Raw genomic sequence first — 46,691 nt, forward strand, 5'->3', positions numbered from 1 at the left:
AAGCGCGAGGGTCTGCACACGGTTTGCGAAGAAGCTGGTTGTCCCAACATCTACGAATGCTGGGAAGACCGCGAAGCCACCTTCCTGATCGGTGGCGACCAGTGCACGCGGCGCTGCGACTTCTGCCAGATCGATACGGGGAAGCCTGCTGCGCTGGACCGTACCGAGCCGCGGAAGGTCGCGGAGTCGGTGCAGGCCATGGGTTTGCGGTATTCGACGATCACCGGTGTCGCCCGTGATGACCTGGCTGACGGCGGTGCGTGGCTGTACGCGGAGACCGTGCGTCAGATCCACGCGTTGAACCCCGGCACCGGTGTTGAGTTGTTGATCCCGGACTTCAATGCGGAGCCGGATCAGTTGGCGGAGGTGTTCGGGTCGCGGCCGGAGGTGTTGGCGCACAACGTGGAGACTGTGCCGCGGATCTTCAAGCGGATCCGTCCCGGGTTCCGGTACGCGCGGTCGCTGGATGTCATCACGCAGGCTCGTGCGGCGGGTTTGGTGACGAAGTCGAACCTGATCCTCGGCATGGGCGAAACTCCGGACGAGGTCAGCGTCGCGTTGCAGGACCTTTTCGACGCTGGGTGCGAGATCATCACGATCACCCAGTATCTGCGCCCCTCGCCCCGCCACCACCCGGTCGACCGCTGGGTCAAGCCGGAAGAGTTCGTGGAACACGCGAAAACCGCTGAGGCTATTGGGTTCCCTGGTGTGATGGCGGGGCCGCTGGTGCGGTCGTCGTATCGCGCGGGCCGGCTGTACGCGCAGACCAAGGCCCATCGGGGCGAGGAATTGCCGGAAAACCTCGCTCACCTGACCGCCGAAGGACCGGCGGCGCAAGAAGCCAGCAGCGTGCTGGCGAGGAACTAAGAGAAGGGGCGGATCAATGGCGATCAGCGTCTTCGACCTGTTTTCGATCGGCATCGGGCCGTCGAGTTCGCACACGGTCGGCCCGATGCGGGCGGCCAAGACCTTTGTGGACGGTCTGGTCGAGGACGGTGTGCTCGAGACTGTCGCGCGGGTGCAGGCCGAGTTGTTCGGCTCTCTCGGTGCGACCGGTTTCGGGCATGGCAGCGACAAAGCGGTGCTGCTCGGGCTGTCCGGGGAACTGCCGGAAGCGATCGACACCGACACGGTGCCCGCCAAGGTCGCGGCGATCCGGGAGTCCGGGCGGCTGGCTGTCGGCGGGACGCATCCGGTGGCGTTCGACGAGGACGCCGACCTGACGATGCACCGGCGGAAGTCTCTGCCCGCGCATCCGAACGGGATGGTCTTCCGGGCGTTCGCCGCGGACGGTTCTGTGTTGCGGGAACGGACGTACTACTCGGTCGGCGGCGGGTTCGTCCGGGACGAGTCGTACGAGACCGACACGGTTTTCGTCGAGGATTCCACGCCGGTGCCTTATCCGTTCCGCACTGGGGCGGACTTGCTGAAGCACTGCGCGGACACCGGGCTGCCGGTCAGCGAGATCATGCTGCAGAACGAGCTTTCCTGGCGCAGCCGCGAGGAGGTCCGGGCCGGGCTGCTGGAGATCTGGCAGGTGATGGTCGAGTGCGTGCGGAACGGGTACACGCACGAGGGCGTGCTGCCTGGCGGGTTGAAGGTGCCTCGGCGGGCGAAGTCGTTGCACGACAAGCTGCTCGCTGAAGACGGCGCGGACGATCCGTTGTACGCCATGGACTGGGTGAGTCTGTACGCGCTGGCGGTCAACGAAGAAAACGCCGCGGGCGGCCGTGTGGTCACTGCTCCCACCAACGGTGCGGCGGGGATCATTCCGGCGGTTTTGCACTACTACCAACGGTTTGTGCGCGGGTCTTCGGACGACGGCATCGTCACCTTCCTGCTCACTGCTGGGGCTATCGGGTCGATTCTCAAGCAGACCGGGTCTATCTCGGGCGCCGAGGTCGGTTGCCAGGGCGAGGTCGGGTCGGCTTCGGCGATGGCGGCCGCCGGGTTGACCGAGGTGCTGGGCGGATCGCCTGCTCAAGTCGAGAACGCGGCTGAGATCGGGGTCGAGCATCATCTCGGGCTCACGTGTGACCCGGTGGGCGGGCTGGTGCAGATTCCTTGCATCGAGCGGAATGCTGTCGGTGCGTCCAAGGCGATCCACGCCGCGCGAATGGCGATGCGCGGCGATGGCAGCCATGTGGTGACGCTGGACAAGGCGATCAAGACCATGCGCGAGACCGGCGCGGACATGTCGGTGAAGTACAAGGAGACCGCGCGCGGCGGACTCGCTGTGAACGTCATCGAGTGCTGATTTTCGTTCCGTGAAGGGCTCCTTGCGGGAATCAGATTCCTTCAAGGAGCCCTTCACGGCGTTTCGGCGTCGCCAGCCGCAGGCCCAGTTCCATCAACCACTAGCCGAGTCGTTGCCGGGCGGGTGCTCTCGGCGCGGGCGGGCAGCGGACGGCGGCGGCGCGCAATTCGCCGTGCCGGGCGGCGGCCAGTGCGGTCAGGAACGGGTCCATCAGGATTCCCCCTGGTCTTCGGTCGGGACGGTCGCGTGCGGGAACGCCGCCCACTGCGTGATCACCGTTTCGTCGCCAGGGCGGGCCGGGCGGCGGTAGCGTTCGATCACGGCTTCGATTTCTTCGATCAGCTGCTGGGATTCGTCCGGGGTGAGCGGCATCCGGGTGCTGCTCAGCGTCGAGCTGTCCCGCCATTCGTCCGCCCAGCGCGGCAGTTCCGAGACGAATCGCGCTTGTTCGCGGTAGCGGATGTCCACGTGCTGGTGCAGGAAAGCCATGAGCGGCCCGGCCATCTCCGGGTCGTCGACGAAGTCGGCCGCGCGCATCCGGGTCGAGTCCTGCGCCGCCTTCCACCAGCGTTCGCGCTTCGAGCCGCGGCTGGTGTCTTCCTCGACCAGCCCGGCGTCCGCGAGCTGGCGCAGGTGCCACGACGTGGTGCCGGAGCTTTCGCCGACGCGCTTGCCGAGCCCGGTCGCGGTGGCCGGGCCGTCGACGGTGAGCAGGTCCAGCAGCTCCATCCGCAACGGATGCGCCAGCGCACGCAGGGTGCGGGCGTCGATCTGGCGGGCGCGGCGTTCGTCGGGCATGCTCCCCACTCTAGACCGCAGAGAAACCTTTGCAAAGAGTTCTCTGCAATCGGGACAGCATAGAATCGGACAGGTGGAGTCGACCTCGGTGGTGAGCGCGAACGCGGCACTGTTCCGGCCGGTGCGGGTCGGGAATGCCTTCGAGGAGACCGTCGAGCGGCTGTTGCAGGCGATCCGGCTCGGGGTCGTCGGCGCGGGGGACCGGTTGCCCTCCGAGCGCGAGCTGGCGGAACGGCTCGGCGTGAGCCGGGTGACCTTGCGCGAGGCGATTCGCGCGCTGTCCGACGCGGGGTACGTCGAATCGCGGCGCGGGCGGTACGGCGGCACGTTCGTGAACGCGAAACTGCCGGATCCCGCTGAGCGAGCAGCCGGCGAGGTGGACGTGGCCGGGCTGGAAGACGCGCTGTGCCTGCGGCATGTGCTGGAGACCGGCGCGGCGGAGGCGGCCGCGGCGCGCACGTTGAGCCCGGCGGACCGGCAGCATCTCACCGGCACGCTCGCGGAGGCGTCGGCGGCGGATCTCGCGGATTACCGCCGCAAAGATTCGCGGCTGCATCTGGCGATCGCGGAGGTCACCGCGTCCGCGTCGCTGACCAGCACGGTCGCGGACGCGCGGACGCGGGTCAACCAGCTGCTCGACCGGATTCCGCTGCTCGAACCGAATCTGGAGCATTCGAACGCGCAGCACGAGGCGATCGTCGACGCGATCCTCGCCGGTGATCCGGTGGCCGCGCGGCAGGCGATGGCTGAGCACATCGAGGGCACCGCGTCGTTGCTGCGCGCGTTCCTCTCGTGATCAATTCACGGACCCGGCAGAACCTTGTCACTGGTTCAGTCGTCCTTCATTCGTGGAGTCAGCCCCGGAGAGTGACCAATCCGCTGGTGTCCGTCGCCAGTGGCGCCGCATCCGCAAGGGTGCCTACTACCTGACCGGCTTCGCGGTCGGCGTGCCGCTGATCGCGTTCTGGATCGCCTACCTGCTGCTGGACGTCCGCAGCCCGCAGGACGTCCTCGCCTCGCTCGGCAAAACCGTCACGCTGAAGTACTCCGACGGCAGCGAACTGCTGCGCATCGTGCCCCCGGGCGGCGACCGGCGGTTCGTGCCGTTCGACCAGATCCCGCAGAAGCTGCGCGACGCCATCGTCGCCACTGAAGATCCGACGTTCTGGGCCAACTCCGGCTTCGACCCGACCGGGATCGGCCGCGCGTTCCTGACCGGCGTCGGCGGCGGATCCGGGATCACCCAGCAGTACATCAAGAAATCGACCGGCGACGAGGATTCGACGCTGTCGCGGAAAATGCAGGAACTCGTGCTCGCCACGAAGATCACCCAGCAGCAGAGCAAGGAACAGATCTTCGAGAGCTACGCCAACATCATTTCCTTCGGCCGCGGCACTTTCGGCCCGGCGGCGGCGATGAACGCGTTCTTCGGCCGTCCGCTCGACAACAGCATCACCTGGAGCGAGGCCGCTTTCCTGGCCGGGATGATCCAGTCGCCGTCGGTGCACGATCCGGCGGTATCCGGCGATGAGCACGCGGCGAAACGCTGGCGATACGTCCGCGACAAGCTGGTCGAACGCGGTTACTTGAAGAATGCCGACGGCATGGCCTATCCGGGTGCGGAGATCAAGCCGCCCGCGGAAACGCGCGTGAGCCTGAATTACGACCAGTACCACCTCAAGCAGCGAGTGCTTGCCGAACTGGAGACGGCCGGGTTCTCGATTTCCCGGTTGCAGCAAGGAAATCTGACCGTCCAAACTACCCTCGACCCAGGGTTGCAGAACGCCGCGCACACCGCGCTGAGCGACCGGTTGAAGGGCGAACCAGCAGAGTTCCGTGGCGCGTTGGTGGCGGTTGATCCGACGAATGGCGCGGTGCGCGCGTACGACGGCGGCAACAACGGCGTCCGGGATTATGCGGCAACCGGGCATGCGCTCGGCTCCGCGTTCTACCCGTTCACCGCGGCGGCCGGGTTGAAGAACGGGATGTCGCTGGAGGAGAAAGTGGCTGCTCCCCGGGAAATCCAGTATCTCGGCGAGAAGTTCGAGTATCCGCCGAAGTGCCCACAGCCCTGCACCTTGCGCAGCGCCTTGACTTCAGGTGCGGACACGCCGTTCATCACGGTCTCCAAGAAGATCGGCGTCGACGAGGTGAGTGCGGCGGCGCGTTCGGCGGGGATTCCCGACGAAGTGGACGGCACTCCGACCATGCGCGAACAGGACGGCGTCACGATCGGCTCGGGCATCGTCGTCGGCCGGTACCCGATGCGGCCGCTCGACGTGGCCGGCGCGTACGCGACCTACGCCGCCAACGGGATGCGCGCGGCGGTGCACCTCGTGGACAAGGTGCTCGACCAATCGGGGAAAGTCGTGTGGCAGCACGAAAACGAGCCGGTTTCCGCAGTCCCGGCGGAGGTGGCGCAGGACGTGACTTCAGCGTTGCGGACGACGCTGCCGGACGGTCGCGCGGCGGCCCTGCGCACTGGCGAGTTCGAGCGCGGCAATTCGCGCGACAACCAGGACGCCTGGGCGGTCGGCTACACGCCGCAGCTGGCAACAGCGGTGTGGCTCGGATCCGACGACGACCGGCGGCTGATCGACGCAGGCGGGAAGAAGGTGACCGGTTCGTCGGTCCCGGCGGATGTATGGCGGTCGTTCATGGCCCGCCGCTAGCTCACGCGGCCCGGCGGCTGACCTTCGGAATCACCATCGGGCTCCCACTCTCCGGGCACTCCATCACCCGGCACGGCAGCTCGAAGATCCGCTCGACGTTCTCCGCCGTCACGACCTCCTCCGGCGTCCCGGTCGCCAGCACCTTGCCGTCGCGCATCGCGATCAGGTGCGTCGCGTACCGGGCCGCGTGGTTGAGGTCGTGCAGCACCGCGACCAGCGTGCGGCCCTGCTCGCTGTGCAGCGTCGCGCAGAGGTCGAGGATGTCGAGCTGGTGCGCGATGTCCAGGTACGTCGTCGGCTCGTCGAGCAGCAGCAAGTCGGTCTGCTGGGCCAGCGCCATCGCCATCCAGACGCGCTGGCGCTGCCCGCCGGACAGCTCGTCGACCATCCGCTCGGCGAGGTCGTCGACGCCGGTCGCGCGCATCGAATCGGCGACCACCGTCGCGTCGTCACGGGACCATTGGCGCAGCAGTTTCTGGTGCGGGTACCGGCCGCGCGCGACGAGGTCGGCCACGGTGATCCCGTCCGGCGCGATGGAACTCTGCGGCAGCAGGCCGAGCCGGCGCGCGACCTCCTTCGCGCCGTAGCTGGTGATCACCTCGCCGTCGAGGTAGACCGAGCCCGCGCGGGGCTTGAGCATGCGGGCGAGCGCGCGCAGCAGCGTCGTCTTGCCGCAGGCGTTGGGACCGACGATGACCGTGAACGACTTGTCCGGGATGACCACGCCGAGCCGTTCGGCGACCGTGCGGCCGTCGTAGGCCAGGGTCAGGTCCTCGGCGTGCAGTCGGGTGTCTTCGCTCGTCAGTGCCACAGAGGTAAGGCTAACCTAGTGACCCCCGTTCGGGGAGTTCCGTGGGTCGCATTAGCGATGAGTGACCGGCCGGTGCCATGATGCGTCCGGGAGAATCCCGGCAGAGCGAGGGTGGGATGGACGACTACCGCGTCGTCGCGGACGAACTCGCCGCCGACATCGAAGCCGGCCGGCTGCGCCCCGGTGACCGGCTGCCGCCGCAGCGCCGGTTCGCGCGCGACCGCGGCATCGCCGGCTCCACCGCGGCCCGCGTGTACGGCGAACTCGTCCGGCGCGGCCTGGCGATCGGCGAGGTCGGCCGGGGCACTTTCGTGCGCGCCGCGAAGCCAGGACCGGAACCGGCGCTGTCCGAACCCGGCGACGCGCGCGTAGACCTCGAACTCAATTTCGCTGTGCTGCCAAGCCAATCGGCCAAGCTCGCGCAAGCACTCGAACCCGTGCTGCGCGCGGACGTCTTCACCGACGCCCTGCATCCGCTCGGCGCGGCCGGCACCAAAGCGGTCCGCGAAGCAGCCGTCACGATGCTCGCGCGCGGCACCTGGCAGCCGGATCCGGACCAGGTGCTGGTCGCGGGCAACGGACGGCAAGGCATCGCGGCCGCGCTCGCCGCGTTCGTGCCGACCGGCGAGCGGCTTGCGGTCGAATCCCTGACGTACCCGGTGGTCAAAGCCGCCGCGACCCGGCTCGGCATCGAACTGGTGCCGATCGAAACCGATGCGCACGGCCTGGTCCCGGCCGCGCTCGCGGCGAGCGCTCCGGTGCGGGCGCTGTACGTCCAGCCGACCCTGCACAACCCGCTCGGCACCACGATGCCGCCGCAGCGCCGCGCCGAACTGGCCGCGACCGTCCGCGGGCTGGATCTGCCGGTGATCGAGGACGGCATCTACACCTTCCTCCGCCCGGACACCGAACCGCTCGCCGCGCTCATGCCGGAGCGGACGGTTTTCGTCGACAGTCTGTCGAAACGCGTCGCGCCCGGCCTCACCGCCGGATTCCTCGTGGTCCCGCCGGCCTGGGTCACGCGACTGTCGAGCGCGATCCGCTCCGGCGGCTGGGCGGCGTCGCGTTTCTCGGTGGAAGCGGCGCGACGGTGGATCACCGGCGGCGTGCTGGCGGAGGTCGAAGCGGCGAAGCGCGCGGACGCCGGGGCACGGGCGAGGATCGTCGCCGACCGGCTCGCGGGCTTCCAGGTGTACGGCGACGCCTCGGCTTACCACCGGTGGTGGGTACTGCCGGACCAGTGGCGAGCCGAGACTTTCGTGGCGGCTGCGGCTCGCCGGGGGATCGCGTTGTCCCCGGCGGCGGCGTTTTCGGTGGTGCCGGGACACGCCCCGAACGCGGTGCGGATCGCCGTGTCCGCGCCTGCGGAGGAGACGTTGGGGAGTGCGTTGGAGGTGTTGGCCGGGTTGGCTAGAGGCGTGCCGGAGGACGCGTTGGTGGAGTAGGGAGTCGTGAGTGTTTATCCCGGTTCTAACCGCGATAGACACTCACGACGCCGCTAAGCCTTCCGTCGCCAGAGCAGCCGCGTGAGCGTCCCCGCCACCGCTGCCGGAGCAGGCTGTCGTGGCCGTTTCTTGGCCTCTGGCGCGGATTCCGGCATCACCCGGTACACGAGATGCGCCGCGAACCGCGCGAGGTCCGGCGTTGCCAGGGAGGCCAGTTCCGCGGCCCGGCCCTCGGGCAGGCTCAGGATCTGCGGCCGCCGCTCGATCGCCTTCACCACCAGTGCCGCCGCGCGTTCCGGGGAGCTCGCGGGCAGCCCGCGGTACGACCCGGTCGGCGCGATCATGTCCGTGCGCACCAACGGCATCCGGACCGAGGAGAACGTGACGCCGTCGGACAGCGTCTCGCGACCGGCGGTCAGGCTGAACTCCTCGAGCGCCGCTTTTGAGGCCAGGTAAGCGGAAAACCGCGGCGTGTCGGTCTGCAGACCCTGCGTCGTGACGTTCACGACGTGGCCGAACCGGCGTACGGTCATCGACGGCAGCAGTCCGAGGATCAGCCGCACCGGGCCGAAGTAGTTGATGGCCATGGTGCGTTCGTAGTCGTGGAACCGTTCCGTCGACAGCTGCACTGAGCGTCGGATGGACCGTCCGGCGTTGTTCACCAGGACGTCGACCGCACCGTGATCGGCGAGGACGGCCTTCACGAGACCGTCGACCGCGTCGCCGTCCGTGAGGTCGCACGGGTACGTCGCTGCTTCGCCGCCAGCCGCCGTGATCTCGCTACGCACGTCTTCAAGTTCTTCAACGCGCCGCGCGACGAGAAGCACCTTCGCGCCGCGACGCGCGACAGCGAGCGCTGAAGCACGGCCGATGCCGGACGAAGCACCGGTAATGAGAACAACGCGTCCTTCGAGCCCCGGACGGCGAGCGTGGTCCGGGTCGAGATGCGCGCGCCAGTAGCGGTACAGCGGTTCCGCGTAGTCGCGAAGCTCGGCAAGGTGGACGCCGCTGCCGTACAGCTCCGAAGTGGTGCGCGCGGTGTCGAACTCCACCTCCATGTTCAGGTGGGGGAGTACTTCGAGCGGAATTCCGAGCTCGGTCAGCACTGCTGCGCGCGTCGCACGTCCAGTCGGCAGGCGATCCACAGCGGTCGCGAGGCGGGACGCTGTGCTGCGAAGCAGACCAGACGGCACTGTCGTGCGTACGCGCGGCGCTCCGGCGACGCGGGCGAAGGCGTTGTAGACCTCGTGCAGCTTCTGGGGGCGCGGCGAAGCGAGGTGATACGTACTGCCTGAAGGCGCTTCGCGGTGCATGAGGTTTTCCATCGCGGCGACGACGTAGTCGACCGGGACGAGGTTGGTAGCCCCGAAGTCGGGCGCGACGAGCGGCAGTTGCTTCGGCAGCGCAGCGAGCCGAGAGATGGCGGGCAGGAAGTAGTACGGACCGTCGATCTTGTCCATCTCGCCGGTGCGCGAGTCGCCGACGACCGCCGAGGGCCGGTAGACGCGGAACGGCACGTCGGACTGTTCGCGGACCAGCTTCTCGGCCTCGAACTTCGTTGCGTGGTACGGAGAACTGAAGGACTGCCCGAGGTCGAAGTCGCTTTCGGTGAACCGGCCGGAGTGATCGCCAGCGACCGCGATGGACGAAACGTGGTGCAGCAGTCCTGCTCCGGCGGCCGCGGCGAAGGCGAGCAGGTTGCGGGTGCCTTCGACGTTCGCGGCCCGGTTCGCCGCGTCGTCGGCGGTGAAGTCGTAGATCGCGCCGAGGTGGACGACGTGGTCGACCCCGTCGTAGCCGGCCGGGTCGAGGCCGAGCAGCGGTTCGGTGAGATCGCCGACGGCGGGGACCAGTCGGTCGGCGTTCGGCCAGTCCCGCGCGATCCCGGCGAGGCGGTCGCGCGAGGTGTTGCGGACGAGCACGTGGACGGCGGTCGTGTCCCGCCGCGCGAGCAACCGGGCGACCAGGCGCTTCCCGAGGAAGCCCGTCGCGCCCGTGACGAAGTAGGTGGTCATGGCCGGCACCTTTCGGGGTCTGCGGGTGCCGACTCTACCTACTCATGAGTAGGAACGGTAGTTGTCAGTCGGTTCCGGTGCGTCGCGCCGACGTCGCGGTGGCCACCACGGCGTCGCGAAGGGCCGCGCGCAGCCGTCCGACCTCCAGCGGCCCCAGCACCGCCGCTTCTCCCGGCGGCGCGACCAGGACGACTTTGTCGTCACTGCTCACGAACACCGTCACGTCCCGGCGCCTGCCCGCCAGGTCCCGGCAGCCGACCGTCCACTCGTTCCGTACCGCACTGTCGTCCCGCGCTGTCACGACCCTCGCCCTCCGATCACGTAGCACCCGTGTCCTTCGTGCGGGGGTGTGACCGGGCGCTCCGGGGCGTCTTACGCCGGTTCACCCGAATTGCCTACTGGCCGGTTTTCCACGGGGTGTGACCGGCCGGATACCGGAGTAGCGTCGGCCACCGCACGCCGCGGGCACGCCTCAGGAGGACGGATGTCGGAACCTCGGAAGATCGTCGTCGTCGGATCCGGACTGGCCGGCGCCACTGCGGCCGCGACAGTCCGAGAACGCGGTTTCGACGGCGACGTCCTGCTGATCGGAGCCGACACGCACCGGCCGTACGAGCTGCCGCCGTTGTCGAAGGCCGTGCTGCTCGGCAACGCCGAGGAACCGGACTGGGTGCGCGACGAGGGCTATTGGGACGAGCACGACATCCGGCTGCTCTCTGGCACTACAGCGACCCGAGTCGAACTGGGTGCACGCCTGGTCCTTGATGACGCCGGTGACGAACACCGCTACGACCGCCTTGTCTTAGCGACCGGCTCGCGCCCGCGGACGCTGAAGGTGCCCGGCGGCGACCTGCCCGGCCTCTACACGCTTCGCACTCTCGACGACGCACTGCGGCTGCGCGAGGCCTTCGAAGCGGCGAAGCGAGTACTGATCGTCGGCGCGGGCTGGATCGGCACTGAAGCAGCCGCTGCCGCGCGTACGCACGGCGCCGAGGTGACTGTGGTCGCTCCGGAGAAGCTGCCGCTCGCCAACGTCCTCGGCGACGAGGTGGCCGGAGCGTTCTATCGCCTGCACGAAGAACACGGTGTGCAGTGGCGTCTCGGTGAAGGCGTCGCAGCGATCACTGGCGACACAGCAGCGACCGGCGTCCGACTGTCGAGCGGCGAAGAGCTGTACGCCGACGTTGTCCTTATCGCGGTCGGCGCGGCCCCTCGCGTCGAGTTGGCACATGCCGCCGGTCTGGAGCTGGCGGACGACGGCGGCGTCGACGTCGATGCCGGTCTGCGTACAGCGGCACCTGACGTCTACGCGATCGGCGACATCGCTTCGGAGTTCCATCCGCGCTACGGCCGCCGCGTACGCGTCGAGCACTGGGCGACAGCGCGTACGCAGGGCGAGCACGTCGCGGCCAACCTCTTTGGTGCGAACGAGCCGTACTTGAACAGCCCGTACTTCTTCTCCGACCAATACGACCCGGACCGCGGCGGCCCGGCGATTGGCTGCGAGTACCGCGGCCTGCCCGTCTTGGATCGGGACCGCGTTGTGGTGCGCGGCGACCTCGCGGCTTACGACTTCACGGCGTTCTGGGTGACGCCGGACAACGAGGTCTCGGCCGCGATGAACGTCAACCAGTGGGACGACGGGGACGCGCTGCAGAAGCTGGTCGACGAACGCATCGCGGTCACCGACGACCAGCTCCGGAGCGGGAACCTCGCCGATTTGGGCTGACCGTCAGCGTCGCGAACGACAGCAAGGCGAGCACCCCGAACCCGGCCATCGTGGCGGTCATCGGAACCGCCGTGCCCGATCCGCCGAGCCCGACCAGCGGCGTCGCGATCCCGCCGACCGCGAACTGCAGCACGCCCAGCAGCGCGGACGCCGATCCCGCCGTGCGCGCGTGCCCGGCGAGGGCGAGCGAACTGGCGTTCGGGCTGATGATTCCGATGCAGGAAACCATGAGCAGCAACGGAATCAGCAACGCTGGCAACGGGAGTCTCATTGTTGCCGCGGTTAGCGTTGCGAGGCCGGAAATCGTCGACACAGTCAGCCCCGCGCGCAGCAGCGTCCGCTCGGGAAACCGCCCGACGAGCCACCCATTGAGCTGCCCGGCGAGCACGATGCCGACCCCGTTGAGCCCGAACACGACGCTGTATTCCTGCGGACTCAGGCGGTAAACGTCCTGCAGCGCGAACGACGAACCCGAGATGTACGCGAACAATGCGGCGAAGTTCAGCCCCGCGGTGAGCGCGTAGCCGAGAAACGTGCGATCCGTGAGCAGCCGCCCGTACGTGCGAAGCACCCCGCCCAGCCGCGCCGGATGCCGACGCTCGACCGGCAGCGGCTCCGGCAACGCGAACGCGACCGCGGCGAGCAGCAGCGCGCCGAACCCGGTGAGGACGACGAACACGCCGCGCCAGGACGTGAACGTGAGCAACTGCCCGCCGAGCACCGGAGCCAGGATCGGCGCGAGACCGTTGACGAGCAGGAGCAGCGAGAAGAACTTCGTCATCGCCGTGCCGGTGTAGAGATCGCGAACGGCCGCGCGGGCGATCACGATTCCCGCTGCCGCGCCGAGCGCCTGAACACTCCGTGCCGCGATCAGCAATTCCACGCCCGGACTAGCCGCAGCCGCGACCGACCCGGCGATGTACAGCCCGAGCCCGACCAGCAACGGCCGCCGCCGCCCGAAGGAATCCGACAACGGCCCGGCGATGATCTGCCCGACCGCCAGCCCGACGACGAACGCGGTGAGCGTCAGCTGGACGGTGGTGTCGGAGGCCTGGAAGTCGCCCGCCATCCGGGGGAGGGCGGGGAGGTACATGTCGATGGAGAGGGGCCCGAAGGCGGAAAGGCCGCCGAGGATGAGGAGACGTCGGATCTTGCCTTGACCGGAGTGCTCGGGGAGGGTGGCGGTGTGTTCGACGTGCTCCGTCCTGGACCGGACCGCGGTGGAGTGATCGACCGCAGAGTCATCCGGTGTGGTGCGGTGTGCGGCGGAGTGATTCGCTGCGGAGTGTTCGGGCGTCGAATAGTTCGCGGTGGGGTGGTCTGTCGGGGAGTGGTCCGTGTCGGAACAGGCTGCGGCGGAGTATTCGGCTGTGGAGTGATCCGCTGCGGAGTGTTCGGGCGTCGAATAGTTCGCGGTGGGGTGGTCTGTCGCGGAGTGGTCCGTGCTGGACCGGGCCGCGGTGGAGTGATTGGCCGCAGAGTCATCCGGCGTGGTGCGGTTTACGGCGGAGTGATCCGCCGCGGAGTAACCGGGCGTCGAATGATCCGCGGTGGAGCGATCAGCCGTGGAAGGCTCCGCGCCCACAGGCCCTGCAGTGGAGTATTCAGCCGCGGAATGATCCGGAGCGTCGCGGTCCGTCGTGGAGTGCTCCGCCGAGGAATGATCAAGCGCTGCATGATCGCTCGCCGAATGATCCGCCGCGGAACCCTTCGTCGCGAGCAGCCACGCACCGTCCGGCAATGGCACTGCCCGCTCAGCGGCACACCACTCGTCGTCTGCGCTGATCTCCGAGGCGCCAACCGCGCCGGGACCGCCCCGGGAACCTTGCCCCTCCGCCTCCCCCGATCCGCCGCTGCCCGCCCTCAACTCGCCGCCTTCCTCTTCGCCGCGCGAAGCCGAACCCCCAGCCGTCCGCCGCCCCAGCCCAGCCGCGTCTTCCGGTCCCATCCGCGCCGCACCGTCTCCCTCTTCGTGGCGGGACCTCCCCGCCAGGACGAGTGTCCGTTATCCGCCCGGCAGCCCGGTGATCGGATCAATTTCCGCACCAAATCCCGCTTCCCTCTAGATCTGTCGCCCACCCATGCGCTATACATCGGATGTATCGCGAAGCGGGTGTCGAGAGAGGGGATCGTCCGTGCGGTTTGTGCGTCTCGGGGCAGCGGGGGCTGAGCGTCCGTTCGTCCGTGCCGGTGACGGCACCCTCCACGACCTCTCCGGGGTCACGCCGGACATCGACGGCGCGTTCCTCGCCGGCGACGGGCCGGCGAAAGCCGCGCAGGCTCTCGGGGCCGGGGAACTGCCGGTCGTCGACGGGGCCGGGCTGCGGGTCGGCGCGCCGATCGCCGCGCCGGGCAAGATCGTCTGCATCGGCATGAATTACCGCCGCCACGCCGAGGAAACCGGCGCGGCCGTGCCGACCGAGCCGGTGCTGTTCATGAAGGCTCCCGACGTGATGGTCGGACCGTTCGACGAGGTGCTCGTCCCGCGCGGCTCCACGGCCACCGACTGGGAGGTCGAACTCGGCGTCGTCATCGGGAAAACCGCGCGGTATCTGGAAAGCGCGGACGAGGCGCTGGCGCACGTCGCCGGGTATGTCGTGTCCAACGACGTCTCCGAGCGCGATTTCCAACTGAACCGCGGCGGCCAGTGGGACAAGGGCAAGAACTGCGAGACCTTCAACCCGCTCGGCCCGGAATTGGTGACCGCCGACGAGATCCCCGACCCGCAGGCGCTCGGCCTGCGCACCTGGGTCAACGGCGAGAAGGTACAGGATTCGTCCACAAAGGACATGGTGTTCGGCGTCGCCGAGATCATCCATTACCTGAGCCAGTTCATGGTGCTTCGCCCCGGCGACCTGATCAACACCGGCACCCCGGAGGGCGTCGCGCTCGGGCAGCCCGAGCCGAAGCCGTACCTGCGCGCGGGCGACGTCGTCGAGCTGGAAATCGACGGCCTCGGCAAGCAGCGCCAGACCTTCGGGCAGGCCTGACATGGCGAAAATCGTGGCCATGGAGGTCCGGGACGTCCGCTTCCCGACGTCGCGCGACCTCGACGGTTCGGACGCGATGAACCCGGATCCGGACTATTCGGCGGCCTACGTCGAATTGCACACCGACGCCGGACCGGATGGTTACGGCCTCGCGTTCACCATCGGCCGCGGCAACGACGTGCAGGCCGCCGCGATCCGCGCGCTGGCACCGCATGTGGTCGGCCGCGATGTGCCGGAGGACGCGGAAGCACTCGGCGCGCTGTCGCGGGCCTTGGTCGGCGACTCGCAATTTCGTTGGCTGGGACCGGAAAAAGGGGTCGCGCACATGGCGATCGGCGCGATCGTCAACGCCGCGTGGGACCTCGCCGCCCGCCGTGCCGGGCTGCCGCTGTGGAAGTTCGCCTCGCGGATGACGCCGGAGGAGCTGGTGTCCCTTGTGGACTTCCGCTACCTCTCGGACGCGCTCACCGAACAGGAAGCGCTCGACATTTTGCGCGCTGCCGAATCCGGGAAAGCCGAACGAATCGCGAAACTTGAGGCCGACGGTTACCGCGCGTACAGCACGTCGGCGGGCTGGCTCGGATACTCCGACGCGAAACTGGTGCGGCTGGCCGAACAAGCCGTCGCCGACGGTTTCGAGATGATCAAACTGAAGGTCGGCGGGAATCTCGAGGACGATGTCCGGCGGATGAAGCTGGCGCGCGAGACTGTCGGCGCGGACATCCGGATTGCCGTCGATGCCAACCAGCGCTGGGATGTAGCGACGGCAGTGTCGTGGATGACCGCGCTGGCGCCGTTCGATCCATATTGGATTGAAGAACCGACCTCGCCGGACGACGTCCTCGGCCACGCGGCCATCGCGAAGGCGCTCGCGCCCATCAAGGTCGCCACCGGCGAGCATGTCCAAAACCGCGTGGTGTTCAAGCAATTGCTGCAGGCTGGTGCGATCGACGTGCTCCAGCTGGACGCCGCGCGCGTCGGCGGCGTGAACGAGAATCTCGCGATCCTGTTGCTGGCAGCGAAATTCGGTGTTCCGGTGTGCCCGCACGCCGGTGGTGTCGGGCTGTGCGAACTGGTGCGGCATCTGTCCATGTTCGACTTCGTGGCGGTGTCCGGTTCGGACGAAGACCGCAGCATCGAATGGGTCGACCACCTGCACGACCACTTCACCGACCCGGCCGTCGTGCGCGACGGCCGCTACCTCGCTCCGACCGCACCGGGCTTTTCCGCGCGCATGCACGACGCTACGCTGCGCCGGTTCAGCTTCCCGGACGGTCCTGAATGGACGGAGAACGCGCAGTGAGCGAATTCGACGGCCTGGTCGCCGCGGTCACCGGCGGTGCCTCGGGCATCGGCCTGGCGACCGCGAACCTGCTGGCCCAGCGCGGCGCGCAGGTGGCGGTGCTCGACCTCAAAACCGACGAGGTTCCCGAGCCGCTGACCGGATTCCGCTGCGACGTGACGTCCGACGCCGAGGTCCGCGCCGCCGTCGATGCGGTGGCCGAACGCTTCGGTCGGCTCGACATCCTGGTCAACAACGCGGGAATCGGCGCGCAGGGCGACGTCACCGCGAACGACGACGACGAGTGGCACCGCGCGTACGACGTGAACGTCGTCGGCATGGTGCGCACGGCCCGGGCTGCCTTGCCGCACTTGAAGAATTCGCCCGCGGCGGCGGTCGTGAACACCTGCTCGATCGCCGCGTGGGCCGGATTGCCCGCGCGGGCACTGTACTCGGCCACGAAGGGCGCGGTGCTGTCGCTGACCCTCGCGATGGCCACCGACCACCTGCCGGACCGGATCCGCGTCAACTGCGTGTGCCCCGGCACCGCGGACACCCCGTGGGTCGGCAGGCTGCTCGACACCGCCGCGGACCCGTCGGCCGAACGGGAGGCGCTCGCCGCCCGCCAGCCGATGGGGCGGCTGGTGACCGCGGACGAGGTCGCGAACGCGATCGCGTACCTGGCCAGCCCGCTTTCGGCATCGACTACCGGCACCGCGCTCGCGGTGGACGGCGGCATGTACGGCCTGCGCCCGCGCGGACCCGTGCAGAACTGATCTGCTCAGCCAACAAGGCCTGTCATCAAGGAGGATGCGGTGCGTACGAAGGTGATCCGGCTGGCCGCCGCGGTGGCCGCCTGCGGTTTGGTGCTCGGTGCGTGCGGGTCCACTAAGGACAAACCGGCGGCCGCGGCTGGCGGCGGCGGCACCGGCAAGGTCGGGGCGACGCTGCCCCTGCTGACTTCGCCGTTCTGGCAGGCCTACAACAAATACGTGCCGCAGATGGCGAAAGAGCAGGGGCTCGACGCGCTGCCGACGGTGAACGCCGACAGCGACCCGGCGAAGCTCATCACGGACATCGGCACGCTGCTCAACCAGGGCGTGAAGGGGCTCGTCGTCACGCCGCTCGACTCGGCCGCGGTCGTCGCCGGGCTGAAGCAGGCGGAAAACAAGGGCGTCCCGGTGGTCGCGGTGGACGTCGCGCCGGAAAGCGGCAAGGTCGCGATGGTTGTCCGCGCGGACAACAAGGCGTACGGAACCAAGGCGTGCGAAGAAATCGGCAAGCGCGTGAAGAGCGGCAAGGTCGTGCAGGTGATGGGCGACCTCGCGTCGGTCAACGGCCGTGACCGGTCGGCGGCGTTCCGCGAGTGCATGAAGCAGAAGTACCCGGACGTCAAGGTGCTCGAAGTCGCCGCGGAGTGGAAAGCGGACAAGGCGTCGTCCGGTTTGGACAGTCTGCTGACTGCGAACCCGGACATCAAGGGCGTGTACATGCAGGCGGGCGGCGTTTACCTCGCGCCGACCGAGCAGGCGCTCAAGCGCAAGAACCTGTTCTTCCCGGTCGGCGACCCGAAGCACGTGGTGCTGGTGAGCAACGACGGCATCCCGCAGGAGCTCACCGCGATCCGCAACGGCGAACTCGACGCGACCGTTTCGCAGCCCGCCGACGCCTACGCCAAGTACGGCATGTACTGGCTCAAGAAGGCCATGGCGGGCGAGACGTTCAAGCCGGGCCCGACCGACCACGACTCCACGATCGTCGAAATCAGCCCCGGCATCCTGGAAGACCAGTTGCCCGCGCCGGTCGTGACCAAGGACAACGTGGACGACAAAGCGTTGTGGGGTAACAACCTGTGAGCGCGCCGGTAGTGCAGGCGGACGGCGTCGGGAAGCGGTACGGGCCGACCGTGGCGCTGCACGACGTCAGCCTCACCGTGCGGCCCGGCGAGTCGCACGCACTCGTCGGCCGCAACGGGGCGGGCAAGTCCACGCTGGTGTCCATCCTCACTGGATTGTCCGAAACGGACACCGGCAGCGTTTCCTTCGGCGGCGTCCGAGCTCCTTCGCTGTCCAAACAGGACGACTGGAAGGCGCACGTGGCGTGCGTGTACCAGCACGCGATGGTGGTGCCGCAGCTGACGGTCGCGGAGAACCTGTTCCTGAACCGGCAGGCTCAGGGCGGGTTCTCCATCGGCTGGAAGAAGCTGCGCCGTCAGGCACGGGAACTGCTGGACTCGTGGGACGTCCGGGTCGATGTGGACACTCCTGCGGGCGATCTGTCCGTTGAGGACCGTCAGTTCGTCGAAATCGCTCGTGCGTTGAGTTACGGGGCCCGGTTCATCGTGCTGGACGAGCCGACCGCGCAGCTAGACAGCCAGGCCATCGAGCGGCTTTTCGATCGCATGCGGCAGATGCAGGAGAACGGTGTCACGTTCCTCTTCATCTCGCACCATCTGCACGAGGTTTACGAGGTGTGCCAAGCGGTTACCGTCCTGCGCGACGCCCGGCACGTGCTCACCGCACCCGTCTCCGAGGTCAGCCGGGCGGCGCTGGTCGACGCGATGACGGGGGAGCAGGGCGGCCTCGCCGTGCGCGACGCCGCGACCCGTGACCCGCTAGCGGTGGACGCCGAAGAGGTGCTCACCGTCGATGACCTGTCTGGCGACGGTTTCCACGACGTCTCGCTCAAGGTTCACCGCGGCGAGGTCGTCGGCCTCGCTGGCAGCAACGCGAGCGGCAAACACCAGGTAGCCGAAACGGTTTACGGCCTGCGTGCGCCCACTTCAGGCACCATTGCGGTAGACGGAAAGCGCCTGCCCGCCGGTGATATCCCCGCCGCCCTTCGTGCGGGGATCGGCTGCGTCCCAAGGGATCGACACCACGAAGGCCTCGTCCTGGAGCACTCCATTATGGACAATGCGACGTTGTCCGTGCTCGACCGGATGGGCCGCGGCGGCCTGGCGTCCCCGAAAATCCGCCGGGAACGCGGAACGCGCGCCCTGACCGCGTACGACATCGTGGCCGCCGGCCCGGACCAGCCCGTTTCCGACCTGTCCGGCGGAAATCAGCAAAAAGTAGTGCTCGCCAGGGCTTTGGAGAGCGACCCGCGCGTGGTGGTGCTGATCAATCCCACCGCGGGTGTGGATGTGAAGTCGAAGGAGGCCTTGCTCGCGGTCGTGGACCGGGTGCGGGCCGAGGGGAAGGCGGTGCTGCTCGTGAGCGACGAGCTGGACGATCTGCGCCTGGCCGACCGGGTGCTGGTGCTGCGCGCGGGCGCGGTGGCCGCCGTCCACCAGGCCGGCTGGTCCGACGGGGACTTGGTGGCGGATATCGAAGGAGTCGGGCTCCATGACTGACCTGATGAGCGACCCGCAGACGGCGCTGCCCGCGGTACGGGCGAAGCGCCGGAAGTCGGCGTGGCTGCGCGAGCTGGCGCTGCTGCCCGCGCTCGTGGTGGTGTTCGTGATCGGCGGGCTGATCAGCGACACGTTCTTCACCTTCGACAACATCATCAGCATCCTCTCCGCAGCGGCCGCTCTCTCGCTGGTCGTGCTCGGCGAGTCGCTGGTGCTGCTGACCGGCAAGTTCGACCTGTCGCTGGAATCCACGATGGGCATCGCTCCCGCGATCGGCGCGATGCTGGTCATCCCGGCGGCGTCGTCCGGCTTCGGCACCGAATGGCCCTCGGTGCTCGGCCTGGTGGCGATCCCCGTGGTGGGTGCGTTGATCGGTTTTGTGAACGGCTTCCTGATCGTGAAGCTGAAGCTGAACGCGTTCATCGTGACGCTGGCGATGCTGACGGTCCTTCGCGGAACCCAGATCGGCACCACGAACGGCAAGACGCTGTTCGACCAACTGGACGCTTTCACCGCGTTGGCGACGACGACGTTCGCCGGATTGCCCATGTCGGTGTGGCTCGCGGCGGTGCTGTTCGTGGTCTTCGGACTGGGCCTGCGCTACCACCGAGTCGGCCGCTCGCTGTACGCGATCGGCGGCAACCGCGAAGCCGCGCGGGCCGCGGGCATCCGGGTGGACCGAATCTCGTGGGCGGTCTTCGTGGTGGCCGGCGTGCTGGCTGCCATCGGCGGCCTCGCGTACACGGGTTATGTCGGCGCTCTGGGCGCTGACCAGGGCGATGGCCTGATCCTGCAGGTCTTCGCCGCGGCGGTGATCGGCGGTGTCTCGCTGGACGGCGGCCGAGGGACGTTGGTCGGGGCGCTGACCGGCGTGCTGTTGCTGCAGTCGGTGGACAGTCTGCTGCGCATCGCCCAGGTGCCCGCGGAATGGCTGAAGGCGATTTACGGCGGGATCATTTTGATCGCGTTGATCATCAGCCGGTATGCCGGCGGAAAGCCCCAGACCTGATCGGCGGAGGTTCGGTGATCATCCGACCTTCTCGGTGCCTTGGCCCGGCGGGCGGTCTGCTGGGCTGTGCGGTGGTTGGCCCGGCGGACGGCTTGCGGAGCACCAACCTGGCGGATGGCCCGGCAGGTGGGCTGTGGGGCGATGCGGTGGTTGGCGCGGCGGGTGACCTGGGGAGTGCCCCGGTGGGTGGCCCATCGGCTGGCACCGTGGGCACCTCGGCGGTTGGGGCGGTGGCTTGCTCAGCGAGGTCGGTGAAGGGACCCTTCACCGCACAAGAGCCGGAGTCAATACGGGGTTCTCTCGTCCCACCAGTCGGCGAACGAGTTTCCGCCGCTTCAGCCGGGTGTGCGCGAAGGGTTCCCTTCCCAGATCGGTGCCAGACGAGCACCGTCTCGCCTCAAGCCCGAAAGTCCCTCTCGCTCCGGCCAGACGTGCGTGATGGGTCCATCCGCGACGGCCGTCATGGGGTGAGGGGTCTCGTCACTCGCGCAGTGCGGCCGCGAAAGTCCCCTCCGCTCCAACCGAACGCGAATGACGGGCCCCTTCACTCCGATCGGCAAGGAATGAATGGACCCGTCACCACAACGAACCGCGCAGAGACCGCTGCCATCCCGGTTCAGTCGGGAATCGTTGCCATGGCTGTCTGGTCCGGAAGCGTTGCAGTCCCCGTCCAGTCGGGAATCGCTGCCATGGCCGTCTGGTCCGGAGCCGTTGCAGTTCCCGTCCGCTCTGGAATCGCTGCCATCGCAGTCTGGTCCGGAACCGTCGCGATCTCCATCCACTCTGGAGCCGCCGTCATTCGCGTCCGGCCAGGAACGGCCGCCCTCTCTGGCCGGTCAGGAAGCGGCGGGCTCGGCGTCATCGCCAGCCGCGGCGTCCTCGACCAGGGTGCTGCGCAGCCATTGCTCCACTCCGGCCACGTGCACCGTCGCCCACGAGCGGGCCAGTTCTGGTTCTCGGGCGGCGATGGCGTCGTAGATCGCGGCATGCTGTTCTCGGGTTCGGGCGACCGCGCCTTCCTGGGTGAGACCGCGCCAGATCCGGGCTCGCGCCGTCGGGCCGGAGAGGCTTTCGAGCAACGAGCACAGCACTGGATTGCCCGAGCCATCAGCGATTTTGCGGTGGAACTGCAAGTCGTTGGCCACCAGCGCCTCGACGGTCGGCGAGTCCTCCAATTCGCCGAGCAGCGCACCGAGCTCGGCGACGTCCTCGTCGCGCATGTGCAGCGCCGCCATCGCGGTGGCTGCGGGCTCCAGAATCCGCCGCACGGCAAGGAAATCGAGCACGGTGTCGTCGCGGTGAAAATCGACGACGAAGGTCATCGCGTCGAGCAGCAGGTTCGGCTCCAGGCTGGTGACGTACGTGCCGTCGCCCTGGCGCACGTCCAGGACCCGGATCAGGCACAGCGCCTTCACCGCTTCCCGCAGCGAACTGCGGGACAGCCCCAGCCGCTGCGCGAGCTCGGCCTCCTTGGGGAGCCGGTCGCCCGGGGCCAGCTCGCCCGAAATGATCATGTCCTTGATCTTGTCGATCGCGACATCGGTGACGGGCATCGGGACCGCCCTCCCTGCAGAGACCTCGGATGTTTACCCCCTACAGCGTGCCACGACTCCCGTCAGGAGGAACGATGACCCACGGCCCGGCGCCGCAAACGGTCGCATTGCGCACCCGGCTCAAGCCCGGAATGGAGAAAATCTACGAGGAGGTGCACGCGGTGATCCCGCAGGATCTGGACGCCGCGCTGCGCCGCGCGGGCGTGCGCTCGTGGCGGATCTGGCGTGACGGGCTCGACCTGTTCCACTTCGTCGAGGTGGACGACTTCGAGCAGATGCGCGCGAAACTCGCCGACGACCCGGCTGACATCGCGTGGCAGAAGCGGATCAACGAACTCCTCGACCTCGACCATTCCGACGTCGCCCACGGCCTCGGGCTGGTGTGGCAACTCCCGGCGGAGGCGTGACCGTGGACCTTCCCCCGCTGGGACTCGGCGGCGCGCAACTGGGCAACCTCTACCACGCGGTGCCGGACGAAATCGCTGCGGCGAGCGTACGGAGGGCGTGGGACGAGGGGATCCGCTACTTCGACACGGCGCCGCACTACGGGCTCGGACTGTCCGAGCGTCGGCTCGGGGCCGCGCTGTCGGCGTATCCGCGGGCTGAATATGTCCTGTCCACGAAAGTCGGACGGGTGCTGGAACCGCGCGCGGTGGCCCCCGGGGAACGTGACGACCAGGGGTTCGACGTCCCCGGGACTTACCGCCGCCGCTGGGATTTCAGCCGCGACGGGGTGCTGCGTTCGCTGGAGTCGAGCCTGGACCGGCTGGGTCTCGACCGCATCGATCTCGTGTACGTGCACGACCCGGACGATCATTTCGAGGAAGCGGTCGCCGGCGCGTTCCCGGCATTGCTGGAGTTGCGCGAGCAGGGTGTCGTGGGCGCGATCGGGGCCGGGATGAACCAGGCGCCGATGCTGGCGGAATTCGTGCGCCGGTTCGATCTCGACCATGTTCTGATGGCCGGTCGCTACACCTTGCTGAACCAGCCCGCATTGGACGAGTTGTTGCCGCTGTGCGTCGAACGCGGCGTCGGTGTCGTGGCTGGCGGCGTGTTCAACGGGGGAATTCTCGCTACTGAACAACCCGGCACTATTTACGATTACACGGCCGCGCCTGCGGATCTCGTGGAGAAAGCACAGAAAATAGCGGAAATCTGCGCACGGCACGGTGTTTCGCTGCCGGAAGCCGCGCTCGCGTTGCCGCGCACGCACCCCGCGGTGGTGTCGGTGGTCGTCGGCGCGCACGACGCCGACCAGGTGTCGCTGAACGTTCGCCGGGCAGCGGCGAATATCCCGGCCGTACTGTGGGACGACCTCGCCGACGCCGGCCTGCTGCGGTCGGCCGCCCGTCCCGTCGTGTCCGGAGGAACCCAGTGATCGATTCGCACCACCACCTGTGGGATCCGGCGCGCCGCGAGTACCCGTGGATGTCCGGCGACGCGCTGGCTCCGATCCGCAAGCCATACACAGTCGACGATCTGCGCACGGTGACCACCGCGGCCGGCGTCCACGCCACGGTGCTGGTGCAGACCGTTTCGGACGAGACGGAAACCGAGGCGTTCCTGGCCACTGCCGCGTCCGAGCCACTGGTGGCAGGCGTGGTCGGCTGGGTCGACCTCGCCGCCCCGGACGTGTCCGACCGGCTCGCCCGGCTGCGCGAACTCGGCCCGCTGGTCGGCATCCGGCACCAGGTCGAGGACGAACCGGACCCGGATTGGCTGCTGCGTCCGGAAATCCTGCGCGGCCTGAGCGCGGTCGGCGCCGCAGGCCTGGTCTACGACCTGCTGGTGGCACCGGCGCAGCTTGACGCCGCCCGGCGGGTCGCCGAACGCTTGCCGGAGTTGCGGCTGGTCCTCGACCACGCCGCGAAACCGGGCATCGCGGCCGGCGAATGGCAGCCGTGGGCAAACGGCGTCGCATCGCTGGCCGTGCACGAGAACGTGCACTGCAAGCTGTCCGGCTTGGTGACGGAAGCCGACTGGCGCGAATGGCAGGTTGGCCATCTGCGCCGCTACGCAGACCACGTTTTCGAGTCGTTCGGCGCGAACCGGGTCATGTTCGGCTCCGACTGGCCAGTGTGCGAACTGGCGGCAGCGTACGAGGTCGTACTGGACGCGGCGGTGTCGCTGACCGGAGTGCTGAGCGACCCGGAACGGCTGGACGTCTTCGAGCGCACGGCGGCACGCGTTTATGAATTGAGCTGAGAGATGCGGCGGGCTAAATCCAGAGTGCCGCGCGAAGCCGAGCCTGTCGACCTATTCAGCGGTCCTCGCCGGCGTTCCAGCCGTTCGAGTGACGGAACGGCTCAGAAGTCCTGGCCCTGCACCATCTCGCGGAGCTTGGACAGCGCGCGGTGCTGCGTGACGCGGACGTTCCCGGCCGAAATACCCAGCGTTTCAGCTGTCTCGTTCGCGCTGAGGCCGACGACGATGCGCAGCGCCAGGATCTCCTGCTGCAGCGGGGCGAGGCGGGTGAGCAGTTCCTGCAGACGGCTGCCGAGATCGAGGCGCAGCGCGTGCGATTCCGGCTCGTTGCCGCCGGCGAGCGGGTGTTCGGGCAGCTCGGGAACCGGCTCGGAACGGTCGCGCGCGACGGCCCGGTAGGCGTCGGCGACCTTGTTGGCCGCGATCGCGTGCACGAGGTAGAGGAACGAGCCGCCGCGGTCCTGGTAATCGGGAAGGGCCTTGAGAACGGCCATGCAGACGTCCTGCGCGACGTCGTCGGCGGCGAGATAGGAGAGGTCGCGGCCGCCCATCCGGGCCCGGCAGTAGCGGGCGACGACGGGGCGGAGCACGTGCAGCAGATCGGCGATCGCGGATTGATCGCCCTGACCCGCGGCGCGTACGAGCGGGTCGAGGTCTTCTTTGGTGAGACGTCCACCGGACCGGGGCAGCGTCGCAGGGCTCACGTAGCCCGCGACGTCGGACACCGCAGTACGGGACGTCTTCGACGGTGCTGTCATGGTCGTCTCCCCGGCAACCCTGCGACCGTCGCTGTCTTGGGGTCAACACTCTGTGATGTTGCGGTCGCAAGTACTCCAATCGAACGGGGGGAGCACTGCGATCGTTGCGACGCTCCGTAACCTTAAGCGGCCGGAGGCCGACCGTCCACATTTCAACTACGAATACCCCGTTAGCAGCAGTGGTCTTGACACAAACGAGACCAGCCGACGCACAGTACGAATCCGGTCTCGCAGCATGTGCGGATGTCCGATTTGCTGCGTCACGAAGAGTGATAGCCGGGTAGCGCAACAGAGAGTGGTCGCACTGCGGGTAGAACGGGTTCCACTACCGTTGGTGATCTTGTGGCGCGTCCGTTCGCCGCGTCCGGGCGAAAACCCACCAGCGCAGAACGGCGAACCGCACGACCCCGCCGACGAAACTGGCCGCGAGAAGCACGGCGGTTTGCTGCCCGGCGGAGGGATGCGCGACGACGGCGTCGAGGGCCGCGAGAACGGCCGATCCGTAGCCGGCGTAGAAGGCGAACGTGACGAGATCCTGAAGGTGCCGCTTGCCCGCGTGGCTGCTCCGTTTGGCGAACGTGACGCGGCGGTGGAACTCGGTGTTGCCGATCGTCGTGATCGCGAGCGCGGCGAGATTCGCCCATTGCGCGCCGATTTCCGGGCGGAAGGCGAGGAAGAGGACGGCCTGCAGCCCGGTGGTGACGACACCGGCGGCCAGATACCAGGCCGCATGGCCCCCGATCTCGCGACGGCGGGCAGTGCGGTCGGCGGCGTGGGTTGGCCGATTATCGGCAACGGTTGCGGGTGCTGGATGCGGAGTGAGGACGGCTGGCGGATTCGGGTGAGGTCCGTCGAGGTGGGATTCGGCTACGAGATCCGTTGCCGGGCGGAGCGGACGGCTGGCTTCCGTGGCGGTGTCGTTGGCGGGCTCTGGCGGACGCAGGTCGGCGTCGCCGGTTGCCGCCTGATGGCGAGCGCCGTTCGGATTCGCCGTTGAGTGGCGACTGGCGCGCTGGGTGCTGATATCCGGGTGTGGTGGTTCGGCGTTGTCGGTTGCCGCTTCGCGGCGGGCGCTGCTGGGATTGGCCGCTGGGTGGCGACTGGTGCGTCGGATGGTGCCGGAGTGCTGAGGCTTGGCGTTGTCAGTTGCCGCCTCATCGTGGGCCCTGGCGGGGTTAGCCGGTGGGTGATGACTGGCGTGTTGGCTGCTGACGTCCGGGTGTGGTGGTTCGGCGTTGTCGGTTGCTGCTTCACCGTGAGTGCCGTTCGGATTCGCCGTTGAACGGCCACTGACGATCTCTGACCGCAGCGGTTTGGCGTCGCCCGTTGCCGGTTGGCGGCGATGGGCGTTCGCGTCGGTTACCTGGTCGTGGCTGACGAGTTCGGTCCCGGGGCTGGGCGGCAGCAAGGTCGCTGGGGTAGTCGCCATTGAGTGGCGATTCGTGCTCGCGTTTGCCGCCAGGTGGCGACGGGTGCGCTCGTCTCCGGGCTCTGGCGGGAGCGGATCAGCGTCACCATCGGTTGTCCCGTGGCGGTCGGCGCTTGGATTCGCCGTTGAGTGGCGACGGGGGTCGTCCCTGCTGCGGTCGGCGTCGGAGTCCAGCGAGTCGCGGCGATTGAGTTCGTCGGCGAGTGCGGCTGGGCGGAGCTGGTCGGCGGTCTCATCGAGGCTCGAGGACCGGCCTGAAGGCTCGTCGAGCGTGCGGTATTCCGGCATGGCGTCGATCGCGTCGTCGCCGAGCGGGGCGTTGCTGGCGGCGTCCGGGCCGGGTTTGCGCCGGGGGCGGAGTCCGATCCGGCCGCGCGGCATCCACCTTGTGGTGGTCATGGTTTCGACGCTAGCTCCGCTCAGCCCACTGACGCCCTGGCGGACCGCAGGAACCACTGTGATTCCGACGACAGCCGTTCGGCCCGTTTCACCGGAAGTCGGCTCGGGTAGCTCACCACGAACAATCCGGACTTTCGGGAGGTGCCCGTGAGCGATTCCGGTGACGACGCTCTCCGCGAGAGTCAAGCACCCGGGGCGGACAGTTCCCGTGTCGACCCGTTCCGTGCGCCCGCGCCCAGAGGTGCGGTGCGTGCTGGGGCAGGCTCCGCCGAGGTCCGGGAGAGTCAGCGTGCGGGGGAGCCGCCGGAGGTTCGGCCGCCGGTGGCCGGAGGGGGCGTCGAGGGATCGGCCGACACTGGCGAGCCGGTCAGCGTGGCCGAGGCTGGCTGGCCCGCGAATCCCAGACCGGGCGAGCGGGTCGACCACGGGGGCTGCACGGTCGCCGACGCGATCCGGTCGGCTATGGCCCGAAGAGCCTGATCTCAAACGTATTTGTGACAGGTTCCACCGTCGCGGCAACGCCTCTCGCGCTCACACTGCGCGACGGTCGTGCCGCCTTTAGCGTGAAAAACCACCCTGCAACCGACCGCGCGCATCCGACTGCGACGAAGGGAAGGCCGAAAGATGCTGACCGTTACCGAAGCCGCCGCCGAGGCGATCACCGCGTTGACCGCTGAACAAGGCACTGGCTCCGAAGAAAGCGGCCTGCGCTTCGCGCTGCAGAGCATGGAAGGCGACGGCGCCCAACTGGCGCTGTCGGTAGCCCCGGCCCCGGAAGACGGCGACCGCATCGTCGGCGCCGACGGCGGGGCGAAGGTCTTCCTTGAGCCGCAGGCAGCCGCGTTGCTGGACGACAAGGTCCTCGACGTTCAGCAGGACGACACCGGCGACGTCGCCTTCGCCGTCCTGCCCCAGCAGCAGTCCGCCTGACGGCTGCGCAAGCGCCCGGCCACGGGTTCGCGCGGCGGTGTCTGCCGGGTGATCCCGTGTGCCGTTCGCCGGAACTGCCGGATGTCGTCCGGATCCGGCGAGTTGATCCATGGCCGATCCCTGGGTGGCACCGCCGTCCTAGACATGGGTTGTCCAAGACGGCTGAGCTGAGCAGAAGCGCTCCCGCGGTTGATCGCGGGAGCGCTTTGCTACTTGGCGCGCAGCCAGTCCCGCACCAGCACCGCGGCCCGTTCGCGCAGCAGTTCCGCGGCGTGGGCGCGGGCGTAGTCCAGCGACGGCGCGTGGTCGATCAGCGCGCTGCTGCCCACTACTCCCAGGCTGGCCAGCGCGTCCGCGTCCAGCTGGATCCGTCCGGCGAGCACGAGCAGCGGGATGCCGGTCCGCCCGGCGCGAGCCGCGATGCCTGCCGGGGCCTTGCCGGACAGTGATTGTTCGTCCAGCGAACCCTCGCCGGTGATGACCAGATCCGCGCCGGTCAGTGCTTCGTCGACGCCGGTCAACGCGGCGATCAGGTCGAAGCCGGACTCGACCGTCGCGCCGAACCCGGCGATCGCGCCCGCGGCGACACCTCCGCCGGCCCCGGCTCCGGGCAGGTCGGACACGTCCGACGTGCCAGCCTGCACAAGCGCCTTGGCCCAGTGCGCCAGTGCTTCGTCGAGCGCTTGGACGTCTTCCGGGTCGGCACCCTTTTGCGGGCCGAATACGGCCGCCGCCCCGTTCGCGCCAAGCAGCGGATTCGTCACGTCTGTCGCGACCGCGACCGGCACCCCGCCCAGCCGTTCCCGCACCGGACCCAGATCGACGCGCGCGACCTGCGCCAGCGACCCGCCGCCGAGACCGACCGGCGCACCGGACGCGTTGACGACCTCGGCACCCAGGGCGGCCAGCATCCCAGCGCCGCCGTCGGTGCTCGCGGTGCCGCCGACGGTCAGCACGAGCCGCCGCGCTCCGCGGGCGAGGGCGTCGTTCAGCAACTCGCCAACGCCCCACGTGTGCGCGGCCAGCGCGACTTCCCGGCTGGGCGTCACGAACTCGATGCCGCACGCACGCGCCGATTCGACGTAGGCCGTGCCGTCGAGCAGCACATACCGCGCCTCGACCGGTTCGTCGAGCGGACCACGCACCGACAGGCGCACCATCGAGCCGCCCGCGTTCTCGAGCACCTCCAGCGTTCCTTCGCCGCCGTCGGCGACCGGGCACGCGGAGATCTCGGCGTCTGGCAACGCATCGCGCACGCCGTGCGCGATCGCTTCCGTCACCTCGACCGCGGTCAGGCTTCCTTTGAACTTGTCCGGCGCGATCACGACCCGGGTCATCGGCCCACCTCCGTCAGCGGCTCGGCGTCGGCGAGCACCGAGACGACGTTGCGTGCGGCCAGCACCGCCATTGCCGTACGCGTTTCCACCGTCGCCGATCCGAGATGTGGCGTCAGCACCACGTCGTCGCGCTCGAGCAGCCGCGGCTCGACGTCCGGCTCCTTCTCGAACACGTCCAGCGCCGCGCCCGCGATCTCGCCGGCTTCGAGCGCGTCGGCCAGCGCCGACTCGTCGACCACTGGACCGCGCGTGGTGTTCACGAGGTACGCACTCGGTTTCATGGCGCGCAACGCGTCCGCGTCGACAAGGTGCCGGGTCTCGGGAGTCAGCGGACAGTGCAGCGACACGAAGTCGGAACGCCGCAGCAGTTCGTCGAATGACACGAACTCGCCGTCGAAGTCCGGCTTCGCCGACCGTCCGGAGTAGACGACCCGCATCCCGAACGCCGCCGCCCGCTTCGCCACCGCGCGGCCGATCTGCCCGAGCCCGACGATGCCGAGCGTCTTGCCCTGCAAGCCGGACCCGAGCAGGAAGCCGAGATGGAACGACCACGGCTGCCGTGCGCGCAGCAAACGTTCGCCTTCGCCGAGCCGCCGCGAGACGGCCAGCAGCAGTCCGAACGCGAGATCCGCGGTGGCGTCGGTGAGCACGCCTGGCGTGTTGGCGACCACGACCCCGCGGTCCGCCAGTGCACTGACGTCCACGTTGTCGTAGCCCACCGCGACGTTCGCGACGACCTTCAGCTCGGGACCCGCCGCGTCCGCGACCGAGCCGTCGATCCGGTCGTGCAGCATCGACACCACCGCGGCCGCGCCGGCGACGAACTTCCGCAGTTCCTCGGGCGTGAGCGGCCGGTCCTCCGGCGAGATTTCGACTTCGCCTGCCTCGCCGAGCACCTGCACGGCCTCGTCCGGGATCCAGCGGGTGACAGCGATCTTCGGCATGCCGAGCAGCCTAATGCCGACTGTGCCGCCCGAGCGAGGTTCGCGGCGCGCTCACCGCCGGACACCCGCCTGAGCTGCGACGGAGCGTCCAACCGCGACAGAACGCCGCCGACGCGGGCAGTGCCCGAATTCCGCATTGCGGTACCACGCAACGAAATTCCGGTCTGCCGACGGCCGCGCCGCTCTGTGTCGCCGCGAAACCCGTTCGCCGACTCCCAGCGCACCGTGTTGTCTTATCGCATCACCTCATTCCTCTCGAAGCCCGCAAACCTTGCTCTGTCTTCTGTCGTCTGTCCGGACGTCCGCTTCACCCTTTGGCACTCCCGCGGGCGGCCGGACCGTGCTATGTTCATATGTAGAACTTCTGTGCGCTATGCGAACACGCTAGCACGGAACGGCGGAAGCAGGAAGATCCAGACGGAAGGGCTCGTGATGGCAAGGGTGCTGTCGCTCGGCGAGGCGATCGCCGAGCTGGTGCACGACGGAGACACCGTCGCTCTCGAGGGCTTCACGCACCTCATCCCCGTGGCGGCCGGGCACGAGATCATCCGTCAGGGCAGGCGGAACCTCACACTCGTGCGGATGACGCCGGACATCGTCTACGACCAGCTCATCGGCGCGGGCTGCGCGAGCAAGCTGATCTTCTCCTGGGGCGGCAACCCCGGAGTCGGCTCGCTGCACCGGTTCCGCGACGCGGTGCAGCACTCGTGGCCGGTGCCGCTGGAGATCGAGGAACACAGTCACGCGGGCATGGCGAACCGTTATGTCGCAGGCGCTTCCGGGCTGCCGTTCGCCGTGCTGCGCGGCTACACCGGCACCGATCTGCCCGCGCAGACGGACACGATCAAGCCGATCACCTGCCCGTTCACCGGCGAGCAGCTCACCGCGGTGCCGGCGCTGAACCCGGACGTCACGATCGTGCACGCGCAGCGCGCCGACCGGGCGGGCAACGTCCAGCTGTGGGGCATCGCGGGCGTGCAGAAGGAGGCGGTGCTGGCGGCGAAGCGGTCGCTGGTCACGGTGGAAGAGGTCGTCGACGAGCTGGAGCCCCGTCCGGGCGCGCTGGTCCTTCCGTCCTGGGCGGTCACCGCGGTGGCAGAGGTGCCGCGCGGCGCTGCGCCCTCGTACGCCGCCGGGTACTACGAGCGGGACAACGCGGCGTACCAGACGTGGGACGAGATCGGCCGGGACCGCGAGGAATTCGCCAAGTGGCTGAACGACTTGACCGGAGTGAAGGCATGAGCGAGTACACCGCTGACGAGATGATGAGCATCGCCGCGGCGCGCGCGCTCGGCGAGGGCATGTCGTGTTTCGTCGGGATCGGATTGCCGAGCACCGCGGCGAACCTGGCCCGCCGCACGCACGCCCCGAACCTCACTTTGATCTACGAATCGGGTTGTCTCGGCGCGAAACCGAGCAGGCTGCCGCTGTCGATCGGCGACGGCGAACTGGCCGACACCGCCGACGCGGTCGTCAGCGTGCCCGAGGTGTTCAACTACTGGCTGCAGCCCGGCCGGATCGACGTCGGGTTCCTCGGCGCGGCGCAGCTGGACAAGTTCGGCAACATCAACACCACGGTCATCGGTTCCGACTATCACGATCCGAAGGTGCGCCTGCCCGGCGCGGGCGGAGCGCCGGAGATCGCCGCGTCCTGCAAGGAAGTGTTCGTCGTGCTGCGGCAGAGCAAGCGCACCTTTGTGGACAAGGTCGACTTCGTGACGTCGTTCGGCCACGGCACCGGGCGCGGCGACCGCGAACGGCTCGGCCTGCGCGGAGCCGGGCCGACGCTCGTGGTCACCGACCTCGGTTTGATGCGGCCCGATCCGGACACTGCGGAGCTCACGCTCACCGAACTGCACCCCGGGATCGAGCTGGAACAGGTCGTGGAAGCGACGGGGTGGACACTGAAGGCGGCCGCGGACCTCAAGACCACCCCCGCGCCCACTGAACGCGAACTGACCCTGCTCCGTGAATTGAAGAAGGCCGGCGAATGAGCGACGCTTACGTACTCGACGCGATCCGCACTCCCTTCGGGCGCTACGGCGGCGCTCTCTCCGGAGTGCGCCCTGACGACCTGGCCGCGGGCGTCCTGCGCGCGCTGGCCGAGCGCAACGGACTCGATCCGTCCACTGTGGACGAGGTGCTGCTCGGCGACGCCAACGGCGCGGGCGAGGACAACCGGAACGTGGCGCGGATGGCCGCGCTCCTCGCGGGCTGGCCGACGTCGGTTCCCGGTGCGACGGTGAACCGGCTGTGCGGGTCCGGCGTCGAGGCGGCCATGCAGGCGAGCCGGGCGATCCAGGTCGGCGACGCCTCGCTGGTGGTCGCGGGCGGCGTCGAGTCGATGAGCCGCTCGCCGCTGGTGATGCCGAAGCCGGACAAGGCTTTTCCGGCGGGCAACCAGACGCTGTACAACACGGCGCTCGGCTGGCGGATGGTCAACCCGGCGATGCCGTCGCAGTGGACCGTTTCCCTCGGCGAGTCCACTGAACTGCTCGCCGAGCGCTACGGCATCACCCGGGACGAGCAGGACGCGTTCGCCGCGCGCAGCCACGTGAATGCCGCCCGGGCGTGGGACGAGGGCTTCTACGACGACCACGTGGTTCCGGTGGAAGGCGTCGAGCTGACCCGGGACGAGGGCATCCGGCCGGACTCCACGCCCGAGAAGCTCGCGAAGCTGAAAACGGTGTTCCGCAAGGAAAACGGCACCGTCACGGCGGGCAACGCATCGCCGCTCAACGACGGTGCGTCGGCGTTGCTGCTCGGTGACGCGGCGGCGGCCGAGCGGCTCGGCAAGACGCCGCTGGCCCGGATCGCCGGCCGCGGCGCCGCGGGAGTCGACCCGGACGTGTTCGGCATCGGTCCGGTGCGCGCGGCGGAGATCGCGCTCGAACGGGCAGGCATCGGCTGGAGCGACCTCGCCGCGGTGGAACTCAACGAGGCGTTCGCCGCACAGTCGTTGGCCTGCCTGAAAGAATGGTCGAAGCTCGACCCGGAGATCGTCAACGTCAACGGCGGGGCCATCGCGATCGGGCACCCGCTCGGCGCGTCCGGCGGCCGGATCATCGGCGCGCTGGCGCATCAGCTCCGCCGCACCGGCGGTCGCTGGGGCCTCGCGGCGATCTGCATCGGCGTCGGCCAGGGTCTCGCTGTCGTGCTCGAGAATCGCTGAGAAAGGGGAGGCATCGTGGCCACACCGACCGAACGGCGCCTGCCGCAGTACCGGCCTGATCCGGACGGCACCCATCCGCCGCTCGACTACGCGCCGTACCGTTCCACCGCGTTGCGGCATCCGAAGCAGCCGCTGGTCCTGCTGCCGCAGATGCTCACCGAGGTCACCGGTCCTCTGCTCGGCCCGGGGCGGCTCGGCGAGTTCGACAATGACCTCACCCGCCAGCACGCGGGCGAGCCGCAGGGCCAGCGGATCATCGTCACCGGAAGGCTTCTCGACGGCGACGGGCGGCCGATCCGCGATTCGCTCGTGGAGATCTGGCAGGCCAACGCGGGCGGCCGCTACCGGCACACCGGCGACCGCTGGCCGTCCCCGCTCGACCCGAACTTCGACGGGCTCGGCCGCACGCTCACCGACGGCGACGGGCGCTACGAGTTCACCACCATCAAGCCCGGCGCGTACCCGTGGAAGAACCACGACAACGCGTGGCGTCCCGCGCACATCCACTTCTCGGTGTTCGGCTCGGCGTTCACCCAGCGGCTCGTCACGCAGATGTACTTCCCGGACGATCCACTGTTCTCGCAGGACCCGATCTTCAACTCCATCCCGGACGAGAAGGCGCGGCAGCGGATGATCTCCCGGTTCGACCTCGACCGCACCGAGGAGGAATGGGCGCTGGCGTTCCAGTTCGACATCGTGGTGCGCGGACGGGAACAGTCTGTGTTCGAGGACGAGGAGGAGGACGAGTGAGGCTCGAAGGCACGCCCTCGCAGACTGTCGGGCCGTATCTGTCCATCGGGCTGCCGTGGGACGACGGGCCGTTCGTGGTCCCGGAAGGCACCGAAGGCGCGGTGTGGATCCGCGGCGGGGTGTACGACGGCGCGGGAAACCCGGTTCCCGACGCGATGATCGAGACATGGCAGGCGGACCCGAACGGCGGGTTCGACCATCCCGACGATCCGCGCGGCAAGCCCGGCGAGCCGTTCCGCGGGTTCGGCCGATGTCCCACCGATGCCGAAGGCCGGTACCGGATTCTCACGGTGCTGCCCGGAGCAGTGCCGGACGCGACCGGGGCTCCGCAGGCCCGGCACATCGACGTGTCGGTGTTCGCTCGCGGGCTGCTCAACCGGGTCGTCACGCGCATTTACTTCGAGGACCAGGACAACGCCGGCGATGTCGTGCTGGCGAGCGTTCCCGAGGAACGCCGGGACACGTTGCTGGCCAAGAAAGACGGCACCGATTACCGGTTCGACGTGCGGTTGCAAGGCGAAGGCGAGACGGTGTTCTTCGCGGTCTGACCGGCCGTGTCCATTGTGGAGGTTCAAGCGTGAGCAGTGTCCGGGTGCACCGGGTCGTCGAAGGCCCGCCGGCGGGTCCGGTGGTGGTGTTCTCCAACTCGATCGGCAGCGACCACCGGATGTGGGAGCCACAGGTCGCGCCGTTGGCCGAACGCGGATTCCGCGTGGTCCGGTACGACACGCGCGGCCACGGGTCGTCGCCGGTGCCGCCGGGGCCGTACGACCTGGCCGATTTGGGCGGCGACGTGCTGGGGCTGCTCGACGACCTCGGCGTCGAGCGCGCGCACTTCGTCGGCCTGTCGCTGGGCGGGATGACCGGGATGTGGCTCGGCGCGCACGCCGCGGAGCGGTTGGCGAGCCTCACGCTGTGCTGCACGTCAGCGCTGCTCGGACCGCCCGAGATGTGGGCCGATCGCGCGCGTCTCGTGCGGGCCGAGGGCACTGGGGCGGTCGCGGAAGCCAGCGTCGGGCGATGGGTGACACCGGGTTACGCGCAGGCGCATCCGGACCAGGTCGCGTACCTGCGTGAGATGGTCACGGCGCAGCCCGACGAGGGGTACGCGGGCTGCTGCGAGGTGATCGGGCGGATGGATCTCACCGGCGACCTGCCGAAGATCTCCGTTCCGACGCTGGTCATCGCTGGTGCCGACGACCCGTCGACGCCAGCTGAGCCGCACGGGCGGGTCATCGCGGACGGGATCCCCGGCGCCCGGCTCGAGGTTGTCGCCTCCGCGGCGCACCTGGGCAGCTACGAACAGCCGGAGGAGTTCACCCGGCTGATCCTCGAGCGGATCACGGAGGAACAGTGACCGGAGACCGCTACGAGGCGGGCATGCGGGTGCGCCGCGAGGTGCTCGGCGACGAGCATGTCGACCGGGCGGTCGCGCGGACCACCGAGTTCAGCAAGCCGTTCCAGGAGTACATCACCGAAGCGGCGTGGGGTTCGGTCTGGACGCGCGACGGTCTCGACCGGCGGACCCGCAGCTGCATCACGCTTGCCGCGCTCACCGCACTGCACTGCCACGACGAGCTAGCGATGCACGTCCGTGCGGCAGTGCGGAACGGGCTTACCGCGGACGAGATCCGCGAAGTGCTGCTGCACACCGGCGTGTACGCGGGGGTGCCGGCGGCGAACACGGCGATCGGGATCGCCCAGCGCGTCCTCGCCGAGTTGGGAGAAACCACCGCCCAGCCACCGGCCGGATAAGGTTCGCCGCATGGAATCCGACGACCAGGCGGAACGCGGCGCGCACCACGTGCAGTCGCTGGAACGCGGGCTGGCGGTGATCAAGGCGTTCAGCGCCGAGGCGCCGCACCCGACGCTCAGCGACGTCGCGCGCATCACCGGGCTGACCCGCGCGGCTGCCCGCCGGTTCCTGCTGACACTCGTGGACCTCGGCTACGTCCGCACCGACGGCAAGTACTTCTCGCTCACCGCGCGCGTGCTGGAACTCGGCTACGCCTACCTGTCCAGCCTGAGCCTGGCCGAGATCTCGCAACCGCATCTGGAGCGGCTCTCGGAGCAGGTGCACGAGTCGAGTTCCGTGTCTGTGCTGGAGATCGCCGACATCGTGTACGTCGCGCGCGTCGCGGTGTCGCGGATCATGACGGTGAGCATCAACGTCGGCACGCGGTTCCCCGCGCACGCCACGTCGATGGGACACGTGCTGCTCGCCGACATGGATCGGATGGAACTCAACGCCTACTTCATCGTCGCCGACCTCGACCGGCTGACCCCGCACACGCTCACCCACCGCACCGCGCTCGAGGCCGAGCTGGCCAAGGTCCGGGAGCAGGGCTGGGCGATGGTCGACCAGGAACTCGAAGAGGGCCTGCGCTCGGTCGCCGCGCCGATCCGCAACCGGAAGGGGCGCGCGGTCGCCGCGGTGAACATCTCGACGCACGCGAGCCGGACGCCGGTGGACGTCGTCCGGACCCAGTTCGTTCCGCCGTTGATCGAGACCGCGACGGCCATTTCGGCAGATCTCGCCGCGGTCGCGCCCGGGCGAGCGGTCCGAGGCTGAGGAGCACCGATGCCGGAACCGGTTGCCGGACTGCTGCTCGCCGCCGGGGCGGGGCGGCGATTCGGTGGGCCCAAAGCCCTGGTCGAGTACGACGGGGAGCCGCTGGTCCGGCGGGCTGTCCGGAACCTGGCCGACGCCGGGTGCGCCTCGGTGCGGGTAGTGGTCGGCGCGTCGGCTGATCAGGTCCGCGAGCTGTTGCCGCCGGACGTCACTCCGGTGCCTGCCGAGCGGTGGCAGGACGGGATGGGGGAGTCGCTGAAGGCTGGGCTCGAGTCGCTGACGGGGGAGTCGGCGGCCGCGGTGCTCGTGCACCTGGTGGATCTGCCGTGGGTGCCTGCCGCGGCGCTCGCGCGGATCGTCGGGGAGGCGTCCGAGGACGCGGTCGTTCGGGCGGCTTACCAGGGGGTTCCTGGGCATCCGGTGCTGTTCGGGCGGCGTTGGTGGGGTGAGATCGCGGATTCGGCGCAGGGTGACCACGGGGCTCGGGACTGGTTGCGCGGACGGTCTGACGTGCGGCTTGTCGAGTGCGGTGATCTCGGTAGTGGCAGTGACGTCGATCGGCCTGGGGATTTGGCTGGGCCTGGTGCGGAGCGGCGATGAACGGTGTCGTGGTGCGGGGCTGAGCCGGCGGGTCCGGTCCGGTTGGGGTTGATCTGCTGCTCTTCGGTTTGTCTCGTCGGGACGGCGGCGCTGCGGGCCGGGGCGATGACGGGCTTGCGGTTGGGCGTGCCGACGGATCTGCGCGAGTTCGCGTGAGGGTTGGAGCCCAAGTCGAACTGGCGGTGAATCGGGTCGTGCCGCGATCCATCGCGGGCCTGGCCGTGAACGACACTTGATCTGCGGCTACCCGGCTCAGCGGCGCGCGGTTGAGCATTGCTGGGCGGCGGCGAACGGCGAACCTGGCGGTCGCAGATCTACGATCGGGGATGTGACAGAGTCCCTCGCCTCGCCCGACGCGCTCGCGGCTGCCCTCGACACCACCGGTTACCTCGCCGACGAGGGGCTGGCCACCGCGGGATTCCTCGCGACGCAGATGCAGCGTCCGCTCTTCTGCGAAGGTGAGCCGGGCACCGGGAAGACGTCGCTGGCGCTCGCGTTGTCCGAGGCGTTGCAGTGGCCGTTGGTGCGGCTGCAGTGTCACGAGGGCATCGACGCCGCGCAGGCGCTCTACGAATGGGACTTCCCCCGTCAGCTGCTGCACCTGCGCGCCCTCGAAGCGGCCGACGGCGGACGGCTCGATGCGGAAACTGCCGAGCGTTCGCTGTACACGGAGCGGTTCTTGCTCGCGCGGCCGTTGCTGCAGGCGCTCACTACGACGCCGTGCGTGTTGCTTGTGGACGAGATCGACCGCGCTGACGATGAGTTCGAGGCGTTTCTCCTGCAGTTGCTGGACGAGTACACCGTCACGATCCCGGAGTACGGCGAGGTGCGTGCGGAGCAGCCGCCGCTGGTCGTGCTGACGTCCAACCGGACGCGCGAGGTGCATGACGCGCTCAAGCGCCGGTGTCTTTACCACTGGCTTGAGCATCCTGATCTTGCTCGGGAGATCAACATCCTGCGCCGTCGGCTGCCGGGGATCGGCGAGACGCTCGCCCGGCAGATCGCCGACGCGGTGCACCGGCTGCGGGCGATGGACCTTCTCAAACCGCCTGGCGTCGCGGAATCCCTTGACTGGGCGCGGGCGTTGCTCGCGCTCCAGCGCGACGAACTGGACGCCGCGACGGCCGCGCGCACCCTCGGCGCGGTGCTGAAGTACAGCGAGGACCTCGACCGGGTGCGGGCGAAGCTGGACACGCTGTTCTCCTGAGCTTGCGTCCACTGTGGACTATCAGGTAATTCCGTTGCGGCGGGGTGCGGGATCGGGCATGCTTGAAGCATCACCGAATGACTTCGCCGACTTCACTGATTTTGTGACTGTGACTGTGCTTGTGCCGGAAGGAGGGCTCGTGACCGACTTCGCCCGGACTGCCCTCCCGGCCGTCCGCTGAGTTCCGTTCTTTCCTGAAGGTTCCGCGCGCCCGCCCTGTGCTACCGGGGCTGGCTGCTGCGCGCAACCACGGTCCGCGCACGCTGTCCCGGAGGCGGGACGGCGTGCGCGGCCGCCCTTCGCCGGGTGCCGTGGTTGACGCGGGGGTGCGGGCCTTTGGAGGTTTGGCGCGGAATGGTGCTGGGCTGAGATGGCTCGGGACGTTGTCGCGGGCGTGGTGCTGAGACCGACCGAGCCGAGACGGCCGGGAGGTTCGCGCGGCGGCTTGGCCCTGCGGAGCGGTGTGCCTGGGGAAACGACGGGCGGCGGCTTGGCATGGCGGGGCGGGATGCGCGCGGGCTTTGGTGCGGGCCGTGCTGTGCTTGGTCCGGACGATGACTCTTGGAGTTGTCTCGGCAGGCGGTGCTGGGTTCCCGAGCGTTGGGTGCGCGGGCGAGAGTTGGATGGAATCGTTCGCAGGTCTGGTGGCGCGGTGAGTTCGAGCAGAGCGGAACATCTGCGGGGCCGACGCGGTTCACTCTGGAATGGCGGTGCGGAGGAACACTGGCGAGCTGGAGCAGCTCAAGCCGGAACCGTCGCGCGCCCAAGAACCTCGACCCGGCCAGGAACCTCTGCGCGTCCAGGAACCTCTGCGAGGCCAGGAACGGCTGCGCGGCATAGAACCTCCGCGCCGCCTAAAGCACGTGCGCGGCCAAAAACCTCCGCGCGCCAAGATCACTGCCGACAACTGGCGGCCTGCAGCCGGACAGCCGCAACTTGGGGTTGCTGAGCCGTATCAGCTGTGGCGCTGGGGAGCCGCGTGGCAACCTCAGCTTGCCGAAACACGGCCCGGATCACCTGATCGACCGCGCCGGACCGCGTCGGGGGCGGTCGGCGCACGCGCTGGACACCAGCACAAGCTGCGTCAGGCTGTCGCGGCGCGGTTTCTCGCATTGGGGTCACAATGGGGGACATGAACACCGAAGTCGCCGACCCCCTCGCCGGTTACGCGGGGTTCGCGGCGGCATTGCGCGAAGCGGGCGTCGCCTGTGACGCGCGGCGGGTGCAGGCCTATCTGTCCGCCGTGGCGAAGGTCGATGTTGCCCGGCCGACGCAGCTCTACTGGGTCGGGCGGTTGACCCTTTGCTCCGACCCCGACGACTTGCCTCGCTACGAGGAAGCGTTCGCGCGGTGGTTCGAGGGAGACGACAGTCCTAGGGCGACCGGCGGGACTCCGGTGCGGAAGCAGGCCCGGATCGCTCCACTGATCGCGGCCGGCGGCGACGGGGAGAGCACCCAGGAATCTCACGACACGCTCCGCGTCGCGGCCAGCGATCATGAGGTTCTCCGGCATCGGGATCTCGCCGAGCTCACCAAGGCTGAGCGGGCGCACCTCCGGGAGTTGCTCGCGACGCTGCGGCCCGTCTTGCCTCGACGAAGGGCGGCGCGGCGGACGCCGGCGCATCGTGGTGCGCTTGATCCGGCGCGGACTCTGCGCGCCATGCTCGCGTCCGGTGGCGAGCCCGTTCGGCTGGCGCATCATCGGCGGGGGACGCGGGCGCGGAAAGTCGTGTTGCTGATCGACGTTTCCGGCTCGATGAGTCCGTACGCCGACGCGTTGCTGCGGTTCGCGCACGTCGTCGCGCGGGCGGCGCCGATGTCGGTCGAGGTGTTCACACTAGGTACTCGGATGACGCGCGTGTCCCGTCAGCTCAGGCAGCGCGATCCGGAGCAGGCGATGCTCGCCGCCGGCACCGCGGTGCCTGATTTCGCTGGTGGGACGAGGCTTGGCGAGACGCTCCGGGTGTTTCTCGACCGGTGGGGGCAGCGCGGGTTCGCGCGACGCGCGGTAGTCACCGTGTTCTCCGACGGGTGGGAGCGCGGCGACGTCAGCTTGCTGGCCGAGCAGCTCGGCAGGCTGCGCCGTCTCGCGCACGCCGTATTCTGGGTGAATCCGCACGCAGGGCGCGAGGGTTATGCTCCGGTCCAATCCGGCATCGTGGCCGCCCTGCCGCACATCGACCGGTTGCTGGCCGGGCACAGCCTGGCGACGTTGGAACGACTCCTCGGGGAGATTGCCGATGCGTGACGTACTGGACGACGTGTACCGCCGCTGGCAGGCGGGCGAAACGGTCGGGCTCGGCACGGTGGTGGCCACGTTTTCGTCGGCGCCGCGGGCACCGGGCGCGTCGATGATGGTCGCGCCGGACGGGACGGTCGTCGGGAGCGTGTCCGGCGGCTGCGTCGAGGGCGCGGTCTACGAGCTGGCCAATGACGTCGTCGCCGAGCGGAAGCCGGTTTTGCAGCGCTACGGCGTCAGCGACGACGACGCCTTCGCGGTCGGGCTGACCTGCGGCGGGATCATCGACATCTACGTCGAGCCGGTGGACCGCGCGTCGATGCCGGAGCTGGAGCGCGTCGTCGAATCGGTGCGCAGCGGCGAGCCGGTCGCGGTCGTCACGATCGTGGAGCACGAGACGCCCGGACTGGTCGGCGAGCACATGATCGTGTGGCCGGATCGGGTCGAGGGGTCCCTTGGCTCGTCCCGGATGGACGATGCCGTCGCCGACGACGCGCGCGGGCTTCTCGCCGCTGGACGCACCGGGACGCTCCACTACGGACCGGACGGGCAGCGCCGCGGCGAGGGCATGGCGGTTTTCGTGAACTCCTTCGAACCGCCGCCGCGACTGCTGGTGTTCGGTGCCATCGACTTCGCCGCCGCGATGGCACGGATGGGTGCTTATCTCGGGTATCAGGTGACGGTCTGCGACGCGCGCCCTGTGTTCGCGACCAGCAGCCGGTTCCCGGAGGCGCACGACGTGGTCGTCGACTGGCCGCACCGTTACCTGAAGGCCGAGGCCGACGCGGGCCGGATCGACGCGCGGACGGCGATCGCGGTCCTCACGCACGATCCGAAGTTCGACGTGCCGCTGCTGGAGGTCGCGTTGCGGCTCGACGTCGGGTACGTCGGCGCGATGGGTTCGCGCAAGACGCATGACGACCGGTTCGCGCGGCTCCGCGAGGCAGGGATCACCGAGGGCGAGCTGGAACGGTTGTCGTCGCCGATCGGCCTCGACCTGGGCGCGCGCACGCCGGAGGAGACGGCGGTGTCGATCGCGGCGGAGATCATCGCGCTGCGCTGGAGCGGGACCGGGCGGCGGCTGGCGGCGTTGACGGGGCGGATTCACAGCTGACTGAGCGGATTCGCTGACCCGGCAGGCTGGGGCGGTGCATCTCCAGCAGTTGCGGCGGGCCAGTAGCCGCCAGGAAGTGCGGCACCGTCCAGAACCGTCCAGACCGCCGTCCCGGGCGGCCGGAACGACCCACCTCAGCGGCGCAATCCGCCGGGAAAACCGCGTCCAGCAACGAAACCCGGTGAACGCCCGCCAAGAAACCGCGCCCCTGCGGCAAGATCCGCCCACCACCCCCGGCGGCTGAAAAATCACCCGTCCGGCTTCACGCATCTGCGCGTCAAAATCACCAAAACACCCGCATCTGCGGAACCACCCCGGCGACGTGCGACATCAGGACTTGTCCGCGCGCGATAGGCGTAGCACGCTCCCCTGTGAGGCCGATCACGATCGCGCCTTGGCCGTTCCCGAACCGGCCCGCCGCCTCCGCCGGGGCTGGCGGGCATTTGCACTTGGAGGCCTTTGATGCGCATCACCGTCACTGTCGACGGCACGAAATACACCGATGACGTCGAGCCGCGCACCCTGCTCGTCCACCACTTACGGGAACGCGTCGGGAAGGTGGGCACCGTCGTCGGGTGCGACACCAGCAACTGCGGCGCGTGCACCGTCCATCTCGACGGGCACAGCGTGAAATCCTGTTCCGTCCTCGCCGTGCAGGCCGACGGATGCGAGGTCACCACCATCGAGGGGCTGGCCCGCGACGGCCAGCTGCACCCGGTCCAGCAAGCTTTCCACGACAATCACGCGCTGCAGTGCGGGTTCTGCACCCCGGGCATGATCATGCAGTCCATCGACCTGCTCGCCGACAACCCGGACCCGGACGAGCAAGCCGTCCGCGAGGGGCTTGAGGGCAATCTTTGCCGCTGTACTGGTTACCAGAACATCGTGAAGGCGGTTCGCGACGCCGCGAAGCACATGAGTCCTGGTGCGGGGCCGGACGCCGAGAAGATCGATCAGCCCAACCACGTCGGCGTGGGTGGTGAATGATGACTGCCACGATCGAGCCTGAGGTAGGAAAGTCCCGGCGCCGCAAGGAAGACGAGCGGCTCATCACCGGGCGCACCCGGTGGACGGACAACATCGCGTTGCCGGGAATGCTGCATCTCGCGGTGCTGCGGAGTCCGCTGGCGCACGCCAAGATCGTTTCGATCGACACGTCGGCGGCGAAGGAAGCTGCTGGTGTCGTTGCCGTTTACACCGCTGCGGACCTCGACCCTGAGGGCGCGATCGGCATGCCGTGCGCGTGGCCGATCACGCCGGACATGGCCGCGCCGCGACGTCCGGTGCTGGCGTCGGATCGGGTGAATTTCGCTGGCGAGGGCGTGGCCGTCGTGGTCGCGCGGTCGTCCGCGGAGGCGCATGACGCGCTCGAGGCGATCGAGGTCGAGTACGAAGACCTGCCGCCGGTTCTCGACCTGGAAGCCGCGCTCGCCGAAGACGCGCCGCTCGTCCACGAGGAGTTGGGCAGCAACAAGAACGCCTTCTGGGTCTTCGATTCGGCCGAGGCGGGCACGGGCGGCAATGTCGAGGAAGCACTGTCCTCTTCGGAGGTCGTGCTCAAGCGGCGGTTCCGCCAGCAGCGCCTGGTGCCCGCGTTCATGGAGCCGCGCGCGTGCGTGGTCGACCCGACCGGCGCGCAGCTGACCATGTGGTCGGCCACCCAGGTGCCGCACATTCTGCGCGTGATGTCCGCGCTGACGCTGGGCATCCCGGAGCACAAGCTGCGCGTGATCGCCCCGGACGTCGGGGGCGGGTTCGGCGGCAAGATCGGCGTGCTGCCCGAGGAAATGATGTCCGTGCTGGTCGCGAACAAGCTCGGCAAACCGGTGAAGTGGAACGAATCCCGGTCCGAGACGATGCTCGCCGCGCACCACGGCCGCGACCAGATCCAGGACATCACGATCTCGGCGAAGGCCGACGGCACGGTCACCGGGCTCAAAGTCGAACTGCTCGCCAACCTCGGCGCGTACAACGGCCTGGTCGGGCCGGGCGTGCCGATCCTCGGCGCGTTCATGTTCAACGCGATCTACAAGATCCCGGCCTACCACTTCGCCTGCACCAACGTGTTCACCACGACCACGCTCACCGACGCCTACCGCGGCGCGGGCCGTCCGGAAGCGACGTTCGCGATCGAGCGGATCATGGACGAGCTGGCCGACGAGCTGGGCATGGACCCGGTGGAGCTGCGCGAAAAGAACTGGATCAAGCACGAGGAATTCCCGTTCACCACGGTCTGCGGGCTCACCTACGACTCCGGAAATTACGAGGCCGCGACCGAGAAGGCGAAGGAGCTCTTCGGCTACGACGCGCTGCGCCGCGAGCAGAAGGAACGCCGCGAGGCGAACGATCCGGTGCAGCTCGGCATCGGGATTTCGACGTTCACCGAGATGTGCGGGCTCGCGCCGTCGCGGGTGCTGGGTTCGCTCGATTACGGCGCCGGCGGCTGGGAATACGCGTCGCTGCGGATGTTGCCGACCGGCAAGGTCGAGGTCACGACAGGTGCGTCCGCGCACGGTCAGGGGCACGAGACGGCGTGGAGCCAGATCGTCGCCGACCAGCTGGGGGTGTCGTTTGAGGACGTTGAAGTCCTGCACGGCGACACGCAGTCCTCGCACAAGGGCCTCGACACGTACGGTTCGCGTTCGCTCGTCGTCGGCGGTATCGCGATCGTCAAGGCGGCCGAGAAGGTGGTCGCGAAGGCGAAGCCGATCGCCGCGCATCTGCTGGAGTGTTCGGAGGACGACCTCGAGTACTCCGGCGGCAAGTTCACCGTGAAGGGCACGGATTCGTCGACGACGATCCAGGACATCGCGCTCGCGGTGTTCGCCGCGCACAACCTGCCGGACGGCGTGGAACCGTCCCTTGATTCCGACGCCACCTTCGACCCGGAGAACTTCTCCTTCCCGCACGGCACGCACCTGTGCGCGGCCGAAGTGGACACGGAAACGGGCCAGGTGAAGCTGCGTTCGTACGTCTGCGTGGACGACGTCGGCAAGGTGGTCAACCCGCTGATCGTGGAAGGCCAGGTGCACGGCGGGCTCGCCCAGGGCATCGCACAGGCGTTGTTCGAGGAAGCCGTGCACGACGAAAGCGGCACGCTCACCACTGGCACGTTCGCCGACTATCTGCTGCCGTCGGCGGCCGACCTGCCGTCGTTCACCACGGACCGCACGGAGACGCCGTCGACCACGAACCCGTTGGGAGCCAAGGGGGTCGGCGAGGCGGGCACGATCGCTTCGACGCCTGCCGTGGTCAACGCGGTGGTCGACGCGGTGCGCCAGTTCGGGGTGAACGACATCGAAATGCCGCTCACGCCGATGCGCGTGTGGAACGCGGTGCGCACCGGTTCAGCCAATGCCGGCGGACCCGGCGGCGAGGCCGGTGGCGGTCTCGGTTCGATCGACGCCTCCGGAGGTGCCCAGTGATCCCGGCTCCGTTCGACTACGTCGCTCCGTCCACGGTGGACGAAGCCGTGCAGGCGCTCGCCGCGGCGGGCGAGGACGCCAAGGTGCTGGCAGGCGGGCAAAGCCTGCTGCCGGTGCTGCGGATGCGCTTGGCCGCGCCGACCACGCTGGTCGACCTCGGGAAGGTCGCCGAAATGCGCGGAGTGCGCGAGGACGGCGACGCGCTCGTGGTCGGCGCGATGACGACGCATTACGAGGTCCAGCGCGACCCGCTGATCGCCGAGCACGCGGCGTTGGTGAAGGAAGCGACTGACACTGTCGCGGATCCGCAGGTGCGGCACCGCGGCACGTTCGGCGGCGCGATCGCGCACGCGGATCCGGCAGGCGACCTGCTGGCTCCGGTGCTCGCGCTGGACGGCGAGCTGGTGCTGGCCGGTCCGAACGGTCGGCGCACGGTGTCCGCGGCGGAGTTCTTCCAGGACTACTTCACCACCGCGCTGGCCCCGGACGAGCTGCTCGTCGAGGTGCGGCTGCCCAAGCACACCGGCTGGCGGGCGCACTACGAGAAGTTCAACCGGGTCGCCCAGGCCTGGTCGATGTGCGCGGTGGCGGCCACCGTGCGCACCGAGGGCGGCGTGATCGAGGAAGCCCGGGTGGCGTTGACGAACATGGGCGCGACGCCGGTCCGGGCGACTGGCGTGGAGCAGGCGTTGCTCGGCGCGCAGGCCAACGCGGAGACGATCCGGGCGGCCGCCGCGCACGCGGCCGAGGGCACCAACCCGGTCGCGGACGGCAATTCCGACGTCGAATACCGGCAGCACCTCGCGCGGGTGCTGACTGGGCGTGCTGTCGCGGCGGCGGTGGGCGCCTAGCGGACCGGCCGTGAAGCCCAGGTGAGCCCCGCCCAGCGCGCGGTCTCGACGGTGGCGAACGGATCGAGCTGCCCGGGATCGCCCACGAACAGCCCGCGATCGAACCGATTCGCGATGCGCAACAACATGTCCGAGCGCATCTGATACGCCTCGTCGATGATCGCGTGCGACCAGCTGCCGTCGGTGATGGTGGCCCACTTGGCGGCGGTCCCGATGACGATCGTGCGATCGGCCAGGTCGGCGGGTTTGGTCGCGACGCGGACGTTCGCGTGCTGGTCGACCCGCTCGCTGGTCACGTACGCGGTACTGGAGAGGCGGCCGATGCGCATCGCCGGATCGGCCCCGGCGAGGCGGTCGATGAGGTCGTCGACCTGCTCGTTGGTCTGGGCCACGATCATCCGCTGATCGTCGTCCTCGGCGAGCTGGCGGGCGGCCCGCACGACCAGCGTGGATTTGCCAGCGCCGGGCGGCGAGTCGACGACGATGGCGCGATGGCTCGCGTCGCGCAGGTCGGTGAGAATGTTCGCGACGGCCTCGTCCGGCGTGGTCACTGCAGCTCCTCCCCTTCGTCGTCGGTGGGCGGCGCCCATTCCGGCGGCGGACCGCCGTGCGTCCACGGGGTGTCCTCGCGGGCGGGCAGATTCAGCTGACCGTTGAACGGCGTCGGCGAGAACCGCGCGAACCCGAGGGCCTCACCGTCGGCGGGCACCGAGCCGGGTTCGGCGACGAGCTTGCGGCCCATCCCGCCCGAGAGTTCGAGCACCATGCCGTCACCGTCGATCTCGACGCCGACGCCATTCCAGCGCTCATGGCGGGCAATGCGGTGGTCTTGAAGCCGGACAA

42 protein-coding genes and 1 pseudogene are annotated in these 46,691 nt (G+C 69.0%); 31 read left to right on the top strand and 12 right to left on the bottom strand.

What is annotated here, in order from left to right; genetic code table 11:
- Window positions 1-867, top strand: an 867-nt coding sequence (locus ACWDNU_RS28540) for a lipoyl synthase (RefSeq protein WP_449671165.1), incomplete at its 5' end; no start/stop codon positions are given.
- A 16-nt stretch (window positions 868-883) separates the two neighbouring features.
- Window positions 884-2,257 (top strand): L-serine ammonia-lyase, encoded by a 1,374-nt coding sequence (locus ACWDNU_RS28545; RefSeq protein WP_449671166.1) that lies wholly within the window; start codon window positions 884-886, stop codon window positions 2,255-2,257.
- Window positions 2,258-2,467: 210 nt separating this feature from the next.
- On the opposite strand, the gene ACWDNU_RS28550 is transcribed toward ACWDNU_RS28545, so the two are convergent.
- Complete coding sequence (locus ACWDNU_RS28550; protein WP_449671167.1) at window positions 2,468-3,055, bottom strand: ArsR/SmtB family transcription factor; 588 nt, start codon at window positions 3,053-3,055, stop codon at window positions 2,468-2,470.
- A gap of 73 nt (window positions 3,056-3,128) precedes the next feature.
- Between ACWDNU_RS28550 and ACWDNU_RS28555 the strand changes: the two genes are divergently transcribed.
- On the top strand, window positions 3,129-3,851 hold the full coding sequence (locus tag ACWDNU_RS28555) for a FadR/GntR family transcriptional regulator (RefSeq protein WP_370939555.1): 723 nt from the start codon (window positions 3,129-3,131) through the stop codon (window positions 3,849-3,851).
- Between the two features lie 52 nt (window positions 3,852-3,903).
- Window positions 3,904-5,727, top strand: a complete 1,824-nt coding sequence (locus ACWDNU_RS28560; protein ID WP_449671168.1) for a transglycosylase domain-containing protein — start codon at window positions 3,904-3,906, stop codon at window positions 5,725-5,727.
- 1 nt (window position 5,728) lies between these two features.
- Here the strand turns inward: ACWDNU_RS28560 and ACWDNU_RS28565 are convergent, their stop codons facing one another.
- Complete coding sequence (locus ACWDNU_RS28565) at window positions 5,729-6,538, bottom strand: ABC transporter ATP-binding protein (protein WP_116206493.1); 810 nt, start codon at window positions 6,536-6,538, stop codon at window positions 5,729-5,731.
- A gap of 116 nt (window positions 6,539-6,654) precedes the next feature.
- Between ACWDNU_RS28565 and ACWDNU_RS28570 the strand changes: the two genes are divergently transcribed.
- The gene (locus tag ACWDNU_RS28570) at window positions 6,655-7,983 is read left to right on the top strand and encodes an aminotransferase-like domain-containing protein (RefSeq protein ID WP_449671169.1); all 1,329 of its coding nucleotides are present in this window, start codon (window positions 6,655-6,657) and stop codon (window positions 7,981-7,983) included.
- 53 nt (window positions 7,984-8,036) lie between these two features.
- Here ACWDNU_RS28570 and ACWDNU_RS28575 read toward each other — a convergent pair whose 3' ends face one another.
- Together ACWDNU_RS28575 and ACWDNU_RS28580 are read right to left on the bottom strand one after the other, a co-directional pair.
- The gene (locus tag ACWDNU_RS28575; protein WP_449671170.1) at window positions 8,037-9,998 is read right to left on the bottom strand and encodes an SDR family oxidoreductase; all 1,962 of its coding nucleotides are present in this window, start codon (window positions 9,996-9,998) and stop codon (window positions 8,037-8,039) included.
- Between the two features lie 64 nt (window positions 9,999-10,062).
- Complete coding sequence (locus ACWDNU_RS28580) at window positions 10,063-10,299, bottom strand: hypothetical protein (protein ID WP_037810157.1); 237 nt, start codon at window positions 10,297-10,299, stop codon at window positions 10,063-10,065.
- 183 nt (window positions 10,300-10,482) lie between these two features.
- Between ACWDNU_RS28580 and ACWDNU_RS28585 the strand changes: the two genes are divergently transcribed.
- Entirely contained in the window at window positions 10,483-11,727 is a 1,245-nt protein-coding gene (locus ACWDNU_RS28585) for an NAD(P)/FAD-dependent oxidoreductase (protein ID WP_449671171.1), read from the top strand.
- Here the strand turns inward: ACWDNU_RS28585 and ACWDNU_RS28590 are convergent.
- Window positions 11,681-12,877, bottom strand: coding sequence for a Bcr/CflA family multidrug efflux MFS transporter (locus ACWDNU_RS28590; protein ID WP_449671187.1), 1,197 nt, complete (start codon window positions 12,875-12,877; stop codon window positions 11,681-11,683). The two genes, ACWDNU_RS28585 and ACWDNU_RS28590, sit on opposite strands and share 47 nt — an antisense overlap.
- Window positions 12,878-13,862: 985 nt before the next feature.
- On the opposite strand from ACWDNU_RS28590, the gene ACWDNU_RS28595 reads away from it, so the two are divergent.
- The 6 genes from ACWDNU_RS28595 to ACWDNU_RS28620 are packed head-to-tail and all read left to right on the top strand — an operon-like array spanning window position 13,863 to window position 20,363.
- Window positions 13,863-14,717, top strand: coding sequence for a fumarylacetoacetate hydrolase family protein (locus ACWDNU_RS28595; RefSeq protein WP_449671172.1), 855 nt, complete (start codon window positions 13,863-13,865; stop codon window positions 14,715-14,717).
- A gap of 1 nt (window position 14,718) precedes the next feature.
- Window positions 14,719-16,020 carry an enolase C-terminal domain-like protein gene (locus ACWDNU_RS28600; RefSeq protein WP_449671173.1) on the top strand — a complete coding sequence of 434 codons (1,302 nt, stop codon included), beginning with the start codon at window positions 14,719-14,721 and terminating at the stop codon, window positions 16,018-16,020.
- A complete protein-coding gene (locus ACWDNU_RS28605; protein WP_370939547.1) occupies window positions 16,017-16,775 on the top strand; it encodes an SDR family NAD(P)-dependent oxidoreductase in 759 nt (252 codons plus the stop codon). Before ACWDNU_RS28600 ends, ACWDNU_RS28605 begins: the two co-directional genes overlap by 4 nt.
- Before the next feature lie 39 nt (window positions 16,776-16,814).
- A complete protein-coding gene (locus tag ACWDNU_RS28610; protein ID WP_449671174.1) occupies window positions 16,815-17,855 on the top strand; it encodes a sugar ABC transporter substrate-binding protein in 1,041 nt (346 codons plus the stop codon).
- Window positions 17,852-19,354, top strand: a complete 1,503-nt coding sequence (locus ACWDNU_RS28615) for a sugar ABC transporter ATP-binding protein (protein ID WP_449671175.1) — start codon at window positions 17,852-17,854, stop codon at window positions 19,352-19,354. Before ACWDNU_RS28610 ends, ACWDNU_RS28615 begins: the two co-directional genes overlap by 4 nt.
- Window positions 19,347-20,363 carry an ABC transporter permease gene (locus ACWDNU_RS28620; RefSeq protein WP_344285916.1) on the top strand — a complete coding sequence of 339 codons (1,017 nt, stop codon included), beginning with the start codon at window positions 19,347-19,349 and terminating at the stop codon, window positions 20,361-20,363. Before ACWDNU_RS28615 ends, ACWDNU_RS28620 begins: the two co-directional genes overlap by 8 nt.
- 836 nt (window positions 20,364-21,199) lie before the next feature.
- On the opposite strand, the gene ACWDNU_RS28625 is transcribed toward ACWDNU_RS28620, so the two are convergent.
- Window positions 21,200-21,916: a FadR/GntR family transcriptional regulator gene (locus ACWDNU_RS28625; protein WP_344285917.1), complete on the bottom strand. Its 717-nt coding sequence runs from the start codon at window positions 21,914-21,916 to the stop codon at window positions 21,200-21,202.
- A 74-nt stretch (window positions 21,917-21,990) separates the two neighbouring features.
- On the opposite strand from ACWDNU_RS28625, the gene ACWDNU_RS28630 reads away from it, so the two are divergent.
- From ACWDNU_RS28630 to ACWDNU_RS28640, 3 genes are read left to right on the top strand one after another with little or no spacing between them, the layout of a single operon-like run.
- Entirely contained in the window at window positions 21,991-22,323 is a 333-nt protein-coding gene (locus ACWDNU_RS28630; RefSeq protein ID WP_370939543.1) for an L-rhamnose mutarotase, read from the top strand.
- Window positions 22,320-23,294 (top strand): aldo/keto reductase, encoded by a 975-nt coding sequence (locus ACWDNU_RS28635; RefSeq protein WP_370939542.1) that lies wholly within the window; start codon window positions 22,320-22,322, stop codon window positions 23,292-23,294. Before ACWDNU_RS28630 ends, ACWDNU_RS28635 begins: the two co-directional genes overlap by 4 nt.
- Complete coding sequence (locus ACWDNU_RS28640) at window positions 23,291-24,121, top strand: amidohydrolase family protein (RefSeq protein WP_449671176.1); 831 nt, start codon at window positions 23,291-23,293, stop codon at window positions 24,119-24,121. The genes ACWDNU_RS28635 and ACWDNU_RS28640 overlap by 4 nt, the downstream gene beginning before the upstream one ends.
- A gap of 101 nt (window positions 24,122-24,222) precedes the next feature.
- On the opposite strand, the gene shbA is transcribed toward ACWDNU_RS28640, so the two are convergent.
- Together shbA and ACWDNU_RS28650 are read right to left on the bottom strand one after the other, a co-directional pair.
- Entirely contained in the window at window positions 24,223-24,879 is a 657-nt protein-coding gene (shbA, locus tag ACWDNU_RS28645; protein ID WP_370939540.1) for an RNA polymerase sigma factor ShbA, read from the bottom strand.
- A gap of 325 nt (window positions 24,880-25,204) precedes the next feature.
- Window positions 25,205-25,621 carry a GtrA family protein gene (locus ACWDNU_RS28650; protein ID WP_449671188.1) on the bottom strand — a complete coding sequence of 139 codons (417 nt, stop codon included), beginning with the start codon at window positions 25,619-25,621 and terminating at the stop codon, window positions 25,205-25,207.
- 1,710 nt (window positions 25,622-27,331) lie between these two features.
- Here ACWDNU_RS28650 and ACWDNU_RS28655 point away from each other — a divergent pair.
- Window positions 27,332-27,637: an iron-sulfur cluster biosynthesis protein gene (locus tag ACWDNU_RS28655; RefSeq protein ID WP_344285923.1), complete on the top strand. Its 306-nt coding sequence runs from the start codon at window positions 27,332-27,334 to the stop codon at window positions 27,635-27,637.
- Between the two features lie 209 nt (window positions 27,638-27,846).
- Here the strand turns inward: ACWDNU_RS28655 and ACWDNU_RS28660 are convergent, their stop codons facing one another.
- Both ACWDNU_RS28660 and ACWDNU_RS28665 read right to left on the bottom strand, forming a co-directional pair.
- Window positions 27,847-28,974: a glycerate kinase gene (locus ACWDNU_RS28660; protein ID WP_370939539.1), complete on the bottom strand. Its 1,128-nt coding sequence runs from the start codon at window positions 28,972-28,974 to the stop codon at window positions 27,847-27,849.
- Window positions 28,971-29,918 (bottom strand): 2-hydroxyacid dehydrogenase, encoded by a 948-nt coding sequence (locus tag ACWDNU_RS28665; RefSeq protein ID WP_449671177.1) that lies wholly within the window; start codon window positions 29,916-29,918, stop codon window positions 28,971-28,973. Before ACWDNU_RS28665 ends, ACWDNU_RS28660 begins: the two co-directional genes overlap by 4 nt.
- Before the next feature lie 432 nt (window positions 29,919-30,350).
- Here ACWDNU_RS28665 and ACWDNU_RS28670 point away from each other — a divergent pair, with 432 nt between their 5' ends.
- From ACWDNU_RS28670 to ACWDNU_RS28740, 15 genes are all read left to right on the top strand, one after another.
- Window positions 30,351-31,160 carry a CoA transferase subunit A gene (locus tag ACWDNU_RS28670; protein ID WP_370939537.1) on the top strand — a complete coding sequence of 270 codons (810 nt, stop codon included), beginning with the start codon at window positions 30,351-30,353 and terminating at the stop codon, window positions 31,158-31,160.
- On the top strand, window positions 31,157-31,912 hold the full coding sequence (locus ACWDNU_RS28675; protein ID WP_370939536.1) for a CoA-transferase subunit beta: 756 nt from the start codon (window positions 31,157-31,159) through the stop codon (window positions 31,910-31,912). Before ACWDNU_RS28670 ends, ACWDNU_RS28675 begins: the two co-directional genes overlap by 4 nt.
- A complete protein-coding gene (locus tag ACWDNU_RS28680) occupies window positions 31,909-33,090 on the top strand; it encodes a thiolase family protein (RefSeq protein ID WP_449671178.1) in 1,182 nt (393 codons plus the stop codon). The genes ACWDNU_RS28675 and ACWDNU_RS28680 overlap by 4 nt, the downstream gene beginning before the upstream one ends.
- 15 nt (window positions 33,091-33,105) lie before the next feature.
- Complete coding sequence (gene pcaH, locus ACWDNU_RS28685; protein ID WP_449671179.1) at window positions 33,106-33,840, top strand: protocatechuate 3,4-dioxygenase subunit beta; 735 nt, start codon at window positions 33,106-33,108, stop codon at window positions 33,838-33,840.
- Window positions 33,837-34,388 carry a protocatechuate 3,4-dioxygenase subunit alpha gene (gene pcaG / locus ACWDNU_RS28690; protein ID WP_449671180.1) on the top strand — a complete coding sequence of 184 codons (552 nt, stop codon included), beginning with the start codon at window positions 33,837-33,839 and terminating at the stop codon, window positions 34,386-34,388. The genes pcaH and pcaG overlap by 4 nt, the downstream gene beginning before the upstream one ends.
- Before the next feature lie 29 nt (window positions 34,389-34,417).
- Complete coding sequence (pcaD, locus tag ACWDNU_RS28695) at window positions 34,418-35,197, top strand: 3-oxoadipate enol-lactonase (protein ID WP_449671181.1); 780 nt, start codon at window positions 34,418-34,420, stop codon at window positions 35,195-35,197.
- Window positions 35,194-35,595 carry a 4-carboxymuconolactone decarboxylase gene (pcaC, locus tag ACWDNU_RS28700; RefSeq protein ID WP_449671182.1) on the top strand — a complete coding sequence of 134 codons (402 nt, stop codon included), beginning with the start codon at window positions 35,194-35,196 and terminating at the stop codon, window positions 35,593-35,595. The genes pcaD and pcaC overlap by 4 nt, the downstream gene beginning before the upstream one ends.
- A 10-nt stretch (window positions 35,596-35,605) precedes the next feature.
- Complete coding sequence (locus tag ACWDNU_RS28705; protein ID WP_370939530.1) at window positions 35,606-36,412, top strand: IclR family transcriptional regulator domain-containing protein; 807 nt, start codon at window positions 35,606-35,608, stop codon at window positions 36,410-36,412.
- Window positions 36,413-36,421: 9 nt separating this feature from the next.
- Window positions 36,422-37,012 carry a nucleotidyltransferase family protein gene (locus tag ACWDNU_RS28710; RefSeq protein WP_449671183.1) on the top strand — a complete coding sequence of 197 codons (591 nt, stop codon included), beginning with the start codon at window positions 36,422-36,424 and terminating at the stop codon, window positions 37,010-37,012.
- Window positions 37,013-37,340: 328 nt separating this feature from the next.
- Window positions 37,341-38,219 (top strand): AAA family ATPase, encoded by an 879-nt coding sequence (locus ACWDNU_RS28715; protein ID WP_370939528.1) that lies wholly within the window; start codon window positions 37,341-37,343, stop codon window positions 38,217-38,219.
- 1,132 nt (window positions 38,220-39,351) lie between these two features.
- On the top strand, window positions 39,352-40,467 hold the full coding sequence (locus tag ACWDNU_RS28720; RefSeq protein WP_370939527.1) for a vWA domain-containing protein: 1,116 nt from the start codon (window positions 39,352-39,354) through the stop codon (window positions 40,465-40,467).
- Window positions 40,460-41,572 (top strand): XdhC family protein, encoded by a 1,113-nt coding sequence (locus tag ACWDNU_RS28725; protein WP_449671184.1) that lies wholly within the window; start codon window positions 40,460-40,462, stop codon window positions 41,570-41,572. Before ACWDNU_RS28720 ends, ACWDNU_RS28725 begins: the two co-directional genes overlap by 8 nt.
- 462 nt (window positions 41,573-42,034) lie before the next feature.
- A complete protein-coding gene (locus ACWDNU_RS28730) occupies window positions 42,035-42,559 on the top strand; it encodes a (2Fe-2S)-binding protein (RefSeq protein WP_449671185.1) in 525 nt (174 codons plus the stop codon).
- The gene (locus ACWDNU_RS28735; protein WP_370939525.1) at window positions 42,559-44,997 is read left to right on the top strand and encodes a xanthine dehydrogenase family protein molybdopterin-binding subunit; all 2,439 of its coding nucleotides are present in this window, start codon (window positions 42,559-42,561) and stop codon (window positions 44,995-44,997) included. The genes ACWDNU_RS28730 and ACWDNU_RS28735 overlap by 1 nt, the downstream gene beginning before the upstream one ends.
- Window positions 44,994-45,848 (top strand): FAD binding domain-containing protein, encoded by an 855-nt coding sequence (locus ACWDNU_RS28740; RefSeq protein ID WP_370939524.1) that lies wholly within the window; start codon window positions 44,994-44,996, stop codon window positions 45,846-45,848. The genes ACWDNU_RS28735 and ACWDNU_RS28740 overlap by 4 nt, the downstream gene beginning before the upstream one ends.
- On the opposite strand, the gene ACWDNU_RS28745 is transcribed toward ACWDNU_RS28740, so the two are convergent.
- Both ACWDNU_RS28745 and ACWDNU_RS28750 read right to left on the bottom strand, forming a co-directional pair.
- Complete coding sequence (locus ACWDNU_RS28745) at window positions 45,845-46,399, bottom strand: AAA domain-containing protein (RefSeq protein WP_449671186.1); 555 nt, start codon at window positions 46,397-46,399, stop codon at window positions 45,845-45,847. The two genes, ACWDNU_RS28740 and ACWDNU_RS28745, sit on opposite strands and share 4 nt — an antisense overlap.
- Window positions 46,396-46,691: pseudogene (locus ACWDNU_RS28750) on the bottom strand (hypothetical protein); the annotation flags it as partial. The gene ACWDNU_RS28745 and the pseudogene ACWDNU_RS28750, both read right to left, overlap by 4 nt.

The organism is Amycolatopsis sp. NPDC003676, from assembly GCF_053587275.1.

Bases quoted from the DNA above. Each gene is read 5' to 3' on its own strand.
- ACWDNU_RS28545 (WP_449671166.1), top strand. From the start codon at position 884: ATGGCGATCAGCGTCTTCGACCTGTTTTCGATCGGCATCGGGCCGTCG.
- ACWDNU_RS28550 (WP_449671167.1), bottom strand. From the start codon at position 3,055: ATGCCCGACGAACGCCGCGCCCGCCAGATCGACGCCCGCACCCTGCGT.
- ACWDNU_RS28570 (WP_449671169.1), top strand. From the start codon at position 6,655: ATGGACGACTACCGCGTCGTCGCGGACGAACTCGCCGCCGACATCGAA.
- ACWDNU_RS28575 (WP_449671170.1), bottom strand. From the start codon at position 9,998: ATGACCACCTACTTCGTCACGGGCGCGACGGGCTTCCTCGGGAAGCGC.
- ACWDNU_RS28585 (WP_449671171.1), top strand. From the start codon at position 10,483: ATGTCGGAACCTCGGAAGATCGTCGTCGTCGGATCCGGACTGGCCGGC.
- ACWDNU_RS28600 (WP_449671173.1), top strand. From the start codon at position 14,719: ATGGCGAAAATCGTGGCCATGGAGGTCCGGGACGTCCGCTTCCCGACG.
- ACWDNU_RS28620 (WP_344285916.1), top strand. From the start codon at position 19,347: ATGACTGACCTGATGAGCGACCCGCAGACGGCGCTGCCCGCGGTACGG.
- ACWDNU_RS28625 (WP_344285917.1), bottom strand. From the start codon at position 21,916: ATGCCCGTCACCGATGTCGCGATCGACAAGATCAAGGACATGATCATT.
- ACWDNU_RS28630 (WP_370939543.1), top strand. From the start codon at position 21,991: ATGACCCACGGCCCGGCGCCGCAAACGGTCGCATTGCGCACCCGGCTC.
- shbA (WP_370939540.1), bottom strand. From the start codon at position 24,879: ATGACAGCACCGTCGAAGACGTCCCGTACTGCGGTGTCCGACGTCGCG.
- ACWDNU_RS28655 (WP_344285923.1), top strand. From the start codon at position 27,332: ATGCTGACCGTTACCGAAGCCGCCGCCGAGGCGATCACCGCGTTGACC.
- ACWDNU_RS28660 (WP_370939539.1), bottom strand. From the start codon at position 28,974: ATGACCCGGGTCGTGATCGCGCCGGACAAGTTCAAAGGAAGCCTGACC.
- ACWDNU_RS28665 (WP_449671177.1), bottom strand. From the start codon at position 29,918: ATGCCGAAGATCGCTGTCACCCGCTGGATCCCGGACGAGGCCGTGCAG.
- ACWDNU_RS28670 (WP_370939537.1), top strand. From the start codon at position 30,351: ATGGCAAGGGTGCTGTCGCTCGGCGAGGCGATCGCCGAGCTGGTGCAC.
- ACWDNU_RS28675 (WP_370939536.1), top strand. From the start codon at position 31,157: ATGAGCGAGTACACCGCTGACGAGATGATGAGCATCGCCGCGGCGCGC.
- ACWDNU_RS28680 (WP_449671178.1), top strand. From the start codon at position 31,909: ATGAGCGACGCTTACGTACTCGACGCGATCCGCACTCCCTTCGGGCGC.
- ACWDNU_RS28705 (WP_370939530.1), top strand. From the start codon at position 35,606: ATGGAATCCGACGACCAGGCGGAACGCGGCGCGCACCACGTGCAGTCG.
- ACWDNU_RS28710 (WP_449671183.1), top strand. From the start codon at position 36,422: ATGCCGGAACCGGTTGCCGGACTGCTGCTCGCCGCCGGGGCGGGGCGG.
- ACWDNU_RS28720 (WP_370939527.1), top strand. From the start codon at position 39,352: ATGAACACCGAAGTCGCCGACCCCCTCGCCGGTTACGCGGGGTTCGCG.
- ACWDNU_RS28725 (WP_449671184.1), top strand. From the start codon at position 40,460: ATGCGTGACGTACTGGACGACGTGTACCGCCGCTGGCAGGCGGGCGAA.
- ACWDNU_RS28730 (WP_449671185.1), top strand. From the start codon at position 42,035: ATGCGCATCACCGTCACTGTCGACGGCACGAAATACACCGATGACGTC.
- ACWDNU_RS28735 (WP_370939525.1), top strand. From the start codon at position 42,559: ATGACTGCCACGATCGAGCCTGAGGTAGGAAAGTCCCGGCGCCGCAAG.